Origin of the sequence: Streptomyces sp. JL2001 (assembly GCF_050917515.1) — a bacterium.
GTDB lineage: Bacteria > Actinomycetota > Actinomycetes > Streptomycetales > Streptomycetaceae > Streptomyces.
The window spans coordinates 729,242-786,912 of record NZ_CP169421.1; the positions used below are offsets into that span (position 1 = coordinate 729,242).

General features: G+C 74.4%; 36 protein-coding genes (1 of these 36 cut by a window edge). 20 read left to right on the forward strand and 16 right to left on the reverse strand.

All coding sequences use genetic code 11. The features are described from left to right. Positions 1-45 precede the first annotated feature (45 nt). The gene (locus tag ACE1OA_RS03310) at positions 46-606 is read left to right on the forward strand and encodes a GNAT family N-acetyltransferase (protein ID WP_386543140.1); all 561 of its coding nucleotides are present in this window, start codon (positions 46-48) and stop codon (positions 604-606) included. 76 nt (positions 607-682) lie between these two features. Here ACE1OA_RS03310 and ACE1OA_RS03315 read toward each other — a convergent pair whose 3' ends face one another. Continuing rightward, positions 683-1,003, reverse strand: coding sequence for a hypothetical protein (locus ACE1OA_RS03315; protein WP_147979585.1), 321 nt, complete (start codon positions 1,001-1,003; stop codon positions 683-685). A 483-nt stretch (positions 1,004-1,486) separates the two neighbouring features. Here ACE1OA_RS03315 and ACE1OA_RS03320 point away from each other — a divergent pair, with 483 nt between their 5' ends. From ACE1OA_RS03320 to ACE1OA_RS03335, 4 genes are all read left to right on the forward strand, one after another. Beyond that, positions 1,487-4,861 carry a pyruvate carboxylase gene (locus tag ACE1OA_RS03320; protein WP_386543138.1) on the forward strand — a complete coding sequence of 1,125 codons (3,375 nt, stop codon included), beginning with the start codon at positions 1,487-1,489 and terminating at the stop codon, positions 4,859-4,861. A gap of 278 nt (positions 4,862-5,139) precedes the next feature. Further along, complete coding sequence (locus ACE1OA_RS03325) at positions 5,140-6,816, forward strand: FAD-dependent oxidoreductase (protein WP_356602062.1); 1,677 nt, start codon at positions 5,140-5,142, stop codon at positions 6,814-6,816. Beyond that, the gene (locus ACE1OA_RS03330) at positions 6,813-8,324 is read left to right on the forward strand and encodes an ATP-binding protein (protein ID WP_356602060.1); all 1,512 of its coding nucleotides are present in this window, start codon (positions 6,813-6,815) and stop codon (positions 8,322-8,324) included. The genes ACE1OA_RS03325 and ACE1OA_RS03330 overlap by 4 nt, the downstream gene beginning before the upstream one ends. Beyond that, positions 8,321-8,674, forward strand: coding sequence for a UBP-type zinc finger domain-containing protein (locus ACE1OA_RS03335; RefSeq protein WP_356602058.1), 354 nt, complete (start codon positions 8,321-8,323; stop codon positions 8,672-8,674). Before ACE1OA_RS03330 ends, ACE1OA_RS03335 begins: the two co-directional genes overlap by 4 nt. 82 nt (positions 8,675-8,756) lie before the next feature. Here ACE1OA_RS03335 and ACE1OA_RS03340 read toward each other — a convergent pair whose 3' ends face one another. Together ACE1OA_RS03340 and ACE1OA_RS03345 are read right to left on the reverse strand one after the other, a co-directional pair. Next, positions 8,757-9,239 (reverse strand): DUF3291 domain-containing protein, encoded by a 483-nt coding sequence (locus tag ACE1OA_RS03340; protein WP_356602056.1) that lies wholly within the window; start codon positions 9,237-9,239, stop codon positions 8,757-8,759. Positions 9,240-9,271: 32 nt separating this feature from the next. Beyond that, positions 9,272-10,012 carry a helix-turn-helix transcriptional regulator gene (locus ACE1OA_RS03345; RefSeq protein WP_432752228.1) on the reverse strand — a complete coding sequence of 247 codons (741 nt, stop codon included), beginning with the start codon at positions 10,010-10,012 and terminating at the stop codon, positions 9,272-9,274. 146 nt (positions 10,013-10,158) lie between these two features. Here ACE1OA_RS03345 and ACE1OA_RS03350 point away from each other — a divergent pair, with 146 nt between their 5' ends. Beyond that, positions 10,159-10,803 (forward strand): DNA alkylation repair protein, encoded by a 645-nt coding sequence (locus ACE1OA_RS03350; RefSeq protein WP_432754028.1) that lies wholly within the window; start codon positions 10,159-10,161, stop codon positions 10,801-10,803. 171 nt (positions 10,804-10,974) lie between these two features. Here ACE1OA_RS03350 and ACE1OA_RS03355 read toward each other — a convergent pair whose 3' ends face one another. Further along, entirely contained in the window at positions 10,975-12,453 is a 1,479-nt protein-coding gene (locus tag ACE1OA_RS03355) for a long-chain-fatty-acid--CoA ligase (protein ID WP_393560354.1), read from the reverse strand. Positions 12,454-12,822: 369 nt separating this feature from the next. Here ACE1OA_RS03355 and ACE1OA_RS03360 point away from each other — a divergent pair, with 369 nt between their 5' ends. The 4 genes from ACE1OA_RS03360 (at position 12,823) to ACE1OA_RS03375 (ending at position 17,889) form a co-directional block, all read left to right on the forward strand. Beyond that, entirely contained in the window at positions 12,823-13,446 is a 624-nt protein-coding gene (locus ACE1OA_RS03360; protein WP_432752229.1) for a TetR/AcrR family transcriptional regulator, read from the forward strand. 16 nt (positions 13,447-13,462) lie between these two features. After that, complete coding sequence (locus tag ACE1OA_RS03365) at positions 13,463-15,139, forward strand: acyl-CoA dehydrogenase family protein (RefSeq protein ID WP_432752230.1); 1,677 nt, start codon at positions 13,463-13,465, stop codon at positions 15,137-15,139. A gap of 357 nt (positions 15,140-15,496) precedes the next feature. Then, positions 15,497-16,975: a glutamate--cysteine ligase gene (locus ACE1OA_RS03370; protein WP_384868035.1), complete on the forward strand. Its 1,479-nt coding sequence runs from the start codon at positions 15,497-15,499 to the stop codon at positions 16,973-16,975. Between the two features lie 200 nt (positions 16,976-17,175). Continuing rightward, positions 17,176-17,889, forward strand: coding sequence for a DUF2470 domain-containing protein (locus ACE1OA_RS03375; RefSeq protein ID WP_432752231.1), 714 nt, complete (start codon positions 17,176-17,178; stop codon positions 17,887-17,889). A gap of 227 nt (positions 17,890-18,116) precedes the next feature. Here the strand turns inward: ACE1OA_RS03375 and ACE1OA_RS03380 are convergent, their stop codons facing one another. The 5 genes from ACE1OA_RS03380 to ACE1OA_RS03400 all read right to left on the reverse strand — a co-directional run bounded on the left by ACE1OA_RS03380 (position 18,117) and on the right by ACE1OA_RS03400 (position 23,203). Then, complete coding sequence (locus ACE1OA_RS03380; protein ID WP_356774394.1) at positions 18,117-18,341, reverse strand: hypothetical protein; 225 nt, start codon at positions 18,339-18,341, stop codon at positions 18,117-18,119. After that, complete coding sequence (locus tag ACE1OA_RS03385; protein ID WP_432754029.1) at positions 18,338-19,918, reverse strand: amidohydrolase; 1,581 nt, start codon at positions 19,916-19,918, stop codon at positions 18,338-18,340. Before ACE1OA_RS03385 ends, ACE1OA_RS03380 begins: the two co-directional genes overlap by 4 nt. An 89-nt stretch (positions 19,919-20,007) precedes the next feature. Continuing rightward, the gene (locus tag ACE1OA_RS03390) at positions 20,008-21,024 is read right to left on the reverse strand and encodes an ABC transporter ATP-binding protein (RefSeq protein WP_432752232.1); all 1,017 of its coding nucleotides are present in this window, start codon (positions 21,022-21,024) and stop codon (positions 20,008-20,010) included. Then, positions 21,021-22,136 (reverse strand): FecCD family ABC transporter permease, encoded by a 1,116-nt coding sequence (locus ACE1OA_RS03395; protein WP_432752233.1) that lies wholly within the window; start codon positions 22,134-22,136, stop codon positions 21,021-21,023. Before ACE1OA_RS03395 ends, ACE1OA_RS03390 begins: the two co-directional genes overlap by 4 nt. Further along, a complete protein-coding gene (locus ACE1OA_RS03400) occupies positions 22,133-23,203 on the reverse strand; it encodes a FecCD family ABC transporter permease (RefSeq protein WP_432752234.1) in 1,071 nt (356 codons plus the stop codon). Before ACE1OA_RS03400 ends, ACE1OA_RS03395 begins: the two co-directional genes overlap by 4 nt. A 280-nt stretch (positions 23,204-23,483) precedes the next feature. Here ACE1OA_RS03400 and ACE1OA_RS03405 point away from each other — a divergent pair, with 280 nt between their 5' ends. Beyond that, positions 23,484-25,181, forward strand: coding sequence for an ABC transporter ATP-binding protein (locus tag ACE1OA_RS03405; RefSeq protein WP_384868046.1), 1,698 nt, complete (start codon positions 23,484-23,486; stop codon positions 25,179-25,181). Beyond that, positions 25,178-27,094 (forward strand): ABC transporter ATP-binding protein, encoded by a 1,917-nt coding sequence (locus ACE1OA_RS03410; RefSeq protein WP_432752235.1) that lies wholly within the window; start codon positions 25,178-25,180, stop codon positions 27,092-27,094. Before ACE1OA_RS03405 ends, ACE1OA_RS03410 begins: the two co-directional genes overlap by 4 nt. A 172-nt stretch (positions 27,095-27,266) precedes the next feature. On the opposite strand, the gene ACE1OA_RS03415 is transcribed toward ACE1OA_RS03410, so the two are convergent. The 4 genes from ACE1OA_RS03415 to ACE1OA_RS03430 all read right to left on the reverse strand — a co-directional run bounded on the left by ACE1OA_RS03415 (position 27,267) and on the right by ACE1OA_RS03430 (position 44,742). Further along, positions 27,267-27,482: an MbtH family protein gene (locus ACE1OA_RS03415; RefSeq protein WP_356602030.1), complete on the reverse strand. Its 216-nt coding sequence runs from the start codon at positions 27,480-27,482 to the stop codon at positions 27,267-27,269. Further along, a complete protein-coding gene (locus ACE1OA_RS03420; protein WP_432752236.1) occupies positions 27,479-41,902 on the reverse strand; it encodes an amino acid adenylation domain-containing protein in 14,424 nt (4,807 codons plus the stop codon). The genes ACE1OA_RS03415 and ACE1OA_RS03420 overlap by 4 nt, the downstream gene beginning before the upstream one ends. Positions 41,903-42,115: 213 nt before the next feature. After that, positions 42,116-43,159, reverse strand: coding sequence for an iron-siderophore ABC transporter substrate-binding protein (locus ACE1OA_RS03425; protein WP_356602026.1), 1,044 nt, complete (start codon positions 43,157-43,159; stop codon positions 42,116-42,118). 230 nt (positions 43,160-43,389) lie between these two features. Further along, the gene (locus ACE1OA_RS03430) at positions 43,390-44,742 is read right to left on the reverse strand and encodes a lysine N(6)-hydroxylase/L-ornithine N(5)-oxygenase family protein (protein ID WP_356602024.1); all 1,353 of its coding nucleotides are present in this window, start codon (positions 44,740-44,742) and stop codon (positions 43,390-43,392) included. Between the two features lie 250 nt (positions 44,743-44,992). Between ACE1OA_RS03430 and ACE1OA_RS03435 the strand changes: the two genes are divergently transcribed. The 4 genes from ACE1OA_RS03435 (at position 44,993) to ACE1OA_RS03450 (ending at position 50,232) form a co-directional block, all read left to right on the forward strand. Further along, positions 44,993-45,940: a methionyl-tRNA formyltransferase gene (locus ACE1OA_RS03435; protein ID WP_356602022.1), complete on the forward strand. Its 948-nt coding sequence runs from the start codon at positions 44,993-44,995 to the stop codon at positions 45,938-45,940. A gap of 238 nt (positions 45,941-46,178) precedes the next feature. Beyond that, positions 46,179-48,251 carry a DUF4139 domain-containing protein gene (locus tag ACE1OA_RS03440; RefSeq protein WP_432752237.1) on the forward strand — a complete coding sequence of 691 codons (2,073 nt, stop codon included), beginning with the start codon at positions 46,179-46,181 and terminating at the stop codon, positions 48,249-48,251. 6 nt (positions 48,252-48,257) lie between these two features. Beyond that, positions 48,258-49,820: a DUF4139 domain-containing protein gene (locus tag ACE1OA_RS03445; RefSeq protein WP_432752238.1), complete on the forward strand. Its 1,563-nt coding sequence runs from the start codon at positions 48,258-48,260 to the stop codon at positions 49,818-49,820. A gap of 115 nt (positions 49,821-49,935) precedes the next feature. Further along, positions 49,936-50,232 carry a hypothetical protein gene (locus ACE1OA_RS03450; RefSeq protein ID WP_432752239.1) on the forward strand — a complete coding sequence of 99 codons (297 nt, stop codon included), beginning with the start codon at positions 49,936-49,938 and terminating at the stop codon, positions 50,230-50,232. Positions 50,233-50,265: 33 nt separating this feature from the next. On the opposite strand, the gene ACE1OA_RS03455 is transcribed toward ACE1OA_RS03450, so the two are convergent. The 3 genes from ACE1OA_RS03455 to ACE1OA_RS03465 form a co-directional block, all read right to left on the reverse strand. After that, positions 50,266-50,724, reverse strand: coding sequence for a hypothetical protein (locus ACE1OA_RS03455; protein ID WP_432752240.1), 459 nt, complete (start codon positions 50,722-50,724; stop codon positions 50,266-50,268). A 156-nt stretch (positions 50,725-50,880) separates the two neighbouring features. Further along, on the reverse strand, positions 50,881-51,582 hold the full coding sequence (locus ACE1OA_RS03460; protein WP_356774371.1) for a response regulator transcription factor: 702 nt from the start codon (positions 51,580-51,582) through the stop codon (positions 50,881-50,883). Continuing rightward, a complete protein-coding gene (locus ACE1OA_RS03465; protein ID WP_384868059.1) occupies positions 51,579-52,937 on the reverse strand; it encodes a sensor histidine kinase in 1,359 nt (452 codons plus the stop codon). Before ACE1OA_RS03465 ends, ACE1OA_RS03460 begins: the two co-directional genes overlap by 4 nt. Positions 52,938-53,097: 160 nt before the next feature. Between ACE1OA_RS03465 and ACE1OA_RS03470 the strand changes: the two genes are divergently transcribed. From ACE1OA_RS03470 to ACE1OA_RS03485, 4 genes are all read left to right on the forward strand, one after another. Then, positions 53,098-53,805, forward strand: a complete 708-nt coding sequence (locus tag ACE1OA_RS03470; RefSeq protein ID WP_361314793.1) for an ABC transporter ATP-binding protein — start codon at positions 53,098-53,100, stop codon at positions 53,803-53,805. After that, on the forward strand, positions 53,802-56,168 hold the full coding sequence (locus ACE1OA_RS03475; protein ID WP_432752241.1) for an ABC transporter permease: 2,367 nt from the start codon (positions 53,802-53,804) through the stop codon (positions 56,166-56,168). Before ACE1OA_RS03470 ends, ACE1OA_RS03475 begins: the two co-directional genes overlap by 4 nt. Before the next feature lie 267 nt (positions 56,169-56,435). After that, positions 56,436-57,452, forward strand: coding sequence for a YihY/virulence factor BrkB family protein (locus ACE1OA_RS03480; RefSeq protein ID WP_432752242.1), 1,017 nt, complete (start codon positions 56,436-56,438; stop codon positions 57,450-57,452). Positions 57,453-57,496: 44 nt separating this feature from the next. Next, positions 57,497-57,671, forward strand: the 5' portion of a protein-coding gene (locus tag ACE1OA_RS03485; protein WP_432752243.1) for a sugar-binding domain-containing protein. 209 nt of this gene lie beyond the right edge of the window; only the first 175 of its 384 coding nucleotides appear in the window; it begins with the start codon at positions 57,497-57,499; its stop codon lies off the right edge, out of view.

Sequence of the window (57,671 nt, forward strand, 5' to 3'; positions counted from 1 at the left end):
GTCTCTCCCATCCCTTCCCGGCAGCGCTGCCGTACACTCGGCCGCGTGCGCAGGGAAGGTGATCGAATATCACAGGTCGTGCTGCGGCCCGTCGTCGCGGCGGACGAAGAGAGTTTCCTCGAACTTGCACGCGAAAGCGCGCAGTTTCACCACCCGTGGGTCGAACTGCCGTCCACGCAAAAGGTCTTCGCCTCCTATCTGAACCGATCGGACCAGGTGACCGCATCCTGCATGGTGCTCACCCGCAAGGACCAGGGCGACCTCGTGGGAATGATCAATATCAACGGCATCGTGCGCGGCCCCTATCAGCGAGGCATTCTCGGCTATGCCGTGTTCCTTCCCTATGCCGGCCGGGGATACATGTCCGCCGGAGTGGCGCTGGCGGTCCACCATGCCTTCGGCGTCATGGGGCTGAACCGGTTGGAAGCCGACGTCCAGCCCGGGAACGATGCCTCCCTCGAGCTGGTCCGACGGCTCGGATTCCGGAGGGAGGGCCTCTCGCCGGGTTTCATCAGGATCGCCGGCGTCTGGCGCGACCACGAGCGCTGGGCCATCACCTCGGACATGCCCCTGCCACCGGTGCACGGAGGTGGGGACGCGGCATGAGCCGCCCCTGACCGTGACCGGTGTGGGCCGCGCAGGCAGGACACGACCGGCGCGGCCCGGGCCGCAACGCGCGGAATCACTCCATCGTGAGGCCGCCGTGGATCTCCCGAGTCTGCACGACGTTCTTGGCCTGACCATGGAAGGAGTTGGCGACACCGCCGGACGCCGCCTGGTTCCACAGCGTCTCGCACTGCTGCCGGAACGACGGGTCGCGCGTGAACTCCTCGTCCAGCGCGCTCGCGATCTCGTCCTCCGACTCGGGCACGACCGCGCGGCCCGCGAAGCGCTCCCGGACGCGCCGCCACAGTGCGGGCAGGGCCGCCCCGGTGGACTCACCCGCCCCGGTGGCGATCCCGGCCGCGAGTGCTCCGGCGATGGCGAGGGACAAGGGATCCATGGATGACCTCCACTCGGCGGACGTGCCCTGACCATCATGGAGGTGCGGCCGCGCGCACACCATAGGGCCTGCCGGCAGGGTGCCCCCGGCGCCGCCGGCTCCGGGCGCCCTCCCGGGCGTCCGCGGGGAGGCCCCGTGGCGGCTCCCGTGGGCGGAGGTCCGCCGCACCCGACGCGGTGGCCCGCCTCCCGGGAGACACATCCGGACATCGTCCCGCACGCGTGTCCACGTCGGATGAGACCCGCGGGAGGAGCGGCCGCCCGGATCCCGCCCGGGGCCTTCTTTGTGCCATTCGATGGCAGTCGGCCGCGATGATCCATGTCACTGTCGTCGGACCTTCAGAAGCCCTCTGGCAGCCCTTAGCGTTGCCGAAACGAGCCGGGCGGGACGCGGGCGAGTGAGTGCCGTACCCAGCGCGGCACGTACTCGCCGGCGACGTCGTCGTCCCTTGGCGCTCGTCACCGGCAAGGTGAAGGGATCAGGATGTTCCGCAAGGTGTTGGTAGCCAATCGCGGGGAGATCGCGATTCGCGCGTTCCGCGCAGGTTACGAAGTGGGTGCGCGGACGGTAGCCGTCTTCCCCCATGAGGACCGCAACTCGCTCCACCGACTCAAGGCTGACGAAGCATACGAAATCGGCGAGCCCGGACATCCGGTGCGTGCCTACCTCTCCGTGGAGGAGATCATCCGGGCGGCCCGCCTGGCCGGCGCCGACGCCGTCTACCCGGGTTACGGATTCCTCTCCGAGAACCCGGAACTGGCGCAGGCGTGCGAGGACGCCGGCATCACGTTCGTGGGCCCGAGCGTGCAGACCCTGGAGCTGACCGGCAACAAGGCCCGTGCCGTGGCCGCCGCCCGCGAGGCCGGGGTACCCGTGCTCGGCTCCTCGGCGCCCTCCACCGACGTGGACGAACTGGTCGCGGCCGCCGAGGAGATCGGCTTCCCCGTGTTCGTCAAGGCCGTCGCCGGCGGCGGCGGCCGCGGCATGCGGCGCGTCGAGGACCCCGCGACCCTCCGGGAGTCCATCGAGGCGGCGGCCCGCGAGGCCGAGTCCGCCTTCGGCGACGCCACCGTCTTCCTGGAGAAGGCCGTCGTCGACCCTCGTCACATCGAGGTGCAGATCCTCGCCGACGGCGAGGGCAACGTCATCCACCTGTACGAGCGCGACTGCTCGGTGCAGCGGCGCCACCAGAAGGTGATCGAGCTCGCCCCGGCCCCGAACCTGGACCCGGAGCTGCGCCGCCGCATCTGCGACGACGCCGTGAGGTTCGCCCGCCGCATCGGCTACCGCAACGCGGGCACCGTGGAGTTCCTGCTCGACCGCGACGGCAACCACGTCTTCATCGAGATGAACCCGCGCATCCAGGTCGAGCACACGGTGACCGAGGAGGTCACCGACATCGACCTGGTGCAGTCGCAGCTGCGCATCGCCGCCGGGGCGACCCTCGCCGACCTCGGTCTGTCCCAGGACTCCGTCGTCCTGCGCGGCGCCGCGATGCAGTGCCGGATCACCACCGAGGACCCGGCGAACGGCTTCCGCCCCGACACCGGCATGATCAGCGCCTACCGCTCCCCGGGCGGCTCCGGCATCCGGCTCGACGGCGGCACCACGCACGCCGGCACGGAGGTCAGCGCCCACTTCGACTCGATGCTGGTCAAGCTGACCTGCCGGGGACGGGACTTCAGGACCGCCGTCGACCGCGCCCGGCGTGCTGTGGCCGAGTTCCGGATCCGGGGCGTGTCCACGAACATCCCGTTCCTGCAGGCGGTGCTCGACGACCCCGACTTCCAGGCCGGGAACGTCACGACGAGCTTCATCGAGGAGCGGCCGCACCTGCTGACCGCCCGCCACTCGGCGGACCGCGCGACGAAGCTGCTCACCTACCTCGCCGACGTCACCGTGAACAAGCCGCACGGTCCCCGGCCGGACCTCGTCTCCCCGGCGAGCAAGCTGCCCGCGCTGCCCGCCGGCGAGCCGGCCGCCGGCTCCCGGCAGCGGCTCCTCACGCTCGGCCCGGAGGGTTTCGCGCGCAGCCTGCGCGAGTCGCCGACCATCGGCGTGACCGACACCACCTTCCGCGACGCCCACCAGTCGCTCCTCGCCACCCGCGTCCGGACCAAGGACCTGCTCGCCGTCGCGCCGACGGTCGCGCACACCCTGCCGCAGCTGCTGTCCCTCGAGTGCTGGGGCGGCGCCACCTACGACGTCGCGCTGCGCTTCCTCGCCGAGGACCCCTGGGAGCGCCTGGCCGCCCTGCGCGAGGCCGTGCCGAACATCTGCCTGCAGATGCTGCTGCGGGGACGCAACACCGTGGGGTACACGCCGTACCCGACCGAGGTGACCCACGCCTTCGTCGAGGAGGCCGCCGCCACCGGTATCGACATCTTCCGGATCTTCGACGCGCTCAACGACGTCGAGCAGATGCGGCCGGCCATCGACGCCGTGCGGGAGACGGGGACGGCGATCGCCGAGGTCGCCCTGTGCTACACGTCGGACCTCTCCGACCCCGCGGAGAAGCTCTACACGCTGGACTACTACCTGCGGCTGGCCGAGAAGATCGTCGACGCGGGTGCGCACGTGCTGGCGATCAAGGACATGGCCGGCCTGCTGCGCGCCCCCGCCGCGGCCAAGCTGGTCTCCGCGCTGCGCAGGGAGTTCGACCTGCCGGTGCACCTCCACACCCACGACACCGCGGGCGGCCAGCTCGCCACCTACCTCGCCGCCATCCAGGCCGGGGCGGACGCGGTGGACGGCGCGGTCGCCTCGATGGCCGGCACCACCTCGCAGCCGTCGCTGTCGGCGATCGTCGCCGCGACCGACCACTCGGAGCGGCCCACCGGCCTCGACCTGCAGGCCGTCGGCGACCTGGAGCCGTACTGGGAGAGCGTCCGCAAGATCTACGCGCCCTTCGAGGCGGGTCTGGACTCGCCGACCGGGCGCGTCTACCACCACGAGATCCCCGGCGGGCAGCTGTCCAACCTGCGCACGCAGGCCGTCGCGCTCGGCCTCGGCGACCGCTTCGAGGACATCGAGTCGACGTACGCCGCCGCGGACCGCATGCTCGGCCGGCTGGTGAAGGTCACGCCGTCGTCGAAGGTCGTGGGTGACCTCGCGCTGCACCTCGTGGGTGCCGGGGTGCCGCCCGAGGACTTCGAGGCGACCCCGAACCGCTTCGACATCCCCGACTCGGTCATCGGCTTCCTGCACGGCGAGCTGGGCACGCCGCCCGGCGGCTGGCCGGAGCCGTTCCGCAGCAAGGCGCTGGAGGGGCGTGCCGGTCCGAAGCCGATGCAGGACCTGACCACGGAGGACCGCGCGGGGCTGGACAAGAACAGGCGCGCCACGCTGAACCGCCTGCTCTTCCCGGGGCCGACGAAGGCGTTCGAGACGCACCGTCAGGCGTTCGGCGACACCAGCGTGCTCGACAGCAAGGACTTCTTCTACGGGCTGCGCCCGGGGAAGGAGTACACCGTGGACTTCGGGCCCGGTGTCCGGCTGCTCATCGAGCTGGAGGCCGTCGGCGAGGCCGACGAACGCGGTATGCGCACCGTCCTGTCCACCCTGAACGGTCAGCTGCGGCCCATCCAGGTGCGGGACAACGCGGCGGCCGCCGACCTCCCGGTGACCGAGAAGGCCGACAGGTCCAACCCGGGGCACGTCGCGGCGCCGTTCGCCGGTGCGGTCACGCTGGCCGTCGCCGAGGGCGACCAGGTCGAGGCCGGTGCGACGGTGGCGACGATCGAGGCGATGAAGATGGAGGCCGCGATCACCGCGCCGAGGAGCGGCCGGGTGTCCCGGCTGGCGATCGCCCGGATCCAGCAGGTGGAGGGCGGCGACCTGCTGGTCGAACTCGCGTGAGCCCGGCGGCCGGGACACCGCCCTGGGTCCCGGCCGTCGCCCGTCAGGGGTGCGGGGTGCGCGGTGGTCGCACGCGCCCGCACCGCGCACGGCCCGACCGGGGCGCCCGGCCCGGGCCCCGCCCCGGTGTGCGCTCCGCCTCCTCAGTGCCGGTGGGCTCCGCCGGAAGGGGCCGTCGCGTGCCGGAGCGGTCCCGCGTGATCGAACATACGATGGGCGGGAGCCGGCGCGGGCAGCTCGTGCGTGCCGGTGGTCCGGAGCGCACAGGGCGGAGACGCATGCCACAGGCCGGCGACGCAGCACGGACCGTCATCCTGACGGTGGACGACGACCCGGGAGTCTCCCGCGCCATCGCCCGCGACCTGCGGCGCCGCTACGGCGGCGGGTACCGCATCGTGCGCGCCGAGTCCGGTGAGTCCGCCCTGGAGGCGCTGCGCGAGCTGAAGCTGCGGGGCGATCTGGTGGCCGTGATACTCGCCGACTACCGCATGCCGCAGATGAACGGCATCGAGTTCCTCGAACAGGCACTGGGCGTGTACCCGGGTGCGCGGCGGGTCCTGCTGACCGCGTACGCCGACACCGACGCGGCCATCGACGCGATCAACGTCGTCGACCTCGACCACTACCTGCTCAAGCCGTGGGACCCGCCGGAGGAGAAGCTCTACCCGGTCCTGGACGATCTCCTCACGGCCTGGCGCACCAGTGACTACCGGCCGGTGCCCGCCACGAAGGTGGTCGGGCACCGCTGGTCGGCGCACTCCTCGCGGGTGCGCGAGTTCCTGGCCCGCAACCAGGTCCCGTACCGCTGGTACTCCTCCGACGAGCCCGAGGGGCGGCGGCTGCTGGACGCGGCCGGGGCCGACGACCGCAGGCTCCCCCTGGTGATCACGCCGGACGGGACCGCCCTGGTCGAGCCGGAGGCGCCCGAGCTGGCGGCCCGGGTGGGACTCGCGACCACGCCGGCGGCCGAGTTCTACGACCTGGTCGTCATCGGCGGCGGCCCGGCCGGGCTCGGCGCGGCGGTGTACGGGGCTTCGGAGGGCCTGCGGACCGTACTGGTCGAGCGGTCGGCGACGGGTGGGCAGGCCGGTCAGAGTTCCCGCATCGAGAACTACCTCGGCTTCCCGGACGGCGTCTCCGGCGCGCAGCTCACCGACCGCGCCCGCCGTCAGGCGAGCCGCTTCGGCGCCGAGATCCTCACCGCGCGCGAGGTCACGGGCCTGGAGGTGAACGGCGCGGCGCGGGTCGTACGGTTCTCCGACGGCTCGGCGGTCGCCGCCCACAGCGTCATCCTGGCGACGGGCGTGTCGTACCGGCAGCTGGCGGCGCCCGGCTGTGACGACCTGACCGGCCGCGGGGTGTACTACGGCTCCTCCCTCACCGAGGCGTCGGGCTGCGAGGGCCAGGACGTGTACGTGGTCGGCGGCGCGAACTCGGCCGGGCAGGCGGCCGTGTACCTGGCGCGGGGCGCGAAGTCGGTGACGCTGCTGGTGCGCGGGGAGTCCCTGACGGCCTCGATGTCGCACTACCTGATCCAGCAGATCGAGGAGGCGCCGAACATCACGGTGCTGCCGCGGACCGTCGTGGAGGCGGCGCACGGTGAGGGACATCTGGAGCGGCTGACGCTGCGGAACGTCGCGACGGGTGCCGGCGAGGCGGTCGACGCCCAGTGGATGTTCGTGTTCATCGGTGCCGCGCCGTTCACCGACTGGCTGGACGGGACGGTCCTGCGTGACGAGCACGGTTTCATCCTGGCCGGACCCGACCTCACGGCGGACGGGCGCCCGCCGGCGGAGTGGGAGCTGGACCGGCCGCCCTACCACCTGGAGACCAGCATTCCCGGCGTGTTCGTGGCGGGTGACGCGCGCGCCCAGTCCGCGAAGCGCGTCGCCTCCGCCGTAGGAGAGGGAGCCATGGCCGTGATGCTCGTCCACCGTTACCTGGAGCAGTCGTGAGCGGGCGGGTGTTGCCCTGCGACCCGCAGGAGATCGCCACGCTGTTCCTGTTCGAGAAGCTGTCCCCGGAGCAGCTCGGGCGCCTGTGCGCCGAAGGGCGGACGGAGCGGTTCGACCCGGGTCCGGTGTACACCGAGGGTGATCCCGCCACCTGCTTCTACGTGATGATCGAGGGCACGGTCGTGCTGTCCCGCCGGGTCGGGGGCGACGACGTGGAGGTGAGCCGTACCTCGCAGCGGGGCGTGTACGCCGGGGCGATGCAGGCCTACCTGGGCGACCGGGTGCCGCAGACGTACGTCAACTCGATGCGGGTGACCGAGTCCACCCGGTTCTTCGTGCTGCCCGCCGAGTCGTTCGCGGACATCATGCGGGAGTGGTTCCCGATGGCCGCGCACCTGCTGGAGGGGCTCTTCTTCGGCTCCAAGAACACCCAGCGGGCCATCGGGCAGCGGGAACGCCTGCTGGCCCTCGGGTCGCTGTCCGCCGGACTCACCCACGAGCTCAACAACCCGGCCGCGGCGGCGGTCCGGGCCACGGCGGCGCTCCGCGAGCGCGTGGGCAAGATGCGGCACAAGCTGGCCGTCATCGCCCAGGGCCCCTATTCGCGCGAGGCTCTCGCCGACCTCATCGAGATCCAGGAGCGCACCGCCGAGCGGGTCGCCAAGGCACCGGTGCTGACCCCGTTGGAGGCGTCCGACCGGGAGGACGAACTGGCCGACTGGCTCGACGACCACGGGATCGCGGAGGGCTGGCGGGTCGCGCCGACCTTCGTGCAGGCCGGCCTGGACACGGACTGGCTGGACCAGGTGGCGGCGACCGTGGCCGAGGACATCCTGCCCGGGGCCATCGGCTGGCTCAACTACACCGTCGAGACCGAGCTGTTGATGGACGAGATCGGCGACTCCACCACCCGCATCTCGCACCTGGTGGACGCGGCGAAGCAGTACGCGCAACTGGACCGCGCCCCGCACCGCGACGCCGACGTCCACGAACTCCTCGACAGCACGCTGCTGATGCTGTCGGGCAAGTTCGGTCCCCTGATCCGCGTGGTGAAGGACTACGACCGGTCCCTGCCCGACGTGCCCGCCTACCCTGCCGAGCTCAACCAGGTGTGGACCAACCTGATCGACAACGCCGTCGCCGCCATGGCGAGCGCCGGCGGCGAGGGCACCTTGACGGTTCGCACGGCCCGGGAGGGCGACCGGCTGCTCGTCGAGTTCCGGGACACCGGCCCCGGCGTCCCGGAGGACATCCGCGGGCGCATCTTCGACCCCTTCTTCACCACGAAGCCGGTCGGGGAGGGCACGGGGCTCGGCCTCGACATCTCGTGGCGGATCGTCGTCCACAAGCACCACGGCAGCCTCGAGGTCGAGTCCGTACCGGGGGACACCCGCTTCCGGGTACTGCTGCCGCTGACGGCCCCCGAGACCGCACCCGAGCCCGAGGCCGAACCTGAGCCCGAGGCCCTGTTCCCGACCGACGCCGACGGCACCGAGGAGCCGGCATGACCGAGATCGACGGCATCGACCCGAGCGTCCCGCCCAGTGGCACGGGCTGCGCGGACTGCGACACGGCCGGTGGCTGGTGGTTCCACCTGCGGCGTTGCGCCCAGTGCGGCCACATCGGCTGTTGCGACTCCTCACCGGGCCGGCACGCCACCGCCCACTGGAAGTCCACCGGGCACCCCTTGGTCCAGAGCTTCGAGCCCGGCGAGGACTGGTTCTGGAACTACGCCACGGACGCCCTGTACGAGTCGGGCCCCGGCCTGACCCCGCCGGGCGGCCACCCGGCCGACCAGCCCTCCCCGGGGCCGGCGGGCCGCGTCCCGGACGACTGGCAGCGACGGCTGCACCGCTGAGGGCGGGAGGGAGGGGCGGGTCTTCCTCGGTCTCGTGGTGCGGGTGCTCCCGTGAGGGCTCCCGACGTGCCGGGCACCGTCGTCACCGTCCCGACGGGCTCGCCGCCTCGGTCGCCGTGTGGACGGAGGCGAAGGTGAAGGCGCGCGGCGACGGGCCGTGCGCCCGCAGGTCCGCCAGCCGCTCCAGGGCCTCGCCGACGGTCGGGCGGTGGCCTGCGGGAACCCACCAGAGCACCAGGTGGGCCTCCACGTGCCGGGCGAACCAGTCGCGGCGTCCCCGCATCACCTCCAGGTGCCCACTGCGGTAGGTGAAGTCCCACAGCGCCTCCTGGCTCTCCCACACCGACATGTTGACGATGACGTCCTCCCCCGCCGGGCGCAGGCCGGTGGCGTCCGGTGAGCCCTCCGCCACCAGCCGCCACACGAAGCCGGGCGCGGCGTCGGCGGCGGCGTTGACCGGGTCGAGCATCTCGACGAACGGGGCCATGCGCGGGTCGTCGAGGGGGTGGAGGAGCGTGGCGAGGTTGAGCTGGGCGAGGTGGGCGGCGGGCGCGGATGCGGTCATGGCGTCATCCCAGCACGGCCCGGTTTTCTATGTCAATGATTCTTGTTTTTAGAATGCTCGACCACCACGCAGCACTCCCCCGGCCGGGCGTCCATCCGGGCGCGGACGGGGCCGTCCGTGCCGAGGAGCCCCTCCAGCAGGGCGAGGTTCATGCCGCAGACGAGCGGCGGGAAGCGTTCGGCGACGGCGTGGAAGGGGCAGTTGCGCATGCGGACGACGGCCGAGGGGCCCGCTCCGGACGCCGACCCGACGGTGCTCCGGACGCCGCCGGCACCGTCGGCGTCCGGAGCACCGTCGTCCGTTCCGGCGCCCTCCAGATGCGGCTCGTAGCCGCGGGCGGCCAGCATCTCCATGGCCTCACCCAGTCCGTCACAGGGCGCGGCCGAGCCGCGGAGGGCCTCGCCCCGGCGGCGCGCGGCGGCGCAGAGCCCGGCGTCCAGCCCGGCCTGTTCGGCGGCCTCGGCGAGCAGCTCCGCGGCGGTGCGGTAGTCGCGGGCCGGCAGGGACACCGACCGTTCGGCCCGCACCCGCGTGTACACCTTGGCCGGGCGTCCCGCGCCCGGACCCGAGCGTCCCGTCAGACGGCGACTGCCGCTCTCCAGCAGCCCGACCTCGGTCAGCCGGTCCAGATGGTGCGCGGCGAGCGTCCGGGCCACCCCGGCCGCCTCGGCCGCCTCGTTGCGGCCGACCTCGCGGCCCTGCGCCGCCACGTACTCGTACAGACGGCGCCGTACCGGATCCTGCAGCGCCGCGATCGCGTCGATGTCCTCCATCCCGCCATTCTAGGAACAACGCAGGTTGGAGATAGAAAGCCGGCGTGCGCGGGACAGCTCCGCGGCCCGTCGTAGGGTGAATCCCGCACGTGACCGAAGAGGAGGCCGGAGTGGCCGGAACGATCGAAGCCGAGCTGGCCGAGGTGATGGCCGAGCTGGCCGCGCTCGAGGAGCCGAAGGTCCGCGCGGTGAACGAGAGGCACGGTGACGACCACGGCGTGAACCTCGGCAAGCTGCGCGCGGTCGCCAAGCGGCTCAGGACACGGCAGGACCTCGCGTGCCGCCTCTGGGAGACGGACGACTCCGCGGCGCGACTGCTGGCGATCCTGATCTGCCGGCCGAAGGCGTTCGAGCGGGACCAGCTGGACGCCATGCTGCGCGGGGCGCGCACGCCCAAGGTCCACGACTGGCTCGTGAACCACGTGGTGAAGAAGAGCCCGCACGCCGAGGAGCTGCGCGTGGTCTGGCTCGCCGATCCGGATCCCGTGGTCGCGAGCGCCGGCTGGGCACTGACCACCGAACGCGTGGGGAAGCAGCCCGAGGGCCTCGACCTGGCGGGACTGCTCGACGTCGTCGAGGCGGAGATGAAGGACGCCCCGGACCGCCTGCAATGGGCGATGAACCACTGCCTGGCCCGGATCGGCATCGAGCACGCCGAACACCGCGCCCGCGCCCTGGACGTCGGGGAGCGCCTGGAGGTGCTCAAGTACTACCCGACTCCCCCGGGCTGTACGTCGCCGTTCGCGCCCGTCTGGATCACCGAGATGGTCCGCCGGAAGGACGAGGCGTAGGGAGCCTGCCGGCCCGACCGGCAGGACACCCCCGTAGGCCGGCCCGCCTCCGTACGGCCGCGGCGCAGGGTGCCGCGGCGCCCGTACCGCAAGCCCGTACCGCGATGCCCGTACCGCGATGCCCGGCGCGGGGCGGGCCCCGGCGGGTGGCCGGGGCCCGCGCGGCCGGACTCAGGAGCGGTCGAAGGGGATCTCGCGCTTGAGGATCTTGCCGGTGGCGCCCTTGGGCAGGGTCTCCAGCAGCATCACCTCGCGGGGGTACTTGTAGGGGGCGATCCGCTCGCGGACGAAGTCCCGCAGCTCGTCGGCGGTGGCCTCCGCTCCGGGGCGCAGCGCGACGGCTGCCGCCACCTCCTCCCCGAGGGCGGGGTGGGGCACACCGATCACGGCTGCCTCGGCGACGGCGGGGTGCTCGTACAGCACCTCCTCGACCTCGCGGGGGTAGACGTTGAAGCCGCCACGGATGATGAGGTCCTTCTTGCGGTCGACGATGAAGTAGAAGCCGTCCTCGTCGACGCGGGCGAGGTCGCCGGTGTGCAGCCAGCCGTCGACGATGGTCTCGGCGGTGGCCGCCGGGCGGCCCCAGTAGCCCTTCATGACGTTGTGGCCGCGCACGCACAGCTCGCCGACACCGTCCTCGACGTCGGCCAGCCGCATCTCGACGCCTTCGATCGGCGTGCCCACGGACCCGGCCTTGCGCGGACGGTCGGGGTGGTTGAACGAGGCCACGGGCGAGGTCTCGGACATGCCGAAGCCCTCCAGGACGGGGCAGCCGAACGCCTCCTCGAAGGCGTGCAGGACCTCCACCGGGAGGGAGGCCCCGCCGGAGGCGGACAGCCGCAGCGAACCGGTGTCGTACGCGTCCGGGCGCTGCGCGCGCGTGCCGGCCAGCGCGGCGTACATGGTGGGGACGCCCGCGAAGAGCGTGACGCCGCGGTCCTGGATGGTCCGCAGCGCCAGATCCGGCTCGAAGCGGGACAGCAGGGTGAGGCGGGCGCCCGCGGTGACCGCCGTCAGCATGGCGCAGACCTGGCCGAAGGCGTGGAACAGCGGCAGGCAGCCCAGGACGACGTCCTCGGGGCGGAGGTCGAAGAGCGAGCGCGCGCAGATCTCGGCGTTGCTCCCGATGTTGGCGCTCGTCAGCTCGGCGCCCTTGGGCACGCCGGTGGTACCGGAGGTGTAGAGGATGACGGCGGTGTCGTCGTCCCGGCGGTCCCGCGCGGGAAGGGGGCGCGGGTGCGGGGCGAGCAGTTCGGCCAGCGCTCCCGCCCGGAACGGGACCACCTCGGCCCCGGTGCCGTCCGCCGCGCGCTCGGCCTCGGCGACGGCGGAGTCGTGGGCGAAGAGCAGCGCGGCGCCCGAGTCGCGCAGGCAGTGTCCGATCTCCCGGGCCTTGAGGAGCGGGTTCATCGGCACGACGACCGCGCCGGCCCGCAGGACGCCGAAGTACAGGGCCGGGAACTCGAGCAGGTTGGGCAGCATCAGGCCGACGCGGTCGCCGGGGACCACACCGCGGTCCGCGAGCAGCGCGGCCACCCGGCCCGCGTACGCGTCGAGTTCGGTGTAGGTGAGGGAGTCGTCGCCGAGTTCGACGGCGATCCGGTCGCCGTGGACCGCCACGGTTCGGCTGAGAAGGTCGGCCAGGTTCACTGCGAACTCTCGTTTCTGCGAAGGAGGGTTGAGGTCCTGCGGGTGGGTGGACGTCGGGCGGCCTCGCAGCGCGGAGGCCGGTACACCGGGCAGTCTGCCGAAGCCGGGCTTCGCGGTGAAGCGGGTGGGCCGTCCGAGACTGGTCCCCCGGGGCCGAGTCGGTGCGGGGCGGCAGTCCACGGAGCACCCGGCGACCCGACGGCAGGGCCGGTAGCGAGACGTGAGCGGGCCGGGGACGGCACCGGAGGCGAAGCCGCGGGCGGGACCTGCGCGCCGGCCGCGGCCGGATCGCTCCCGCACCGGCGGCCCTTCCGCGCGACGGCCGCCGAGGGCTGGATCGAAGCACTGAATGATGGTTCACTTCTTCGCATGGCCTACCGCAAGACCCCCGCAGAACTCGAACGCCTCAAGGCCGCCCGTGAGCGTCTGGTCGACCAGGCCACCCAGGTGGTGGCCGAGGTGGGCTGGGCGAACGCCTCCGTGACCGCGGTCGCCGCCGCGGCGGGCATCTCCGCCGGCTCCGTGTACCAGCACTTCCCCTCCAAGGCGGCGCTCGCCGTGGAGGTCTTCCGCCGCGCGTCGGGTCGCGAGGTCGAGGTCCTGGGCGAGGTGCTCCGGGGCGGCGGAGATCCGGTGGAGCGGCTGGCCCACGGGGTGCGCGTCTTCGCCCGGCGCGCCCTGGAGCGCGGCGGACTGGCCTACGCGCTGCTGGCGGCGCCGGCCGAGCCCGCGCTGGGCGCCGAGCGGCTGGAGTTCCGGCGCCACTACCGCGAACTGTTCGCCGAGGTGGTCCGCGAGGGCATGGCCGCCGGGCTGCTGCCCGCGCAGGACGCGCACATCACCGCCGCCGCGCTGACCGGCGCCGTCGGCGAGGTCCTCGTCGACCCGCTGGGCACGCCCGACTCCGGCTCCGTCGACGAGCTGCTCACCGAACTGACCGCCGTGGCGCTGCGCTGTGCGGGCGCCCGTCCCGCCGACCGCCCGTCCCACTGACTCCGGAGGACCGTCCATGACCGCGACCGCCGACATCCCGCCGCTGCGCAGCAACCCCACGGCGCGCACCCACGAGGTGACCAACCAGGTCCCGCCCCTCGTCGGGCACGACGTCGCCGACGACCCCGTCCTGCTGGAGGGCGTGCGCCGCGAGGGTGCCGGCTGGTACCTCGACGACCTGCACCGCATCGGCCGCCGCGCCGGCAGCGAGGAGGTCCAGCGGTGGGCCGACGAGGCCAACCGCCACGAGCCCGAGCTCCGCACCCACGACCGCTACGGCAACCGGGTCGACGAGGTCGACTTCCACCCCGCGTACCACGCCCTGATGGACGTCGCGATCGGTGAGGGCCTCGGCGGGGCGCCCTGGGCGGACGACCGGGCCGGCGCCCATGTCGCCCGCGCGGCGGGCTTCATGGTGTGGAGCACCGCCGAGGCGGGCCACGGCTGCCCGGTCTCCATGACGTACGCCGTCGTCCCGGCTCTGCGCTCGGCCCCGGAACTGGCCAAGGAGTACGAGCCGTTGCTCACCAGCCGCGTCTACGACCCCGGGCTGCGCGCCCCGTCGGCCAAGCGCGGGCTGCTCGCCGGGATGGGCATGACGGAGAAGCAGGGCGGTACGGACGTCCGCGCCAACACCACGACCGCGACGGCGGCGGCGGACGGCACCTGGCGGCTGCGCGGCCACAAGTGGTTCACCAGCGCCCCGATGAACGACCTGTTCCTCGTCCTGGCCCAGGCGCCCGGCGGACTGTCCTGCTTCCTGGTCCCGCGGGTGCTCCCCGACGGCGGCCGCAACACGTTCCGTATCCAGCGGCTGAAGGACAAGCTCGGCAACCGCAGCAACGCCAGCAGCGAGCCGGAGTTCGACGACACCGTCGCCTGGCTCGTCGGCCCCGAGGGACAGGGCGTGCGGACCATCATCGAGATGGTCACCATGACCCGTCTCGACTGCGTCCTCGGCTCCGCCTCCGGCACGCGGGCCGCGCTCGCGCAGGCCGCGCACCACATCCGGCACCGCTCGGTGCTCGGCGCCAGGCTCATCGACCAGCCGCTCATGCGGAACGTCATCGCCGACCTCGGCGTCGAGTCGGAGGCGGCGACCACCCTGGCGCTCCGGGTCGCCGGTGCGGCCGACCGCGCCCAGCGCGGCGACGACGGCGAGCGCGCCTTCCTGCGGCTGGCCACCGCCGTCGGCAAGTACTGGGTGTGCAAGCGGCAGCCGGCCGCCGTCGCCGAGGCCCTGGAGTGCCTGGGCGGCAACGGGTACGACGAGGCGTCGGGCATGCCCCGCCTGTACCGCGAGGCTCCGCTGAACGGCATCTGGGAGGGGTCGGGCAACGTCAACGCCCTCGACGTCCTGCGGGCGCTGGCCCGTGAGCCGGAGTCGCTGGAGGCGTTCCGCGCGGAGGTCGAGGCCGCCGCGGGTGCCGACGCCCGACTGGACGCCGCCTGGCGGGAGCTGCGCGGCGGACTCGTGCTCGACGAGGACGCCCAGCTGCGCTCCCGCCTCCTGGTGGAGCGGATGGCGCTGGTCCTGCAGGGCTCCCTCCTCGTCCGGCACGCCCCCCACGCGGTGGCCGACGCCTTCTGCGCCTCCCGGCTGGCCGGCGACCGCGGACTGGCCTTCGGCACCCTGCCCGCCCGGACCGACCTCGGCGGGATCATCGACCGGCTCCCGGGGGCCACGCTCTGAGGCCCCGCATTCTGCGCGGTCCCCCGGTCATACGGGCCCGTCGCGCAGGCTCGGCACCCGCCGGCCGAGCGGCGCCCTGTCCCTGATCCGCGGCCGCGAGCGGGGGCGGGAGGCCCTGTCCGCCGCGATCGGGCGGCCGAGCCGCCGGCTCCCGGCGGACGAGGCCGCCCGGTCCGGCCTCCCGGTCCGGGGCCGGCGAGCCCACCGGCGCTCCACGGGCCCGCTCCCCCGGTGGCCACGCGGGGCGGCGTCCCGACCGGGACCGGGGCCGCCCGCGGGCGCCTTCGGTGGTTGGGGCACCCAGGGAGTGGGACGCTGGACGTGGGGATCCGAGCCGTCGAGCCTCGGGAGGGCCGAATGGGACGCGATGTCCCGGCGCAGGAGTTCACCCGTGACGACCGCCGCCGGTTCCGGAACAAGATGCACACGTGCCTCGACGTCCTCGCGCGCATGCTGCGGGAGGCGCGCTTCGACTTCGAGCGGCCCCAGGTCGGCCTGGAGATCGAACTGAACCTGGTGGACAGCACCGGCGAGCCCGCCATGCGCAGCAGGGAGGTCCTGGAGGCGATCGCGGATCCGTCCTGGTCGAGCGAGCTGGGCCGCTTCAATCTGGAGATCAACGTCGAGCCGCGCAGGCTCACCGCGGGAGGACCGGACTCCTGGGAGCAGGAGATCCGGGACGCGCTGAACCACGCCGAGGAGAAGGCCGCGGCGCTCGGCACGCACCTGGTGATGATCGGGATCCTGCCCACGCTGGAGCTGCAGGACGTGGGCATGCCGGCCCTGTCCGAGGATCCGCGGTACCACCTGCTGAACGAGCAGATCTTCTCCGCGCGGGGCGAGGACCTCCTGATCGCGGTGGACGGCGTCGAGAAGCTGCGGACCTACGCGGACACGATCACGCCGGAGGCGGCGTGCACGAGCACGCAGTTCCATCTGCAGGTCGCGCCGCACGAGTTCGCGGACTACTGGAACGCCGCGCAGGCCATCGCGGGGGTGCAGGTGGCCCTGGCGGCGAACTCCCCCTTCCTCTTCTCCAAGGAGCTGTGGCACGAGACGCGCATTCCGCTGTTCGAGCAGGCGACGGACACCCGGCCCGACGAGATCAAGGTGCAGGGGGTGCGGCCCCGGGTGTGGTTCGGCGAGCGCTGGATCACCTCCGTCTTCGACCTCTTCGAGGAGAACGCGCGCTACTTCCCCGCCCTGCTGCCGCTCTGCGACGACGAGGACCCGCAGGAGACCCTGGAACACGGCGAGACCCCCGGGCTGTCGGAACTCACCCTGCACAACGGGACGGTCTACCGCTGGAACCGCCCCGTCTACGCCGTCGTCGACGGTGTCCCGCACCTGCGGGTGGAGAACCGGGTGCTGCCCGCGGGGCCCACGGTGGCGGACGTCCTGTCGAACGGCGCCTTCTACTACGGCCTGGTCCGCGCCCTGGTCGACGAGGACCGGCCCGTCTGGTCGCGGATGTCCTTCTCGGCGGCGGAGGACAACCTGCACGCCGCCGCGCGCCACGGCATCGACGCGCACATGTACTGGCCCGGGATGGGCGAGGTCCCGGTGACCGAACTGGTGCTGCGGCGCCTGCTGCCGGCCGCGGACCGCGGGCTGGACCGCCTGGGACTCGACGCGGCCTGGCGGGAGCCCCTGCTCGGGATCATCGAGCAGCGCTGCGTCACCGGCCGCAACGGTGCGGTGTGGCAGTCGGAGATGTTCCACCACATCCACGACATCGACCACGCGGACCGGCACGAGGCGCTGAAGCGGATGACCCGGCAGTACATCGACTACATGCACCTCAACGCCCCCGTGCACACCTGGCCGGTCGACTGAGGTCGCGCACCGCGGGGCGGACGCACGGCACCCGGCGGGGCCTTCAGCGGGGACTCGACCGGCGGGGCACTGAGCGCGGACTCGTCCGGCGGCGCCCGGGGTGACCTGGCTCACCTTCGCACCGTCCGGGGCGACCCCTGTGAGGGATTCAGTAAGGTTAGCCTTACCTAAGTAGCAACACGCGCCCGCTTGGAGTCCCGTTGAGCACCCCTGCCGACTTCGCACGCTCCCTCCCCGAGCCGACCACGGCGGAACGCGTCCGCACGGTACTCGCCCGCGCGGCATCGCTGTCCCTCACCACGGCGGCGCGGGAGTACGACCTGATCGGCCTGCACTCCGTCTCCCCGAGCGGACAGGTCACCCTCGGCTCCCGGCCCGGCTGCCCCTTGGCGCGGGAGGTCGCGACGGCCCCGCGGGGCGGCCTGGCCGCCCTCCTGGAGTTCACCGACATCGCACCCACTCCGGTCCGCGACCGGGTGAGGGCCAGGGTGACGCTCTCCGGGTGGCTGACGGCGGCGGGCGACGACAACGGGCTGCACCTCGACACGGCCCGCGCGACCCTGCGGACCGCGGCGGGCGCGGCGGACGTCGGGCTGGACGAGCTCACGCTCGCCGCGCCGGATCCCCTCGCGGTCGAGGAGGCCGCCATGCTGACCCATCTCACGGACGCTCACGGGGAGTTGACGGACGCGCTGCTCGGGCTCGCGGGTCCCCGGCTGCCGTACGGCATGACCCGGGCCCTCCCCTACGCCCTCGACCGCCACGCCGTCACCCTGCGCTGCGAGTACCCCGCCGGCCACTGCGACCTCCGCATCCTGTTCCCGTCGCCGGCGCGCGACGCCGCCGAGGCGGGCGAGCGGATCCGGCAGCTCCTGACCGCTCCTGACGCGTGGTCGCACCACAGCCACCACTGAGCCGCCGGGCCCGGCACGGCCGGCACCTGCTCAGGGACACGCGGGGGGCGAGCCGCCCGCCGGGGTCGAGGAGCCGGGTGAGCCCGCTCCGCCGGGGGTGGCATGCTTCGCGGCCGGCCACCCCCGGCGGGCCGGGCTCCGCGACCGGCTCGTCGTGGTCAAGTTCGGCGGGAGCGCCCTGTTCCCTCCAGGTCCGCTCAGGAGACCAGGCCGGGTCCGGACAGCCCTCAGCCGCACGCCCGGCCCGGGTAGTCGTCGCTCTCCGGGGCGCCGGCCCGGCGCATCCGGCGCAGCACCTCGGGCAGTGCCGCGTCGGCGACGGGCGCGGGGATGTTGAGGAGTCTGTCGAAGACCATGGTGTCGTCGCCCGCCGTCCAGATGACCCAGCGGGGCGGCGACGTCGGAGGCTGCCACAGGTGCGCCCACGGCGCGAGGCCGGCGTGCGCGTTCACGGCTTGCCCGCCCCCTCGGCGTCGCGGCCGTCCACGAAGGTGGTGACGACCTCGATGTCGCCGATCCGGCAGGTGTCGACACGACGCGGGTCGTCGCCGAGGACCACGAGATCGGCCCGTTTGCCGGCGGTGAGGCTCCCGGCGCTCCCGTCCCATCGGCAGGCGTACGCGCCGGCGACGGTGTAGGCGCGCAGCGCCTCGTCGACGGTCATGCCCTCGTCCGGGCCGATCAACCGGCCCGAGGTGGAGGTGCGTTCGACCATGAACTGGATCGCGCGCAGCGGGGAGCCGTCCGTGACCGGCCGGTCGGAGCTGCCGACGACCGTGACCCCGTGGTCGAGGAAGCTCCGCCCCCGGTACATCCAGGGGGCCCGCCGCTCCCCCATCACCGTCGCGTAGTCGTCGCCGAAGTAGCGCAGGAAGTTGGGCTGGACGACCGCGCTGACACCGAGCCGCGCGAAGCGTGGCAGCTGGTCGGGCCGGACCAGTCCGGCGTGCTCGATGCGGTGGCGGGCGTCCTCGCGGGGCCTGAGCGTCTGGGCCCGCTCCAGTGCGTCCAGCGCGAGGTCGACGGCGCGGTCGCCGATGGCGTGGACGGCGAGTTGCCAGCCGCCGAGGTGCCCGTCCACGACCAGGTCGGTGAGGCGGTCGGGGTCGTCCTGCAACTGGCCGGTGCCGCCGGTGCCTTCGTAGGGGGAGGTCAGGGCGGCGGTGCGGGCCATCATGCCGCCGTCGGTGTAGATCTTGAGGGCGCCGACGGAGAGCCAGTCGTCGCCGAAGCCGGTCCGCAGGCCGAGGCCGAGGGCGCGCGGGATGCCGTCGCGCGCGTGGGCGCCGGCCGGCCGCAGGGTGTCGGCGCCCGGCATGAGCTGTACCCGCAGCGGCAGCCGGCCCTCGTCGCGGAGCAGTTGGTAGGCCCCCAGCTCGACGGGGCTGTGTCCCAGCAGTCCGCCGCCGATGCCGGCCTCGGCGCAGGCGGTGATCCCCTCGGCGAGGCAGGCCCGGCCGGCGTACTCGATGGCGTCGGCGAGTTCGCGCTGCGCGTACGGCAGGCGCAGGCGCCGGACCGCCCCCATCGCACGCTCCACGAGCAGGCCGTCGTCGTGGGGCACGTGGTCCGGGAGCAGGTCGAGAACGGCCTGGTTGACCACGCAGGCGTGTCCGGACTGGTGCATGAGGAACAGCCGGCGTCCGTGGCCGACCCGGTCCAGTTCGGAGGCGGTCAGATGGCGTCCGAGGGCCCGCTGGTCGTAGCCGCCGACGTGTACCCAGTCGCCCGGGGCGCCGGTCCGTGACGCGGCCTCCGACACGACGGCCAGGACCTCGTCGACGTCGGTGAGACCGGCGATGCTCGGCGAGCTCGCCTTCAGTCCCGTCCACGCCAGGTGGACGTGGCCGTCGATGAAGCCGGGGAGGACGGTGGCGCCTTGGAGGTCGATCACCTCGCGCGCGGGGAGCGAGGTGACGGCATCGTCGAGGCCGGCGATCCTGCCGCGCCAGATGCCCAGGTCGCGGGCGACGGGATGGTCCGGATCCATGGTGTGGAAGGTGGCGTTCGTCAGCCTCGTGCAGAGCATCATGCGGGTGGTCCGTCCTGGGGTGTCGGGGAGAGGGGCCAGGCGGGAGCGAGGGTCGCCGCCGGAGGTGTCCGGCGGCGACACGGTGTCTACGGCCGGGATGTCCGGCCCGTGCCGGCCGTCGCGGGGCCGGTGGTGGCGGAGTCCGCGGCGGAACCGGCCGTGGGCCCGTTCGTGGAGCCGGCCGTGTCCTCCCCCGCCGTCGTCCCGGCCCCGTACCGTCCGGGCGCGGCCGGCACCATGAGCGGGGTGCCGGTCTCGGGGTCGTCGATGATCCGGCAGGGCAGCCCGAACACGTCCTCGACGAGCTCGGCGGTCATCACGCCGCCCGGGGCCCCTTCGGCCGCGACCGTGCCACCGGGGCGCATCACGATGAGGTGGGTGGCGTAGCGGCACGCCTGGTTGAGGTCGTGCAGCACGGCGACGACGGTGTGTCCCTGCCGGGCGTGCAGGTCGGCGCAGAGGTCGAGGACCTCCACCTGGTGGGCGATGTCGAGGAAGGTGGTCGGCTCGTCCAGGAGCAGGATGGGCGTCTCCTGCGCGAGCACCATGGAGAGCCAGACGCGCTGGCGCTGGCCGCCGGAGAGGTCGTCGACGGGCTGGTCGGCGAGTTCCAGGACCCCGGTCCGCCGCATCGCCCCGACGACGGCCGCCTCGTCCTCGGCGGACCACTGCTTCAGCATCCCCTGGTGCGGGTAGCGGCCCCGGGCGACGAGGTCTCCGGCCGTGATCCCGCCCGGTGCGGTGGACGACTGCGGGAGGAGCCCCAGTCGGCGGGCGACCTCGCGCGAGCGGTACGAGGCGATGGCCCGGCCGTCCAGGGTGACCTGCCCGGCCCGCGGCCTGAGCATCCGCGCGAGGGTCTTGAGGAGCGTGGACTTGCCGCAGGCGTTCGGTCCGACGATCACGGTGAAGGAGCGGTCGGGGATGTCGACGCCCAGACCGGTGGCCACGGTCCGCCGGTCGTAGGAGAGCGTGAGGTCCACGGCGCGCAGGCGGGAGCCCGGGCGGTCGCCGTTCGTCGGGTCGGTCGTCGGGTCGGTCGGGGCGGGTGCCTCCGTGGGCGTGGTCGAGGGCGCGGCGGTCGGTGACGACGTAGCGGTCATGCTTGGCTCTTTCGCGACTCGGTGATCAACAGCCAGATGAGGTACAGCCCGCCGAGGGTGCCGGTCGCGGTCCCCACCGGGAGCAGCGCGGGCGCGAAGAGGCGCTGGGCTGCGAGGTCGCTCGTGGCCAGCAGCAGCGCGCCCATGAGCGCGGCGGGTGCGAGTGCGGGACCGGAGGCCCCGGTCAGCCGTCGGGCCAGTTGCGGCGCGGCCAGCGCGACGAACCAGATGGGGCCGGTCACGGCGGTGGCGACGGCGGCGAGGGCGACGCCGACGATCAGCAGGGCCGTCCGGGTCCGGGCCGCGTTCACCCCGAGGGCCATGGCGGTGACGTCGCCCATCTCCAGCATCCCCAGGCGCCGGGAGAGGAGGAAGGCGGCCGGGAGCAGCAGGGCGACGGCGAGGAGGATGGCGTTCGCGTGCTGCCAGCCGCGGTTGCCCAGGCTGCCGATCAGCCATGCCTGGGCCTCCAGGGCCTCCTGCCAGGTCGCCCGGGTGATCAGGTACGAGTTGACGGCCAGGAGCAGGGCGCTGACACCGATTCCGACGACGATGAGGCGGAAGCCCTGGAGCCCGCGGCCCAGCATCAGGAGGTACACGGCGGCGGCGGTCGCCAGGCCGCCGACGAGGGCGCCCAGGGCGATCTGGGTCATGCTGCCGTGCAGCACGATGATGACGACGAGCGCGCCGACGGCCGACCCGTTGGTGAAGCCGATGATGTCGGGGCTGCCGAGGGAGTTGCCGGTCAGGCTCGTCAGGACGGCGCCGCTGACGGCGAGGGCCGCTCCGACGCCGAGGGCGGTCAGCAGGCGGGGCATGCGCAGGGTGTTGACGACGAAGTCGGCGCCCCCGGAGTCCTGTCCGAGCACGGCCCGCAGGACCTCGCCGACGGTGAGCTCGAAGTCGCCGGTGGCGAGGGTCACGAGGGCGACCGCGAGGAGCAGTCCGAGCAGCGCGGCGGACGCGGCCAGGGTGCGTCCGCGGACCCGGACGGACACGGCGCCCGAGCGGCTGCGGATCACGGTGCCGCTGACGACGCGCGGGGCACGGGCGGCGGTGGGCGCGTCCGGGGCCTTCCCGGCGGAGCGGGCCGCCTCCTTCGCGGCGCTCACAGCATGACCAGCTTCCGGCGGCGGCACATCGCGATGAACACCGGGGCGCCGATGAAGGCGGTGACGATGCCGACCTGGACCTCGCCGGGGGCGCCGAGCACCCGGCCCAGGACGTCGGCGCCGATGAGCAGGGCGGGGGCGAGGAGCATCGAGTAGGCCAGTACCCATCGTTGGTCGGTTCCGGCCAGGAAGCGGGCGACGTGCGGGACCACGAGTCCGACGAAGGCGATGGGTCCGGCGGCGGCGGTCGCCGCACCGCACAGCAGCATGACCCCGGCGGCGCCCAGGGCCCTGGTCCTGCCGACGTTCAGTCCCAGGGCGCGGCCCATCTGGTCGCCCAGGGCCAGGGCGTTCAGGGACGGGGCGAGCCCGAGCGCGATCACGAGGCCCGTGAGGACGAACGGGAGGACGACGTACACGACGTCGAGGTACCGGCCCGCGAGGGAGCCCACCGTCCAGAAGCGGAACTGGTCGAAGGCCCTCGGGTGGAGCAGCAGCACCGCCGCGTTGAAGGCGTACAGGACCGCGGTCACCGCCGCTCCGGCGACGACCAGGCGGTCGGGGCTGGCGACCTTGCGTCCCGAGGCGCCTAGGAGGTAGACGGCCACGGAGGTCACGGCGGCGCCGGCGAAGGCGAACCAGACGTAGCCCAGCACCGATCCCACGCCGAGGAAGGCGATGGCCACGACCACGCCGGCGGAGGAGCCGAGGCTGATGCCGAGCAGTCCCGGCTCGGCGAGCGGGTTGCGGGTCAGTGCCTGCATCAGGGCACCGGACAGGCCGAGGGCCGCACCGACGAGCAGACCGAGGAGGGTTCTGGGGACGCGGTACTCGTGGATGATGACGGAGGTCTCCGACCCGTCGGGATCCCACAGCACGCTCCACGTGGAGGCGAAGGGGATGCCCCTGGTGCCCACCCAGACGCTGAGGAGTCCGACGAGGACGAGCGCGGCGAGCACCGCGAGCAGCCCCGTGCTCCGGAGTGCCGTGGTGGTCCGCGTCGGCCGCGGGGCGCGCGGCGGGTCGGTGGTCCGGTCCTCGGGCACCGTCTGGGCTTCGACCGGCAACGCGCACTCCCCCTGACGATGGTTCAGGCGACCGCTGACGACGCCGACAACCGCGGACGGCTGCCGAGAACCGTGGGCGACCGTGGCTCCGGCGCGACGGCACCGTGAGCGCACCGCGACTTAGGTTAGCCTAACCGAACCGCTGACGGCCGGTCAACGCACCTTCCCCGTAAGGGAGATGACCCGAACGAAGGACCGAAAGGCGCCGCCTCGCGACCTCGGCCCGGCTGCGAAATTAGAGTAGCCTTACCTAACCGATTGCCGTCTGTGCGGAGGTCGCATGCCAGCGGGAGGACCGACCGGGGGGCACGTCCTCCGCCGAGCGATCAGGGGCCAGCGCCGTCGTGTCGTCACGGCCTCCCTGCTCGGAATGACCCATCAGGGCTGCGAAGCCCTGGTACCGGTGGTGATCGGCGCGGCGATCGACTCGGCCGTGGCGACCGGCTCCGCCGGGCAACTGACGCGCCTGCTGCTCGTCCTCGCGGCCCTCTTCCTCGTCCTGTCGACCTGCTACCGCACCAGCGCCCGGATCGCGGAGGGAGCGGGCGAACACGCGGCCCACCGCCTCCGGCTGGAGCTCGGGGCGCGCGTCCTCGATCCGCGCGGCGGCGCCGAAGCGGACCGGCTGCCGGGCGCGCTCACCAGCATCGCCACCGACGACGCCCGCCGTGTGGGATCGGTGGCCACCGTCCTCGCGTACGGCGCCGCCGCGGTCGCCGCCCTGACGGTCAGCGCGGTGGCCCTGCTCCGCATCTCCGTCCCGCTCGGACTCCTCGTCCTGCTCGGCATCCCGCCCCTGCTCTGGCTCGGGCACCGCATCAGCGGGCCGCTCGAACGCCGCAGCGAGACCGAGCAGGAACGGGCGGCGCACGCCTCCGGTGTCGCCGCCGACCTGGTCACCGGCCTCCGCGTGCTGAAGGGCATGGGCGCGGAGGCGGCGGCCGTGTCCCGCTACCGGACGACCAGCCAGGACTCGCTCACCGCAGCGCTGCGCGCGGCCCGCAGCCGGGCGGGCCACGAGGGCGCGGTCCTCGCCCTGACCGGGGTCTTCGTCGCGGCCATCGGCATCGCCGGCGCGTACCTCGCGATGGACGGCGCCATCAGCGTGGGCGAACTGGTCGCCGCGGTGGGCCTCGCCCAGTTCCTCCTCGGTCCCTTCCAGCTGCTGACCTACGTCAACGCCGAACTGGCGCAGGGCCGCGCCTCCGCGCGCCGGATCGCCGACGTCCTCGCCGCCCCCGCGGCCGTGGCGGGAGGCACCGCGGCGCCGCAGGACGGCGCGGCCGGGCACGTCCGGCTGCGCGGGGTGCGCCTCGGCGCCCTCCGGGCCGTGGACCTCGACATCCGCCCCGGCAGCCTGACCGGCGTGGTCAGCCGCGATCCGGCCGCCGTCGACGACCTCCTGCGCTGCCTCGGCCGGGAGGCGGACCCGGCCGGCGGACACGTCGAGCTCGACGGCGTGCCGCTGACCGCGCTCGACCCGGACGGCCTGCGACGGACGGTCCTGGTCGCGCCGCACGACGCCGCCCTGTTCGAGAGCAGCCTGCTGGACAACGTACGGGCGGGTTCGACGGCCGGTAGGAGGACCCTCGCCGACGCGCTCGCCGCCTCGGCGACCGACGAGGTGGCCGGGCTGCTGCCCGACGGGACGGACACCGTGCTCGCCGAGCGCGGCAGATCGCTGTCCGGCGGCCAGCGCCAGCGGGTGGCCCTGGCCCGGGCGCTCGCCGCGGACCGTGCCGTACTGGTGCTCCACGACCCGACCACGGCCGTGGACACCGTCACCGAGTCGCGGATCGCCACGCGGCTGCGGGACCTCCGCCGGGGCCGTACCACCGTACTGATCACGACCAGCCCCGCCCTCCTCGCGGTGACCGACCGGGTGGTGGTGCTCGACGAGGGCACCGTGGCCGCCGACGGCAGCCACGCCGAACTCCTCGCCACCGACGGGGCCTACCGGGCGGCGGTGCTCGCATGACGTCCACCGAGGAACAGCGCGCCGTCGCGACGGCGCAGGCGGACCCGAATCCGCCGGAGGAGGCCGGGAGCGCCGCCGCGGCGGCCGGGAACGACCGGCCCCTGCTGCCGACCGCCACCGGCGCGGAGAGCCTGGCGGCGCTCCGCGTGATCCTGCGCGGTCACCGGCTGCTGGCCGCGGCCGCCGTCGGCGTCCTCGTCACCGGCACGGCGATCGGCCTGCTCACCGCTCCCCTGCTCGGTCACGTCGTCGACGTGGTGGTCGAGCGGCGGGGCACCCGGGCCCTGACGGTGCCCCTGGCCCTGCTCGTCGCGGTGGCGCTGGCGCGCGGCGCGGCGGCCGCGCTCGGCGGCACTCTCGTGGCCCGGCTGGGCGAGACCGTACTCGCGGCCGTGCGCGAGCGGTTCGTCGAGCGGGCGCTCCGGCTGCCGCTCGGGCGGGTCGAGGCGGCCGGCTCGGGCGACCTGGTCTCCCGGGTCACCAGCGACGTGTCCGTGATCGCGAAGTCGGTGCGCCAGGCGCTGCCCGAGTTCACCCGCTCCGCCCTCACCATCGTGCTGACGCTCGCCGGACTCGCCGTCCTGGACTGGCGGTTCCTGCCCGCCGTGCTGCTCGCCCTCCCCGTCCAGGTGCTGTCCGTCCGCTGGTACCTGCGCAGGGCCGCGCCCGTGTACGCCGAGCACCGCGTCGCCACCGGCGCGCTCCAGCACCAGCTGCTCGACAGCATCGGCGGGGTGCGGACCGTGCGCGCCTTCCGGCTGAGCGACCCGCACGCCGCCCTCCTGGAACGCCGGTCGGAGGCGGCCCGCGACGTGGCGCTGCGCGGCCTGCACATCGTGACCGGATTCTTCTCCCGGCTGAACCTCGGTGAGTTCATCGGTCTGGCCGCCGTGCTGGTGGCCGGCTTCCTGCTGGTCGACGACGGATCGGTGAGCATCGGCACGGCCACCGCCGCCGCGCTGTACTTCCACAGCCTCTTCAACCCGATCAACGCCGCGCTGTTCCTCATCGACGACGCCCAGTCGGCGGGTGCCGGCTTCGCCCGTCTCGTCGGGGTGACGAACCTTCCGGTCGAGCCGGACTCCGGGACCGGGAGGTCCCCGGCGGACGGTTCGGTCCGGGTGACGGCGCTGTGCCACGCCTACGAGGCCGGCCGGCCGGTGCTGCACGACGTCGACCTGGAGGTCCGCAGCGGCGAGCGGGTGGCCCTGGTGGGCGCCAGCGGCGCGGGGAAGACGACCCTCGCCAAGGTGGTCGCCGGTGTCCACGACGCGGTGTCCGGGTCGATCTCCCTGGGCGGCGTCGACGTACGGGACCTGGGCCCGGAGGGCGTACGGCGCACGGTCACCCTGATCAGCCAGGAGGTCCACGTGTTCGCGGGCCCGCTGGCCGAGGACCTGCGGCTGGCCCGGCCCGGCGCGACGGACGAGGAGCTGCGTGCGGCACTGGCCCGGGTCGGTGCCCTGGACTGGGCGCGGGCCCTGCCCGACGGTCTGGCCACGGTCGTCGGCGAGGGCGGGCACCGGCTGACGGTCACCCAGGCGCAGCACCTGGCGCTGGCCCGCCTGGTCCTCGCCGACCCGCCGGTCGCCATCCTCGACGAGGCCACCGCGGACGCGGGCAGCGCGGGCGCGCGCGTGCTGGAGAGCGCGGCGCTCAGCGCCCTGGAGGGACGCACCGGCCTGGTCGTCGCCCACCGGCTCCCCCAGGCGGCGACGGCCGACCGCGTCGTCGTCCTCGACCGGGGCAGGATCGTCGAGACGGGAACACACGACGAACTCGTCGCGGCGGGCGGCCGGTACGCCGAACTCTGGGCGGCGTGGTCGGCCGGCCGTCAGGAGCCCGCGCAGCGCGTCCCCCCCGCCGTCGGGCGACCCCGGGCAGCCGGCGAGGACGACGCCGTGACGCGCTGACGCCGGGACGGCGGGACGGCGGGACGGCGAGGGGTCGCTCGACGCGGGACGAGACCGGTCGACAGGACACCCTTCGCCCCGCGGCCCGCGGCCCCTCGCCCTCGGGCGCAGCACGTCGCCGCCCCGCGGAAGGTGGATCTCCGTGGGGCGGCGACGTCGTGGGCCGGTCGGGTCAGGTCGCGTCCTGACGGGCGATCAGGCTCGCGGGACGCAGGTCGGTCCAGCTGCTCTCGACATGGGCGAGGCACGCCTCGCGGGTGTCCTCGCCGAACACGGTCCGCCACCCGGCCGGCACCTCGGCGAAGGACGGCCACAGCGAATGCTGGTTCTCGTCGTTGACCAGGACAAGGAAGCGGCCCTGCGGGTCCTCGAACGGGTTGGTGGTCATGCGTGGTCACTCCTCTGGGACGGGACGGGGAACAGTGCGGAGAGCGGCTGCCCGGGGCGGGCGGTGGCGGTGCGCAGGAGCGCCGTCAGTTCGTCGGCCAGCCGCCGCGCCGTGGCGGTGCCGAGCACGTCGGTCGCGTGGGTGAGCGCGCAGTGCACCGGGCCGGCGCCGCGCGGCTCGTGGAAACCGAGGGTCAGTTCCGCGCGCGCCGAGCCGGTCGGTACGACCCGGAGGGAGCCCAGGCCGCCCTCCAGCTCCTCCAGGTCCGCCTGCTCGTGGTGGACCACGGTCACCTGGGGTCCCTCGGGGGGCAGGCCGGTGGCCATGGCGACCTCGTCGTAGGGGACGTCCTGCCGGTCGAGGGCGCTCAGCGTGGTCTCCCGGACCCGGGACAGCAGCTCCGTGAAGGTGGGGTCGCCGGCGGTGTCGGTACGCAGCACGACCGTGTTGAGGAAGCTGCCGACGAGATCGGCGAGCCGGTCGTCGGCGCGCCCGGCGACCATCGTGCCCAGGGGCAGGTCGGTGCCCGCCCCGTGGGCGGTGAGCAGGGTCGCGAAGGCGGCGTGCAGCACCATGAACATGCTGGTGCCGGTGGCCCGGGCGAGCCGGTCCACGGCCTCGTGGAGTTCCTCGTCGAGGACGAAGCCGACCTGGCCCGCGGGGCGGTGCGAGGTGTTCCGGCCGGCCGGCCGGGGACCGTCCGCCGGCAGCGCGAGCCGGCCCGGGGCGCCCGCGAGCCTCCGTCGCCAGTAGGCGAGCTGCCGGCCGCCCAGGCTGTCGGGGTCGGCGGGGTCGCCGAGTACCTCGTGGGCCCAGTGGGCGTAGTCGGGATACGTGACCGGCAGCGGCTCCCATGCGGGTGCCAGGCCCTTCGCGCGGGCCGCGTGGGCCGTGGCGAGGTCGCGCAGCAGCGGCACGACCGACCACTCGTCGACCGCGAGGTAGTGCATGGTCAGCAGGAGGGCCTGGCTGCCGTCCGGGGCGCCGAGCAGCCGTGCCCGCAGGGGCGCCTCCGTCTCCGGGTCGGGTCGCTCCGCGGCGAGTTCGGCCAGCCGGTCGTCCAGTTCCGTGCAGCGTTCGACGGCCGGCGCGGGTGGATCGGCCGGGCGCGGGACCACCTCGCCGTCCCGTTCGGCGTACGCGGTGCGCAGCGGCTCGTGCCGCGCCACCACGTCGGCGAGGGCGGCGGCGACGGCGTCCGGGTCGAGTCCGCCCGGGGAGCGGAGGACCAGCGCATGGTCGTAGCGGCCGTCGCTCCGGTACGACCGCCACTGGGCGCGCTGGCCGGGCGCGATCCGCCGCGGGCCGTCCCGGTCCGTGCGGGGACGCAGTGCGGGGCGGGCGGCGGCGACGGCGCCCTCCAGCTTGCCCGCGATCCCGGCGACGGTGAGCGCGTCGAAGACGTCCCGGAGGGCGAGCTCGACGCCGAACTCGGCGCGGATGCGGCCCAGGAGCCGCATCGCGGCCATGGAATGGCCGCCGAGCGCGAAGAAGTCGTCGTGCACGCCGACGCCGTCCAGCTTGAGGACCTCGCGGAACAGGCCGGCGAGCCGGGCCTGCGTCCCGGTGGCCGGACGGGTGTCGCCGGTCATGGCGGACCAGTCCGGGGCGGGCAGCGCCTTGCGGTCCAGCTTGCCGTTCGGGGTGAGCGGCAGCGGACCGTCCAGCGGGACGACGAGCGCGGGGACCATGCACTCGGGCAGCAGCGCCGCCACGTGGGCGCGCAGCTCCCGCGGGTCCGCCTCGCCCGACTCGGGCACCGCGTAGCCGACGAGCCGGACGATGTCGCCGTCGCGGTCGGGCACCACCGCGGCCTGGGCGACGGACGGGTGCCCGGCCAGCGCCGCCTCGATCTCGCCGAGCTCGATGCGGAAGCCCCGTACCTTGACCTGGGTGTCGACCCGGCCGAGGAAGTCGAGGTTGCCGTCCCTGCGCCAGCGCGCGCGGTCGCCGGTGCGGTACATCCGCGCCCCGGGCGCTCCGAACGGATCGGCGACGAACCGGTCCGAGGTGAGTCCGGGCTTGCCGAGGTAGCCGCGGGCGAGGCCGCGTCCGGCGACGTACAGCTCGCCCACCACCCCGGGTGGGACGGGCCGCAGCCGCTCGTCGAGGACGTAGCAGCGGGTGTTGGGGTCGGGCCGGCCGATGGGCACCCGGCCGGACGGACTGCCGCCGTGTTCACGGGCGGGCCAGAGCGTGGAGTTGACCGTCGCCTCGGTGAGTCCGTAGGCGCAGATCAGGTCGGCCGTGTCGCCGAACCGTTCGAACAGGTCCGGCGGGACGGTCTCGGTGCCGACCAGCACGGTCGACCCCTCGGGCAGGGCGCAGCCGGGGGGCAGCGCCGACACCAGCGACGGCGGCAGGATCATGTGGGTGATGCGCTGCTCGGCGAGGAAGTCGGTGAGCGCCGGTCCGGCGACCCGCGCCTCGTCGGTGACGAGGACGAGCCGGCCGCCGTGGCACAGGGCCATCGCCAGTTCGAAGACGAAGACGTCGAAGCCGATCGACGCGAACTGGAGCACGCGACTGTCGCGTTCCAGGCCCATCCGGTCGACGGCGGTGGCCACCAGGCTGGCGATGCCCTCGTGGGGCACGACGACGCCCTTGGGCCGGCCGGTCGATCCGGAGGTGTAGATCACGTACGCGGCCCGGTCGAGTCCGACCGGCCCGGTCTCCGGTGGCAGGTCGGGCAGCGCGCCGAGGGTCCCGGCCGTCTCCGGGGCGTCGAGCAGGAGCACGGGGACGCCCGCCACGTCCGGGATCTTCCCCGCGACGGGCTCCGTGCCCACCACCAGGACGGCGCCGGAGTCCTCGATCATGTACGCGAGCCGGTCGCCGGGGTGGACGAGGTCGAGCGGCAGGAACGCGGCGCCCAGTCTCGACGTGGCGAGCACGGTGGCCACCATGTCCACCGAGCGGGGCACGGCCACGCCGACCACGCTCTCCTCGCCCGCGCCGTGCGCGGCCAGGAGCCGGGCGATTCGGTTCGCACGGGCGTCGAGCTCCGCGTACGTGACCGAGCGGGCGCGGTCCACGACCGCGACGGCGTCGGGCCGCTCGGCGAGCCGGCGGGCGAAGAGGGCCGGCAGCGGCTCCTCGTCGACCTCGCGCACGGTGCCGTTGAAGTCCTCCAGGACCAGGCGTCGTTCGTCGGCGGCGAGGGTACCGAGCCGCGACAGGGGCAGCTCGGGGGTGGCGACCAGCTCCGCGACCAGGGTCCGCAGCCGGTCGCCCATCCGCTCGGCGGTCTCCGGGTCGAACAGCTCGGTGGCGTACTCCAGGCGGCAGCCGAGCGAGCCGGCGCCGTCCTGTGCCGCGGTCCGTTCCGTGAAGCTGAACACCAGGTCGAACTTGGCCGAGCGGATCCGCACGGGCAGGTACTCCGCGCGCAGGCCGGGCAGCCGGGGCCCGTCGTCGCCGCGGGCGTGATGGCCCACCATCACCTGGAAGAGCGGGTTCCGGGAGAGCGAGCGCGTGGGGTTGAGCTTCTCCACGACGGCTTCGAACGGTACGTCGGCGTGGGAGAACGCGGTGAGGTCGGTCGCGCGGACCCGGGCGAGCAGCTCCCGGAAGGACGGGTCACCGCCGAGGTCGGTGCGCAGGACCAGGGTGTTGACGAAGAAGCCGACCAGGTCGTCCAGCGCCTCGTCGTTCCGGCCCGCGATGGGTGCGCCGAGGGGGATGTCCGTGCCGGCGCCCTCGCGGTGGAGCAGGGCGGCGACCGCGGCGTGGACGACCATGAACATGCTGGTGCCGGTCTCCCGGGCGAGCCGCCTCAGGCCCTCGTGGGTGTCGGCGTCGAACGCGATGTCGAGGGCGGCCCCGGAGAACACCGGGCGGGCGGGCCTCGGCCGGTCGGCCGCGAGCTCCAGCTCCTCCGGGGCGCCGGACAGGGTCTCGTGCCAGTGGTCGAGCTGGCGGGCGGCCAGGCTGTCCTCGTCCGCGGCGTCGCCGAGCAGCCGCCGCTGCCAGAGCGCGTAGTCGGCGTACTGGAGGGGCAGCGGTTCCCATCCGGGTGCGGTCCCTCCGAGACGCGCCGTGTAGGCGGTGGCGAGGTCGCGCAGGAAGGGGCGGTCCGACCACTCGTCGGTGGTGATGTGGTGCAGTACCAGGACGACGACGTGGTCCTCGGGCGCGAGTTCCACGATCACGGCGCGGAGCGGGAGTTCGGCCGCGAGGTCGAACGGCCGGTGGGCGGCCGCGTCGACGACGCCGGGCAGCTCGTCCTCGCCGGCCCGCAGGTGCTCCACCGGGGGGCGGGCCTCGCCGGCGGGGAGGATCCGCTGGTAGGTGCGGCCGTCGGCGGCCGTCGCGAAGACCGTGCGCAGCGCCTCGTGGCGGGCCGTCACGTCGGCGAGCGCCGCGGCCAACGCCGTGCGGTCGAGCGCGCCGCGCAGCCGCATCACGAGGGGGAAGTTGTACGCGGCCGAGGTGCACTCGATCTGCTGGACGACCCACAGCCGCTGCTGGGCGTGGGACAGGGGCAGTTCGCCGGGCCGGTCACCTGCGGTGGGCCTCGGTCGCGCGGCGCCGGCGGCGCGGGCGGCACGCTCGACGAGCTCGGCGACGGTGGGCGCCTCGAAGAGGTCGCGGATCGCCAGATCCGCGTCGAGGGCGGTACGGGCCCGGCTGACCAGGCGGGTGGCCAGCAGCGAGTGGCCGCCCAGCTCGAAGAAGTCGCTGTCGATGCCGACGCCGTCGGCGGGGAGCCCGAGCACCTCGGCGAAGAGGTCGCGGAGGGTCTCCTCGCGGGGGGTGCGAGGAGCCCGGCCGCCCCCGGAGCCGGTGAGGTCGGGTGCGGGGAGGGCCTGGTGGTCCAGCTTGCCGTTGACGGTCAGCGGCAGCGTCCCGACCGTGACGAACGCCGAGGGGACCATGTAGTCCGGCAGGCCGGCCTTCAGGTGGTCGCGCAGCCGCCGCGTGAGCGCGTCCCCGGGCTCGGTGCCCTCCTGCGGCACGACATAGCCGACGAGGCGCCTGGTGCCCGCGTTCTCCGACACGACGACGGCCGCGTGGGCGACGTCCGGGTGTTCCGAGAGCGCGGTGGCGATCTCGGCCGGCTCGACGCGGTAGCCGCGGATCTTGACCTGGTCGTCGGTGCGGCCCAGGAAGTCGAGCAGTCCGTCGGGGCGCCGCCGGACGAGGTCGCCGGTGCGGTACATGCGTTCACCGGGTTCGCCGAACGGGTCGGCCACGAACCGCTCGGCCGTCAGGGCGGGACGGTCGTGGTAGCCGCGCGCCAGACCGGTGCCGGCGATGTACAGCTCGCCGGGGCAGCCGGGGGGCACGGGCCGCAGCATCGCGTCCAGCACGTGGGCGCGGGTGTTGCGGATCGGTACGCCGACGGTGGACGTCGCGCTGTCGGTGGTGGATCCGCCGAGGGTGTTGATCGTGTACTCGGTGGGGCCGTACAGGTTGTACCCGTACACCCCCTCGGTGCGGCGCAGCCTCGTCCACACCGTGTCGGGCACGGCCTCGCCGCCGAGCAGGACCAGTGCGGGCCGGTGCCTTCCCGTGGCCTCGTCGCGGTCGAGGAGGCCCTCCTCGATGAGCAGCTGGGCGTACGTCGGCGTCACGTTGACCACGTCGACGCGGTGGAGGTCGCAGTAGCGGACGAGGGCCTCGGCGTCGCGGCGCAGCTCCTCGTCGCAGACGTGCACCTCGTGGCCCTCGACGAGCCAGAGCAGCTCCTCCCACGACATGTCGAAGGCGAAGGACACGGTGTGCGCGATCCGCAGGCGCCGGCCGCCGGCGGAGGCGATGGCCGGGTCGAAGATCTCCTTCTGGTGGTTGAGCTGCATGTTCGTCAGCCCCCGGTAGGGGGTCACGACGCCCTTGGGGCGGCCCGTCGAGCCGGAGGTGTAGATGACGTACGCGGGGTGCTCCAGACGGTCCGGCACGTCGCGTGCGAACGCGGGGCGTTCCCCGTCGGCGATCTCCTCGTCCGGGAGGCCCGCCAGCTCGGCGGCCACGGTCTCGTCGTCCAGGAGGAGTTCGGGTGCGACGGGGCCCTCGGCGGCGCGCAGCGCGGGGGCGACGGCGGTCGTCGAGACCAGGCACAGGGGTCCGGTGTCGAGCGCCATCAGGCGGAGCCGGTCGGCGGGGTGGTCGAGGTCCAGGGGCAGGTAGGCGGCGCCGGTCCGCAGGACGGCGAAGAGGGCGGCCACCATGTCGATGGACCGCGGCAGGGCGAGCGCGATGACCTTCTCCGGCCCGGCGCCCCGGGCGAGCAGCAGCCGGGCGAGCCGGTTGACGTACGCGTCCAGTTCGGCGTAGGAGAGCTCGCGTCCGCCGAAGACCAGGGCCCTCGCGTCCGGGGTGCGGGCCGCCTGGGCGGCGAGCATGTCGGCGACGGTCTCGTTCGGTACCGGCTCGCGTCCGCCGCCGTGGCCGGCGGCGAGCGCGGCGCGCTCGGCGGGCAGCAGCAGGTCGACGGCGGCGGTCCGGGTCGGGCCGGCCGTCCCGCTCCGGTCGGCGGGGTCGGCGACGGCGAGGCAGTCGGTGAGCCGGTCGAGGACGGTGGTGAAGCGGGCGAGGATCGTGGTCGCCTCTTCGGCGTCGAACAGGTCGGGCCTGGCCGCCAGGGTGACCCGCAGCCGGGCACCGGGTGTGACGATCAGGGTGAGGGGGAAGTGGGTGCCGTCCACGTTGGACACCCCCGTGATGCCGTGGCGCCGCCGGAGCGCCTCGGCCCGGTCCTCGCCGTCGGCGGAGCGGAGGACGAACAGGGTGTCGAACAGTCGGCGGTGACCGGTCTCCTGCTGCAGGGTGCCGAGGCCGACGTGGTCGTAGGGCATGACCGCCGCGCGTTCGGACTGCATCCGGCGCAGCAGGTGGAGCAGCGGCTCGTCCGGGGCGAAGGCGATGCGGGCGGGGACGGTGTTGAGGAACATGCCGATGATGCCGGCCGCGTTCGGCACGTCCGCCGGGCGTCCGGCCACGGCCGTGCCGAAGGCGACGTCGTCGCGGCCCGTCGTCGCGGCGAGTACCAGTCCCCAGGCCGCGTTGAGCACGGTGTTCAGAGTGAGTCCGTGGCGCCGGGCGAGGGTGCGCAGCCGGTCGCCGGCCTCCTCGGCGAGCAGGACCTCGTGGTCCACCGGGATGACCGGTCCGCCGTCGCGTCCGGACGGGGCGACCAGGGTGGGCTCGGCGAACCCGTCGAGGGCGCGGCGCCAGGCGTCGAGGGCGGCCGCGGTGTCCTGGCGGTCCAGCCAGGCCAGGTAGTCGCGGTACGAGCCGGGGGCGGGGAGGCCGTCCGCGTCGCCGGCCCGCTCGTACAGCGTGAAGAGCTCCTCCAGGAACAGCCACGCGGACCAGCCGTCCCAGAGGATGAGGTGCCGGGTCACCACGAGCCGGTCCCGGCCGTCGCCGAGCCGGATCAGCAGGAGGCGGCACAGCGGGGCCGCGGACAGGTCGAAGCGCCGCCTGCGGTCGGCGGCCAGCAGGTCCGCCGTCCTCGCCCGGCGTTCGTCGGCGGGCAGCTGGGACAGGTCCACCTCCGTCAGGGGGATCTCGGCGCCGTCGGTGATGAACTGCACGGGCCGGGGCAGGCCGTCGCTGGTGAATCCGGCGCGCAGGCCGGTGTTGCGTTCCAGGAGCGTCCGGCAGGCGGCGCGCAGCCGGTCCGCGTCGACGCGGTGGTCGAAGTCCAGGGTCTCCTGGGACTGGTAGACGTCGAGGGCGTCGCCCGCGTCGTAGGTGGCGTGGAAGTACATGCCCTCCTGGAGCGGGGACAGCGGCCAGACGTCCGCGACCGGCAGTCCGGCGGCGGCCCGGACGCGGTCGGTCTCCTCCGGGGAGAGCCGCAGCCCTCCGAGCGGCGGGTCGGCCGGGGGCTCCGGGGGCCCGGCGGCGGTCAGCCGGTCGAGGAGCGCGCTGAGCGCGGGGTCGACCGGGGCGCCGGACTGGCGGTGCTGGGCCAGCATCGCCTGGAGGGCGGCGGCGGCCAGGCCCGCGTCGGAGGCGGAGACGGTCACGCCGTCGGGCGGCACGGCCACCTCGGAGGTCGGGGACGGGGTGGGGTCCGCCTCGGCCGCGCCGGCCGCGTGCGCGGCGGCGGCGAGGGCGGCGGCGGCGAGGGCGGCGGGTGTGCGGCACTCGAAGACGTCACGGGGACCGAGGATCAGCCCCCTGGCGCGGGCGCGGGTGGCGACGGCGATCGAGGTGAGGCTGTCGCCGCCCCGTACGAAGAAGTCGTCGTCCACGCCGACGCCGGGTGCTCCGAGGACCTCGGAGAAGATCTCGCACAGGGCGCGCTCGCGGTCGTCGCGGGGCGCGCGCCCGGCGGGCCGGGCTGTGGCGTCCGGCGCGGGGAGGGCGTGGTGGTCCAGCTTCCCGCTGGGTGTCAGGGGCAGTTCGGGGACGACCACGACCGCTCGGGGCACCATCGGGGCGGGCAGCGCGTCCGCCAGCGCCGCCCGCAGCCGCTCGCCGTCCGGGGCGGTGCCCGGCGCGGGGACGGCGTAGCCGACGAGGGCGCCGTCCCGGACGGTCACGGCCGCGCGGGCGACGCCGGGCAGGGCGGCGAGGGCGGCCTCGATCTCGCCCGGCTCGACGCGGTTGCCGCGGATCTTCAGCTGCCGGTCGGTGCGGCCGAGGTACTCGACCGCACCGTCGGCGCGGCGCCGCACCAGGTCCCCGGTGCGGTACATGCGCTCCCCCGGTGCCCCGAACGGGTCGGCGACGAACCGCTCGGAGGTGAGGGCCGGGCGGTCGTGGTAGGCCCGGGCCAGCTGCACGCCGGCGAGGTGGAGCTCGCCGGGCACGCCGTCGGGCACCGGGCGCAGGAACGGGTCGAGGACGTGGAGCCGGGTGTTCCAGACGGGGCGGCCGATGGGGACGGCCTGGTCGCCGGCGCCGTCGTAGGGGAAGGCGGTGACGTCCACGGCCGCCTCGGTGGGGCCGTACAGGTTGTGCAGCGGGACGGGGCCGCGGCCCGGGCGGTCCGTGAGCGCGCACCAGCGCCGGGCGTCGGCGCCGGAGAGCGCCTCGCCGCTGCAGAACGCCCGGCGCAGTCCGGCCGCCCAGTCGGGCAGGTCCGCGTCGGAGACGGCGCGCAGGAAGGCGGCCAGCATCGACGGCACGAAGTGCAGCGTGGTGATGCCCCGGGCGTGGACGAGGCCGGCGAGGTAGTGCGGGTCGCGGTGCCCGTCGGGGCGGGCGAGGACGACCGCCGCCCCTTCCGTGAGCGGCCAGAAGAACTCCCAGACCGACACGTCGAAGCTGGACGGGGTCTTCTGGAGCACCCGGTCGTCGGAGGTGAGTCCGTACGCGCTCTGCATCCAGGCGAGCCGGTTGACGATGGCGCGGTGGGTGACGGTGACGCCCTTGGGCCGGCCGGTGGAGCCCGAGGTGTAGATGAGGTAGGCGGGGTGGTCGGGACGCGCGTGCCGGACGGTGGCGTCGGGAACGGGCTCGTCGGGCGCGTCCCGGTCGACGAGGACGTGCGCGAGACCCGGTACGGCGGGCAGGCGGCCGGCCGCGGCGGCGGTGGTGACCACGGTGCGGGCACCCGAGTCGCCGAGCATGAACGCGACACGGTCCGGCGGGTAGTCGAGATCGACGGGCAGATAGGCGGCGCCCGCCTTCAGGACGGCGAGCAGGGCGACCACCAGCTCGGCCGAACGCGGCACCGCGACGGCGACGTACCGCTCCGGCCCCGCTCCGCCCGCCCGCAGGCGCCGGGCCAGGGCTTCGGCCCGGCGGTCGAGTGCCGCGTAGCTGAGGGTGGTGTCCTCGAAGACGACGGCCGGGGCGTGCGGGGTACGGGCCGCCTGCCGGTCGAAGAGCGAGGCGAGGGTGGCTTCGGGGACCGGGTGCGCGGTGGCGTTCGTCCCGGCGAGGTGCTCGCGCTCCCGCTCGGACAGCAGGCCGGTGCGGGCGACGAGGCGGCCGGGGTCGGAGACGAGGGTGCGCAGCAGGGTCGTGAACCGGCCGGCGAGCACGGCCACGGACTCCCGGTCCAGGCGGGCGCCGTCGTGTTTGAACCGCAGCAGCAGACCGTCGTCGGCCGGCCGGACGACCAGCGCGAGCGGGTAGTGCACCGCGTCGAGGACCTCGCCCGTCCCGATCACGAGCTCGCCGGATCCCCCTGGTGCCGCCGCGGCTTCCCGGCCCGCGGACGGGGCGGCGGTCGGGGCGGCTGCCGGGGCGGCGGCCGGGGCGGCTGTCGGGTGGTTCTCGAACACCACCAGGGTGTCGAAGAGTTCACCGCCGCCGGCGACCCGCTGGATGTCGGCGAGACCGAGGTGCTGGTGGTCGAGGAGGGCCGCGTGTTCGTCCTGGACGCGCCGCAGCAGGTCGGCCAGCGTCTCGGCCGGGCGGAGCGTCACCCGGGCCGGCACGGTGTTGACGAACAGGCCGACCGCCGAGTCCAGGCCCTCGACCTCGGTGGTCCGCCCGGACACCGTGGTGCCGAGGACGACGTCCCGGCTGCCGGTCAACCCCCCGAGCAGCAGCCCCCACAGACCGTGCACGATCGTGCTCAGGGTCAGACCGTGGGTCCTGGCGCAGGCCGTGAGCTCCCGGGTGAGGTCCCGCGGCAGCCGGGTGTCCACGTGCTCGGGCCGGTAGGGCTCGTCCGCGGCCGGGCCCGGTACGAGCCGGGTGGGGCCGGAGAGTCCGGCGAGGGCCGCCCGCCACGCCTCCCGGGCGGCGTCCCGGTCGCGGCCGGCGAGCCAGGAGAGCCAGGGCCGGGGATCCACCGGCGCGGGCAGGGCGGCTCCCCGGTGGACGGCGGCGAGTTCGCGCAGCAGGAGGGCGACCGACCAGCCGTCGGCGACGATGTGGTGGAGGGTGAGCAGCAGACGGTGCCGCCCGCCGTCCCTGACGAGGGTGGCGCGGACCAGGGGCGGCCGGTCCAGGTCGAAGGGCTCGCTCCGGTCGGCGCGCAGCAGCTCGTCGAGGCCGGTCACGGCCGTGTCGGCCACCCGCCACGGCAGGGTGACCCGGGGCGCGAGGCGCTGGACGACCCCGCCATCGGGCAGTTGGCGGAACGAGGCGCGCAGCAGGGGATGCCGGTCGAGCAGCGACTGCAGCGAGCGGCGCAGCCGGTCGGGGTCGACGGGGCCCGTGAGGTCGAGGAGTTCCTGGACGAGGTAGAGGTCCGGCGCCCCGTCGTCGTAGTGGGCGTGGAAGTAGAAGCCCTCCTGGAGCGGGGAAACGGGCAGGGCGTCCTCGTCGAGGGTCGGCCGGTGCTCCGGAGCGGCCGGGGTGCCGGCCCGGGCGGCGATCCGGGCGAGGGCGGCCACGGTCCGGTGCCGGAACACGTCGCGCGGGGTGATGACGAGACCGGCCGCACGGGCCCGGTTCACGAGCTGGATGGCGACGATGCTGTCTCCGCCGAGGGCGAAGAAGCTGTCGTGGACGCCGGCCGTGGGCAGTCCGAGGACCTCGGCGAACAGGGCGGCGAGGGTCGCCTCGGCCGGGGTGCTCGGCGTGCCGGCCCCGCTCGCGGCGGTCCACCGGGGTTCGGGCAGCGCCTTGTCGTCGAGCTTGCCGTTGGGGGTGAGCGGGAGCGGGCCGTCGAGGACGACGACGGCGGAGGGCGCCATGTGGTCCGGCAGCGTGGCGGCCACCCGGGCGCGTGCGGCCGCCACCACCGCCTCGGCGGCCGGGGCGCCACCGGTATCGGCGCCCGCCTCGGCGGCCGGGGCGCTTCCCGGAACGGCGACGGCGTCGGCGGTCGTCACGAGGTAGGCGACGAGCCGCCTGACGCCCCGGTGGTCCTCCCGCACGCGTACGGCGGCCTGGGCGATACCGGGGCAGGCCATGAAGGCGCTCTCGACCTCGCCCGGTTCGATGCGGTGGCCGCGGATCTTGATCTGCCCGTCGGAGCGGCCCAGGAACTCCAGGTTTCCGTCAGCACCCCAGCGCACCCGGTCGCCGGTGCGGTACATACGGGTCCCGGATCCGCCGAACGGGTCGGCGACGAAGCGCTCCGCCGACAGCCCCGGGCGGCCCAGGTAGCCGCGGGCCAGGCCCCGGCCCGCGACGTACAGTTCGCCCTCGGCTCCTACGGGCACCGGGCGGAGCGCCGCGTCGAGGACGTAGGCCCGGGTGTTGGGGTCGGGCCTGCCGATGGGGGCGGGTCCGGGCCGGTCGGGATCGGCCGTCCACAGCGTGGAGTTGACGCTCGCCTCGGTGAGACCGTACGCGACGACGACCCGGACCCGTCCGGCCCAGCGGGCGATCAGCTCGGCGGGCACGGCCTCGGTGCCGACGACCAGGACGGCGCCGTCGGGCAGTTCGCACTCCCGGGGCAGCGCGGAGACGAGCGACGGCGGCAGGATCATGTGCGTGGCCCGGTGCCGCGCGATGTACTCGGTCAGGGCGGGACCCGCGACGCGGCGCTCGGCGGGGACGAGGATGATCCGGCCGCCCACGCACAGGGACATGATCAGGTCCCAGACCGTCACGTCGAACCCCACCGAGGCGAACTGGACGACCCGGCTCGCGGCGGTGACGCCGATGCGGTCGACGGCGGTGGCGACCAGGCTGCCCACGCCGTCGTGCGGGACGACGACGCCCTTGGGGCGGCCGGTGGAGCCGGAGGTGTAGATGACGTAGGCGGCCTGGTCCAGGGCGACCGGCACTCCGGGGGCGCGGGCGTCGAGCGCGGCGACGGCGTCGGAGGTGGCCGGGTCGTCGAGCAGGACCCGTGTGACGCCCGGGGCCGGCGGCAGCGCCTCCGCGAGCTCCCGCACGGTGATCACGGTCCGGGCCCCCGCGTCGGACAGCATGTACGCGATCCGGTCCGCCGGGTGGTCGGCGTCCAGCGGCAGGTAGGCGGCGCCGGCCTTCATCACCGCGAGCAACGCGACGACCAGGTCCGGGGAGCGCGGCAGGGCCACCGCGACGACGTCCTCGGTGCGCACGCCCCGCGTGCCGAGATGGCGCGCGAGCCGGTTGGCGGCGGCGTCGAGTTCCGCGTACGTCAGCTCGTCGTCCTCGTACACGAGCGCCACGGCGTCGGGCGAGCGCAGGGCCCGGGCCTCGAAGGCGGCGGGCCAGGAGAGTTCCGCGACCTCACGGGGTGCCACACCGAACTCGCCGAGCAGGCGCTCGCGTTCGGCGTCCGAGGTGAGGTCGATCCGGCCGACGGGCCGGCCGGGGTGCTCGGTGAGGGCCCGCAGGAGAGCGAGGAACCGGGCCTCGTGGGCGCGGAGGCGCTCCTCGTCGCACACCTCGGCGTCCACGTCGAGGTGCAGCACGAGGCCGCTGCCGCCCGCGGTCCCGGACCCGGTCCCGGTTCGGGCCCCCGCCCCGGTCTCGGCGAAGGTGAAGGCCAGGTCGCCGACCGGGCCCAGCCAGAAGGGGACGAGGTCGGCCCGGAGGTCGGCGAAGCGCAGGTCGGGCCGGGGCAGCACGTTGACGGTGGGGCCGACCAGTTCCTGGACGCCGTCGACGAGCCCGAGGTCCCTGGCCAGGTCCTCGGCGCGGTGGCGTCCGTGCGCGACCGCTCCGTCGACCGCGTCGCGCACCTCGGTCACGAGGTCCGCGCCGGTCGTGCCGGGGCGGACGGTCAGGCGCAGCGGGACGATGTTGGAGACCATGCCGGGTACGTCCGCCGCGGCGCCTCGCCGGGCGGTGACCGGGAGGCCGAGGACGACGTCCTGTTCTCCGGAGGTGCGGTGCAGGTAGGCCGCGACCGCGGCGACGAGGACCCGGGACGGCCGGACGCCCGCCTCCCGGGACACGGCGTCCAGCCGTGCGACGTCCGGTGCGGGGAGTTCGACGGAGCGCCGCAGGCGCCGCGTCGTCAGGGACGGGGCGCGCTCGGCCAGGCGCGGGGGCTCGGACCGGCCTGCCAGGTGCCGCCCCCACCAGGCGCGGTCGGCCTCGTGTTCCGTGGAGGCGCGGTAGGCCGCGTCGTCGGCGACGAGCCGGTCGAGGGCCCAGTCGGGGGGCGCGGGGGCGTCGTCCCGGTAGGTGTAGAGGTCGCCGGCCCGCCGGGTGAGGAGGACGACGCCCATGCCGTCGAGGACGAGGTGGTGGTAGCGCTGGTACCACCGGACACGGTCGTCGGCGAGCAGCAGGAGCGCCTGGCCGAAGTGGGGACCGCGGGCGAGGTCGACGGGCCGTTCGCGGTCCTGGGCGATCCAGTCGGCCGCCTCCCGCTCGGGGTCCGCGGCGCCGCGGAGATCGACGACGGGCACGTCGACGGTGGCCGACCGGGGCGTCTGGAACGGTCCGCCGGGCCCGGAGCCGAAGCCCACGTGCAGGCACGCGGCCTCCTCGACGGCCTGCCGGACGGCGCGGGCCAGTCGGTCGAGGTCGACGGCACCGCGCAGGTCGAGGACGTAGACGATGTTGTAGGCGGTGCTGTCGGGCTCGATCTGCTGGGCACGCCAGATGCCGGACTGCCCGCCGGTCAGGGGTGCTCCGGACGGGGATGCCGGGTCCGACTCGACGTCAAACATCGTTCGAAGTGACCTTTCCCTGGCTGATGCGTCGGTGAGGTGCGGGCTCGGGGCGCGATGACCGGGCGCGGCGTTGCGGAGGGTTCCGCCACGCGTGCGCGGGCGGCCGGGGGCGTGATCGCTGGGACACGGGCGCCTCCGCCGCGTACGTCGACGGCACACCTGCCCGGCATGCCGTCGCACGCGTCCCCGGGGCGCCCAGGGCGTGGCGGACTACTTGAGGGCCGCCACCAGCGGCTCGATCTCGTCGATCGCGTAGGGGATCGACAGCACCGTGTTGAAGGAGAACGCGGCGCCGATGTCCGGGTCCTGGTACGGCACGAACAGGTCCCGCTTCTCCTGGTGGACCTTCAGCTTCCTGTAGAGCGGCTCCGCCTTGATGCGGTTGTCGGACTCGGTGCTCGACGTCACCCAGACCAGGCGGTCCACGTCCAGCACGTTCAGCTTCTCGGCGCTGAGCTCGGCCACGTTCCAGCCCGGCTTGGCCAGTGTGTCGATCTCGGGCTTCAGCGTGAAGCCGAGCTCGGAGAAGAAGATCGCCTTGGGGTCCGTCTTGGTGAACGCCGAGTACTTGCCCGCCTCGAAGCTGTCGGCGACGGCGAGGGTCTTCCCGGCGAACTCGGGGTGCTTCTCGCGAACGGCCTTGAACCGGGCGTCGATGCCGGCGATCAGCTTCTCGGTCTCCGCGTCCTTGCCGAGGGACTTGCCGATCTGACGGGTCATCACCTGCCAGGAGGCGCCGTAGTCGGGCAGGCCCTTGGGCTGGGCGACGACCTTGGTGAACTTGGAGAGCGTGTCGTACTGCTCCTTCTTCATCCCCGAGTACTGGGCGATGACCAGGTCCGGCTTCAGCGCCGCGATCTTCTCGATGTTGTACTCGTCGCGCTCACCGACGATCTGCGGGGCGGTGCCGCCCCACTTGTCCTTGGCCCAGGGCCACTTGCCGTAGGGCTGCTCCTTGAACCAGTCCACCGCCCCCACGGGCTTGACGCCGAGCGCGAGGACCGCGTCCTGGTCGGACAGGCCGAGCGTCACCACCCGCTTCGGCTCCGCCGCGATCGTGGTGCTGCCGTACTTGTGCTCGACCGTCACCGGGAAGGCGGCGGAGGTGCCGCCCGCCGGCGCGGACGGCTTCGACTCGGTCTTCTCCGTACCGCCCCCACAGGCGGTCAGCGCGAGCGCGGCGACGGCGGCGACCGCCACGCGGGGGACGTGTCTGACGATCCTCGTCAGCACGGGACGTGTACCTGTGGACACGGGTGTTCCTTTCACGGGGTTTCACGGTGCGTACCGGGCGCGCCGCGCGCGGCGGCGCGTCCGGCGGGGTGATGCGTGTGGGGGGTGTCGGGGTCCCGGGCCCGGCACGGACCCGGTGTCCGGCGGGCCGGGGACGTACGCAGGGACGGTCCGCGGCACCGGGCGGCCCGCGGTCGGCGGTGCGGGGCCGGTGCGGTCCGCGCGGCCGGGCGGGGCGGGCGGGGCGGGTGCTACCGGACCGAGCCGATCCCGTCGGCGACGGGCGCGGGCTCGTCCCGGGCGGCTTCCGGCCGGCGGTCGAGGACCGAGTCCAGGATCTCGCCGACCCGGATCGCGGTGTTGGAGAGCAGCGACGAGGTGATGCCGTGCGTGTGCTCGGTGCCGCCCTGGAGGTAGATGCCGCAGCGCAGTTCGGGGTCGGCCGTGACGCGGTAGTCGCGCTCGACCCGCACGCGGCCCCGGTCGTCGCGGTGGCAGAGGTCGGCGACCCCGCCGAGGAGACCGAGCGAGTCGGCCTGGCTGTAACCGGTGGCGAGGACGACGACGTCCGCGTCCAGTACTGTCTCGTCACCGGTGACCAGGGACGTCACGGTGGCGCGCACCCGGTCGTCGGCCTCGGCGACGGCCGTCAGCCGGGAGACGTTGAGGAAGCGCAGCCGCTCGGCGCCGAGCACCTTCTCCTGGTAGGCCTGCCGGTACAGGTCGTCGATCAGGTCGATGTCGACCACGGAGTAGTTGGTGTTCCCGTGGTAGTCCATCAGTTTGCGCTTGACGCCGTCGGGGGCCGTGAAGTACTCGTCGACCGCGGCGGGGTCGAAGATGCGGTTGGCGAAGCTGCTGTCGTCCGCCGGGCTGTAGCCGTAGCGGGAGAAGACCGCGCAGACCTCGGCCCGAGGGAAGCGGCGGTGCAGGTAGGCGACGTTCTCCGCGGCGCTCTGGCCGGCGCCGACGACGATGAAACGGGCGGGGTCGGTGCCCTCCAGCGCGTCCACCTTGGCGAGCAGGTCGGAGTTGTGCCAGACGCGGTCGGTCCGTTCGACGCCCTCCGGCATCAGGGGGCGCAGGCCCGTGCCGACGACGAGGTTGCGGGCCCGGTGCACCACGGTGTCCGTTCCCGAGCGGGCCGTCACGTCCAGGAACTCCACGATCCCGTCGCGCACCACCGGCTCCACGGCCACGACCTCGTGGCCGTACGAGACCATGTCGTCGACCTTCGCCGCCGCCCACTCGAAGTAGTCGTGGAACTCCACCCGCAGCGGGAAGAGGTTCTTGTGGTTCACGAAGTCGATCAGGCGGCCCTTGCTCTGGAGATAGCAGAGGAAGCTGTAGTCGCTGCTGGGGTTCCGTAACGTCACCAGGTCCTTGAGGAAGGACACCTGCATCGTCGCGTCGTCGATCAGCATGCCGCGGTGCCAGCCGAAACCGGCCTGTCGCTCGAAGAAGTGGGCGGTGACCGTCTCCTGCCTGCCGACCCGCGCGTTGTGCTCGCTCAGCGCGATCGCCATGGCCACGTTGGACGGCCCGAAACCGATGCCGATGAGGTCGTGGACCAGAGGTGTGTCGCCAGGAAGAACCCGTGACATGTCGCTCCCCTCGTGCGGGACAGCAGCCCGTCGGACATGGATGAACAGGGCAGGACGCCGGGCTCACCGGCGATTCCGCCCAGCCGAACTTAGGTAAAGCTAACCTGAGTTGAAGCGCACTGTCGACAGGGCAAAACGGGCATGCCGCAAGACGAAAATCCGAACTCCCTTCGAAATAGGGCCCGTTGCGAGCTTAGGTAAGCCTTGCTTTACTTGGCGCCGTTCACTCGCTCTCCCGAGGAGGAAACCCATGCGGGTCGTCATGTTCGGTTACCAGACCTGGGGCCATCGCACGCTGCAAGCGCTCCTGGACTCCGAGCACGACGTGGTGCTGGTCGTGACGCACCCCAAGAGCGAACACGCCTACGAGAAGATCTGGAGCGACTCGGTCGCCGAACTGGCCGAGGACCACGGCGTCCCCGTCGTCATCCGGAACCGGCCGGACGACGACGAGCTGTTCCGGCGGCTCGAGGAGGCGGATCCGGACATCATCGTGGCCAACAACTGGCGCACCTGGATCCCGCCGCGCATCTACGGGCTGCCGCGCCACGGCACCCTGAACGTCCACGACTCGCTCCTGCCGAAGTACGCCGGCTTCTCCCCGCTGATCTGGGCGCTCGTCAACGGGGAGTCGGAGGTCGGCGTCACCGCGCACATGATGGACGAGGTGCTGGACGCCGGGGACATCGTCGACCAGCGCGCGGTGCCGGTGGGCCCCACCGACACGGCCACGGACCTGTTCCACAAGACCGTCGACCTCATCGCCCCGGTGACCGTCGGCGCGCTCGCGCGGATCGCCTCCGGGCAGACGGAGTTCACCCCCCAGGACCGTTCCCGGGCCAGCTTCTTCCACAAGCGGGCCGAGGAGGACATCCGCATCGACTGGGGCTGGCCGGCGGAGGTCCTGGAGCGCCTGGTCCGCGCCCAGTCCGCCCCCTACCCGAGCGCCTTCACCTTCCACCGGGGCAGGCGTCTGGAGATCCTGGCCGCGGTCGTGTCCGAGGGACGCTACGGCGGGACGCCGGGCCGCATCTTCTACCGCGAGGGCGAGGGCGTGGTGATCGTCGCCGGCGCCGACGCCCGCACCGGCCGGAACCACGGGCTGGCCGTCACCCGGGTACGGACCGAGGACGGCCGCGAGCTGGCGGCGACCGACTACTTCACCTCCATGGGCGGGTACCTCACCGGCCGCCCCTGACGGCCCGCGCCTGCCCGCCGCGGGCGGGTCCCCCACCGGGAGAGGGGTTCTCAGGTGGCGGGACCCCGGCCGCCCGGAACGGGTGAGTGCCGTACGTCCGCCCACGGCCGCGCCCCCGAACGCCTGCCCAGTGGCCCTCCGCGGGGACGTCCCGCCGACTTCGGGACTCCCCACCGGAAGCCGGGCCGCCCCGAAGTAGGCTTCGCCCAGCACGGACACGGCACGGGGGGCGGAGCACATGACGGCCGAGACGGAACACAGGTGGGGGTCGACCCTCGACTCCGTCGTGGTGTACGCGCGGGGCGCGGTCTGCCGCCGCCTGGCACGGGGCGGAGTGGGGCCGGACGGCCGGGTACGGGTGACGGGCCTGCCCCGTACGCTCGACCCTGGATCGCTGCGGGCCCGCGTGCTCGGCGCCGCCGGGGTACGCGTCACCGAGGCCCGGGTGGAGGTCGAAGCCGAACCGCTCGGCACCGAGGCACCCGACGCGCTGCGGCGCGAGGTCGAGCGGCTGCGCGCCGCGTACGAGGCGGCGGCGGGACGCCGGGACCGCCTGCTGCGCCGGATCGAGGAGGTCGCCGCACTGCGCCCCGCCCCTCCGGCCCGCAAGCGGGAGGATCCGCACCGCCGGACGCCGGTCGAGGCGTGGCTCGAACTCGCCGAGTTCGTCGACGGACGGCTGACGGGTCTTCACGAGCGCCTCGCCGAGGGGGAGGAGGCACTGCGCCGCGCGGAGCACGCGTTCGAGGCCGCCGCGGACCGTCTCGCCCGCGCCTCCACGGCCGCCCCGGCCGCCCACGTCGCGACCACGGTCTCGGCTCTCCTGACCCTCGTCGGCGCCGGCGACGCGGAGGTGGCGCTGGAGCTGGAGTACGGGGTTCCGGGCGCTGTCTGGGTGCCGGGCTACCGGCTCACCCACCGTCAGGGCGACGACAGCGGGCGGCTGGTGCTGCGTGCCTCGGTCGCCCAGCGCACCGGCGAGGACTGGACCGGCGTGCGCATCGCCCTGGCCACCGCCGACCTGCGGCGGGGCACCGGCCTCCCGAAGCTCCGCTCGATCCGGGTCGGACGCCGTCAGTCCGCCCCGGCACCGTCCGGCTGGCGCGAGCCGCCCCCCGGTCTCGCCGACCTGTTCACGGCGTACGACGCCGCCGGGCCCCGCCCCGCCTCGGTCACGGTGGGCGCCCCGCTCGCGGTGGCCGGGGCGGCCCCGCCGCCCAGGGCCGCGGCGCCCGTGCCCGTCGCACCACCGCCTCCCCCGCCGGCGACGCTGGGCTACGGCGCCCCTCCCCCTGCCCCGGGCAGTGCCCCCGAGGCCTTCCGCGGGCCCGTGTCCGCCCTCCCGCAGCCGTCCGGAGCGCGTCCGGGCGGCCGGTCGCGTGCCGCCGGCGCCGCGCCCATGGCTCCCGCGGCCCCGGCGCCTCCCGGCGGCATGCCGGCAGCGCCCGCGGCGCCCCCCGCCCCGCCGGCCGGTCCGCCGCGGCCCAAGGACACCGAACTCGACTACGCGGGCCTCGTCCTCTCCGGTCCCGAGGAGCAGGGCGGTCGCCGGGGCCGGCTGTTCCCGGGCGCGCCCCTCGACCCGGTGGCCGAGGAGTACCGCCGCCGCGCGGAGTCGGTGGCCACGCTGCCGCTGCCCGGCCACTGCGTGCGGCCCCGCGAGTCCGCGGGGTCCTTCGACCACCGCTTCGACGCCGCCGCCCGTGCCGACATCCCGTCGGACGGCGTCTGGCACACCGTCACCGTCGGCGAGATCCCGGTCGGTCTGCGCACCGAGTACCTCTGCGTGCCGTCAGTGGAGGAGACCGTGTACGCGACCCTGGTGCTCTCCAACGCCACCGACCAGGCGCTGCTGGCCGGTCCGGTGGAGGTCACCGTCGACGGCGACTTCCTGCTGACGGCCGCCCTGCCCACGCTCGCGCCCGGCGCGGTCCGCCGGGTCGGGCTCGGTCCGGCCGAGGGCGTCCGGGTCACCCGCCGCACCGAGCTGCGGGAGTCGACCTCGGGCCTGCGCAACAACACCACCGTGCTCGACCACGGCGTCCGGGTGGAGCTCGCCAACCGGCTCGCCTCGCCGGTCACCGTCGAGGTCCGCGAACGGGTGCCCGTCACCTCGGAACCGGACGTCCGCATCGAGGAGCGGGCCGACTGGACGACACCCGAGGACGGCGCCGGACCCGACCGCCACGCCCCGGGCACCCGCCTGTGGCGCGTGGACCTGCCGGCCGGCGGCACCACCGCCCTCGACGGCGGCTACGAGATCCGCATCCCGGCCGCCAAGGCCCTGGTCGACGGCAACCGCAGGAGCTGACGCCCCATGTCCCCCACCACGAAGCCGATCGCGCTGCCCGTCACCGCCGTCACCTGCCTGGAGGACCGCGCCCACGTCGAACGCGCCACCGTCCTCGACCTGGCGGCCGGGGTGCAGCGGCTGCGCCTCGGACCGGTCAGCGCGCTGGCCGTCGACCGCACCCTGCACGCCGAGCTGACCGCCGATCACCCGGCGACCGTGCTCGACGTGCGGATCGTCCGCGACTGGACACCGCGCGAACCGCTGCCGTCCGGCGAGGACGACTCGGCCCTGCGCGGGCGCGTGCGCGCCCTCGAACAGGAGTCGCTCACCCTGGAGCGGGAGGCCGACCGGCTGCGCACCCGGCTCGACCTCCTCGGCCGACTCGCCGCCGACCTGCTGCGGGAGATCGCCGAAGGCGCCGGCTCCGGGGAGACCGACGGCCCGCGCTGGACCGGCGAACTTGACCGGGTGGACGAGGAACGCGACACGTACGGCGAGCGCCTGCGGATCGCGGAGGCCCGGCAGGCGGCCGTCGCCGCCGAACTCCGCGAGGCCGAACGGGTCCTGGACTTCTCCGAGGAGGAGCCGGCCGAGCTCGTGGGCCACGTCGAGCTGACGGTGGAGTCCGCCGTCGCCGGTCCCGTCGGCCTGCGCCTCGGCCACCTCACCTCGTGCGCACTGTGGCGCCCCGCCTACCGGGCCGTCCTGGACGGGGACTCCGTGACGCTGGAGACGGACGCGATGGTCTGGCAGCGCACCGGCGAGGACTGGTCCGGTGTGTCGCTGACGCTGTCGACGGCCCGCTCGGCGCTCGCCTCCGAGCCGCCGCGGCTGGGTGAGGACCGGCTGACGCTCAAGGACCGCTCGGCCGCGGAACGCCGCACGGTCGACGTCGAGGTGCGCGAGGAGGAGATCGGGACGCTGGGGCCGGCTCCGGTGCTCGGCCTGCCGGGCGTCGACGACGGCGGTGAGGCCCGGGTGCTGCGGTCCCCCGCGCCGGTCTCGGTGCGGAGCGACGGCCGCGCCCACCGCGTGCCGCTGTCGTCGTTCACGACCGGCGCGCGCCGCGAGTACGGCTGCTCGCCGGAGCTGTCCCCGCTGGTGACCCAGGTGGCCCGGTTCGACAACCGTTCCGGCCACGCGCTGCTCGCCGGACCGGTGGACCTCGTGCGCGGCAGCGGGTCCGTCGGGCGCGGCACCCTGGAGTTCGCCGCGCCCGGCGCCGCCGTCGAACTGGCCTTCGGCAGCAGCGACGACCACCGGGTGGTGCGGCACACCGAGGAGTCCCGCGACTCCACCGGATTCAGCCAGCGAACCGTGGTCACGCGCACGGTCCGGCTGCACCTGTCACGGTTCTCCGCCCCCGGGGAGCAGGGCGAGCGGGTGGTGGCCCTGCGGGAGCGGATCCCGGTCTCCGAGGTCTCCGCGGTGGAGGTCCGGCTGCGCCGGGAGTCGTGTTCCCCGGTGCCCGACGCGGTCGACGCCGAGGGCATCGTCCGCTGGGACGTCGCCCTCCCGCCCGGCGGCCGGCGGACGGTCACGCTGGTGTACGAGCTGTCGGCGAGCGCGAAGGTCACCGGCCTGTAGGGGGCGTCTTGCCGGCCAGGCCGTCGTCGCAGGTCAGCGGCGATGTCAGACCCCCGTCGTAGCGTCGTGGACAAGGGTCGGGCGACTGCCGGCCACCGACGCACGGGAGCGGGCCATGGGTGAGATCAGTGTGGACCAGCGGCATCTCGACCACCTCCTCGCGGACAGCGCGAGCGCGTACGGCGCGCCGTACCAGAAGGCGTTCGCCGAGCTGGCCGTCTCGCACCGGGGCCGTCCGGTCGCCGAGATCCTGCCCCTGCTGCGCCGGGCCGCCGACGCCGCGCTGCTCGGTTTCACGGGCGCGGACCTGCGGGAGCAGGCCGAGGCGATCAGCAGTGGCCGGCCGTACGTCCTGCGGGTCCGGGTCACCGGCGACCGCCCACCGGCCCACGGCGGGGCACGGCGGGAGTGAGGCGGCGACGGGCCTGAGGCGGCCGCCGCACGTTCACGTGGCGGACGCGTCGCCGCCGTCGGTGCCGCGGGGGCCGGGGCGCAACGCCAGGGCGCACCAGACGGCCGCCGCCGCCAGCGCGGCAGCGCCGAGGGCGGCCAGCACGGGTGCCTCCGGCCGCCAGCCGAGGGAGAGGCGAGTGCCCAGAAGCGTGAGGAAACACCCGATCCGCCCCGGCGCGTAGACCGGCACACGCGCGGCGGTGGCCCGCAGGACGGCCGCCGTCAGGAAGCCGATCACGGTCCAGGCGGCCAGGTACGGCCAGAGCGGCCCCGGAGCGGCGGACGGCAGTCCGTAGTCCTCAGGGCCGATGCGGAACAGACCGGTGACCCGGCCCAGGCCCACTCCGAGGACGGCGATGCCCGCCGCCCACAGCGCGTGGCGCCACAACGGGCCCGGGCGCACGGTCTCTTCGTCCTCGTCGGTCGTGGCGGCGTCGAAAAACTCGATCATGCTCTCAAGGACGCGCCGTACGGCATCGGCGTTGCCCGCGCGTCCACGCTCGTACGACTGCCGCGGAGTTCGGCAGCCCGGACGGGCGGGGACCCCGGTCCGGGTTCCGGCGCCCGTTCCCAGGTCTCGGTCTCGGCCTAGGGGGCGTCTTGCCCCCTAGGTCCGCTGTTCGGTGGCTCCTGGGGCGGCCTCGCGTCCGCCGGCGCTGACCAGCCCGGTCTCGTAGGCGGCGATGACGGCCTGGACGCGGTCCCGGAGTCCGAGCTTGGCGAGGATGCGGGCGACGTGCGTCTTGACGGTCGCCTCGGCCAGGTGGAGGCGGGTGGCGAGTTCGGCGTTGCTCAGTCCCCGCGCCAGCAGGCCCAGGACCTCCAGTTCGCGCGGGGTGAGCGAGGCGAGGTCGCGGTGCAGGGCGGCGGTGTCGCCGCCGTGCCGGGTGAAGCGCTGCACGAGGCGGCGGGTGATGGCGGGCGCGAGGAGGGCGTCGCCGGCGAGGACCGTGCGGACGGCCGCGGTCAGGTGCTCGGGGGTGACGTCCTTGAGGAGGAAGCCGCTGGCTCCGGCGGACAGGGCCGCGTACACGTACCGGTCGAGGTCGAACGTGGTCAGGATGATGACGCGGGGGTCGTCCGGGGCGCCGGTGAGGATGCGGCGGGTGGCCTCCAGGCCGTCCATCTCGGGCATCCGGACGTCCATGAGGACCACGTCGGGACGGGTGCGGCGGACCGCTTCGACCGCTTCGGCCCCGTTGGTGGCCTCGGCGACGACGTCGATGCCGTCGGCGCCGAGGATCAGCCGGAATCCGGTGCGGACGAGCGTCTGGTCGTCGGCGAGGAGCACCCGCAGCGGCTCGGTCACGGTGCCTCCAAGGGGATCAGGGCCTCCACACGGTAGCCGCCGGTGAGCCGGCGGCCGGTGGTCAGGGTTCCGTCGTGGACGGCGAGGCGCTCGCGCAGGCCGATCAGCCCCCGGCCGCTTCCGGCGCCCGCGCCCGGGGTTCCACCGGTGTCGGTGACCTCCACCCGGAGCCGTTCGGGTCCGTACTCGACGGTGACGGCGGCGGTGGCGCCGGACGCGTGCTTCACGGTGTTGGTGAGGGCTTCCTGAACCACGCGGTAGGCGGCGAGTTCGAGGCCGGGCGGGAGGGGCCGGGCCGGGCCGGTCACCGTCAGGTCGACGGGCAGTCCGGTGTCCCGGACCCGTCCGACCAGCGTCTCCAGCTGGTCCAGGCCGGGTTGCGGGGCCGGCGCCCCCGCCGGGTCGGCGGGGTCGGCACCGGGGTCCGCCGCCTCGTCCTCGTCGGTCGTGGTGAGCAGTCCCATGACGTGGCGGAGTTCGGTCATGGCGGCCCGGCCGCCCGCCTCGACGGCGAGCAGCGCCTCGCCGGCCAGCTCGGGGGACTTCTTCATGATCGTGCGGGCGGCGCCCGCCTGGATGATCATCACACTGACGTTGTGCGTGACGACGTCGTGCAGTTCGCGGGCGATCCTGGCCCGTTCGTGCTCGACGGCCCGGCGCAGCGCTTCGGCCTGTTCGCGTTCCAGGGCGGAGAGCCGGGTGCGGCCCTCGTCGGTCCGGAGCTTCCAGGTGCGCAGGCCGACGGCGGCCACGGCCATCGGAACCAGGATCAGCAGCGCGATGTACTCGTTGGGGACGATCGGTGTCACCGAGTTCCCCGAGGTGCCGACCAGGACGACCGACACCGGCAGGGCCGCCAGCGTCGCCACCCGGTACGGGCTGTACACGGCGGCGCTGTAGACGGCGATGACGAACGCGTAGAAGGTCAGCCGCATGACGCTCTGCGGTGTCGCCAGAGTCGCGGCCGTCACGACGCACAGCACGGCGAGCGGGTGGCGGCGGCGCAGCGCCAGGGCGCCCGAGGCGACGGCCGCGAGGGTCACCATCAGGGCGAGGCCGCCGGGGCCGGTCGGGCGCGGCACCGCGCGCAGCACGCCGGGCGCGATCTCACGGACCACCACGTTGTCGACGTTGTCGACGCCGTAGTAGACGGTGGCGATGCCGAGCACCAGCGCCACCAGCACGTCGAACTGCCGGGCGCGCCGGGTGGGCCGCGGCGGCGGACCGCTCGGCACCCCGGCGTCGCGGACCGTGCGGCGGGCGGCTTCCAGGAGCCGCGCCGGCGTCGTACGTACGTTCCTCACCGGTTCATTGTCGCCGTCGCGCCGGCCCGCGGAGTCCGTCCCGGTGGTCATTCCCGCCGCATCGCGTACATCGCCCGCCTACATCGCAGGGATGACGTCCCCGGCGCTCATCCGGACGCGGTAGCGGAAGGGGTTCGGGCGGCCGACGCGGGCGGGCCGGTCCCGCTCCTAGCGTGCACGCATCCCGTCGCCGAGGCCCGAGGAGCCCTCCATGACCCTGCCGGTGATCGAACTGCGCGAGGTGAGCCGCCGATACGACGACGGCCCGCCCGCCCTGCACGAGGTGTCGCTGACCGTGCGGCCGGGCGAGGCCGTCGCGATCCTCGGCCCGTCCGGGAGCGGCAAGTCCACGCTGCTCAACCTGATCGCGGGCCTGGACCGGCCCGACTCGGGGACGGTCACCGTGGACGGGGTGCGGGTGGACCGGCTGGGCGAAGCCGGATCGGCGCTCTACCGGCGGTCGAGGATCGGCATGGTCTTCCAGTTCTTCAACCTGCTCGACGACCTGACCGTCACCGAGAACATCACGCTGCCCGCGCGTCTCGCGGGTACGGCCCGGGCCGAGGCGGACCGCCGGACGGCGGAACTCCTCGAACTCCTGGACATCGGCCGGCACGCCCGCGCCTACCCCGGGCGGTTGTCGGGCGGCGAGCGGCAGCGCGTCGCGGTGGCCCGGGCGTTGATGAACCGGCCCGCGCTGCTGCTGGCCGACGAGCCGACCGGAGCCCTCGACACGGCCGCCGGGCAGGACGTCAGCAGGCTGCTCACCGCTCTCAACGCCGAGGGCCAGACCGTCGTCGTCGTGACCCACGACCTGGCGCTGGCCCGGTCCTGCACGAACCGCACGGTCCGGATCGCCGACGGCCGGATCACCGAGGACGTCCGGACGCGGGCCGTCGCGTCGGAGACCGTCCGATGAGCGCGCTCGGCAGGGTGGTGCGCTCGGGGGTCGGGCGACGGCGGGTGCAGACGCTGGTGATCGGGCTCTCCGTGCTGATGGCGGTGGCCGCGTCCGTCCTCGGCGGATCGCTGGTCGTGGTCTCCGGTGCTCCGTTCGACGACGCCTTCGCGGAGCGGCACGGCGCGCACCTGTCCGTGGAGTTCGACGCGGGCACGGTGGGCGCCGGACAGCTGGCGCGGTCCGCGGACACCGAGGGGGTGAGCGCCGCGGCCGGGCCGTTCCGTACGACGACGGTCAGCCCGCGGTCGGACGGGGCGGGCCCGGGGTGGCCGATGACCGTGGTCGGCCGGGGCGATCCCGGCCGGGACGTGGACGAGGTGGCCCTGCTCGACGGCCGGTGGCCCGCCCGGGCCGGCGAGGTCGTGCTGTCCGCGGACGCCGCGCTGTTCCCGGCCCTGGGCATGGATCTCGCCTTCCCCGATCTGCCCGGCGATCCGGCGCTGACGGTGGTGGGTGTGGCCCGCTCGGTCACGAGGACCGCCGACGCCTGGGTGGTGCCGTCCCAGATGCCGGCGCTCACCGCGCCCGGCGGCGGCGGGTACCAGATGCTCTACCGCTTCACCGACGCGGGCACCGCCGCGCAGGTCTCCGCGGGCGGCCGGGCCGTGGCGGAGTCCCTGCCGCCGGGAGCGGCCGTCGGCGAACAGTCATGGCTCACCGTCAGGAGCGCCGCCGAGCGCGACACCGCCCTCTACGTCCCGTTCCTCATCGCGTTCGGCGCCCTGGGCCTGGTCATGTCGGTGCTCGTCGTGGGCAACGTCGTCGCGTCGGCCGTCGGCACGGGAACGCGCCGTATCGGCATCCTCAAGGCCGTCGGCTTCACCCCGGCCCTGGTCGTGCGGGCCCACGTCGGCCAGGCGCTGGTCCCGGCCGCCGTCGGCACGGCCCTCGGTGTCCTCGCCGGCCACCTGCTCGCCGTCCCCGTGCTGGCCGAGGCCGAGGAGGTCTACGGCACCTCGTCCCTGGCCGTCGCCCCCTGGGTCGACGTCGCGGTGGTCGCCGGCGTGCTCGGCCTGGTGACGGCGACCGCGTGGGCGAGTGCCTGGCGGGCCGGGCGGCTGCGTACGGTCGACGCGCTCGCGGTCGGGCGCACCGCTTCGGCCGGGCGCGGCCGATGGGCCGCCCGGGCGGCCGGCCGGCTGCCGTTGCCGCGGCCGGTCTCCCTGGGCCTGGCCCGGCCGTTCGCCCGGCCCGCCCGCGCGCTGGCCATGGGCGCGGCGGTCCTGTTCGGCACCGTCGCCGTCACGTTCACCGTGGGGTTGAGCGCCTCGCTCGGCGAGGTGACGAAGGCCAGGGCCCACGACGCCGCCGACGTCACGGTGCCCGCGCCGCTGCCGGACTTCGGGCCTCGGGGCCCCGGTCCCGGACGCGGCCCCGGCATGGCGAAGCGGCCCGAGGTCGATCCCGCCGCGGTCACCGCGGCCATCGAGGCCGGCGCCGGCACCGGGCGGTACTACAGCGCCGCGACGGTGCGGGCGGCCGTGTCCGGGGTGACCGGCACCGTCGACGTGGTCGCCTTCACCGGCGACGCCTCCTGGGGCGGCTACACGATGGTGTCGGGGCGCTGGATCGGCCGTCCCGGCGAGGCAGTGGTGCCGACCCCGTTCCTGACCACCACCGGCAGCCGCGTCGGCGACACCGTCACGCTGAACGGCCTGGCCGAGCCGGTCACGGTCCGGATCGTCGGCGAGGTCCTCGACCCCCGCAACGACGGCATGCAGGTCTTCACCGACGTCTCGACGCTCGCGGCCGCGGATCCCGACCTGACGGAGACGAGCCATCACATCGCCGTCGCCTCGGGCACCGACGTCTCCGCCTACGTCGACGCGCTGAACAGGGACCTGGCACCGCTGGGGGTCACCGCCCGAGCCGGTGGGCCCGGGACCGGCGGCGACATGGTCGCCACGCTCGACGCGCTGTCCGTGACCCTCACGCTGATGCTCGTCGCCGTCGCCGCGCTCGGCGTGCTCAACAGCGTGCTGCTGGACACCCGTGAGCGCGTCCGTGAGATCGGTGTCCACAAGGCGCTCGGCATGACGCCCCGGCAGACGGTCACGATGGTCGTCACCTCGGTCGTCGTGACCGGCCTGGTCGCGGGCGCGCTGGGCGTGCCGCTCGGCGTGGCCCTGCACGGCCGGGTGGTCCCCGCGATGGGCGACGGCGTGGGACTCCGCCTCCCCGGTTCCGTCATCGCCGTCCTCCACGGTGCCGACCTCGTCCCGCTCGCGCTCGGCGGCCTGGTCATCGCCGTCCTGGGCGCGCTGCTGCCCGCCGGCTGGGCGGCCCGGACCCGTACCGCCACGGCTCTGCGTACCGAGTAGGGGCGGGGACGGGCCCGCCCCCGCCGCCCGGTGCGGCGGGGCGCGTGGGTCGCCGCGGGACGGCCCGCCGGGCGGCGCCCTCTCGACGGCTCGACCGGCGGGCCGGGCCACGTACGTGGGGGCGGCGGCGCACGCGCGGCCCGGCGCGTGCCACTGGTGGGGCTCGCGGGCGGCAGGATGTGCGGAGTGGCATACGCCGCGCCGTCTGACCTGCGGATCCGTGGGTAGACGGACCCGGAGGACTCCCGCGACACCTGGAAGCGAACGATGACGACTCCCCGCCCCCGCCCGGTCCACCGCGCGGCCCGCCGTGCCCGCGGCGCGCGGTCGGCCGCGGCCCGTTCGGCTCGCCGCTGGTGGCCGGCCCTGCGGGCCACCCCCGTGGCCCTGTGGCGCGACGACGTGGCCGACTGGGCGGCGGCACTGACCTACTACGCGATCCTCGCCCTCGTTCCCGCGCTGCTCGTCGCGGTGACCCTGACCGGCCTGGTGAGTCCGGAGGGGACGGACCGGCTGATCGTCCTGGTGTCGTCCTGGGCGCCCGCCGAGTCCGGTGCCACCCTCCGGGACGCGCTGCGCGGACTGGCCGAGGAACGCTCGGCGGCCTGGGTGCTGATCGGCGCCGGCAGTGTCAGCTCGCTCTGGTCGGCTTCCAGCCATCTCGCCGTCTTCCGGCGCGCGCTGCACGCCATGCACCGGGTCGAGGACCGCCGCCCCGCGCTCCACACCGCGCCGCTGATCGTGCTCAACGCGCTGTTCCTGCTGGCCCTTCTGGTGGCCAGTGCCGGCGTCCTCGTCTTCACCCAGCCGGTCGCGACGACGGTCGAGGGCTGGCTGGGCATCGACATCGTGTCGGCGACGACGTGGACCCTGTTGCGCTGGCTCGGCCTGCTCACCCTTGTCGCGCTGCTGGTCGTGGTGCTCTTCCGGACCGGTCCGGCCGCGGCGAAGGCACGTCCCCACTCCGCGCCGGGCGCGGCGGTGGCGGTGCTCCTCTGGCTCGCCGGTTCGGCGGGCTTCTCGTTGTACGCGACGGGATTCGGCACGTACAGCAGGGTCTACGGCTCGCTCGCCGGGGTGGTCGTGTTCCTCGTGTGGCTGTGGAGTTCCCATCTGTCGCTGCTGGCGGGCGCGCAGTTCACCGCCGAGCTGGCCCGGGCCTCCTCCGCCCCGGCCCCGCCGTCCCCCGCCGACGGGACGCCACGGTCGTCGGTACCCGAGCCGGGCCGGTCGTGCGCAGCCGACGAACGTACGGACCCTGTGGATCCGGCGCCCAGGCGCTGAGCCCGCTGGGGGCGGGCCGCACCTGCGGAGATCACCCGGTACCGGTGGACCAGCCGCTGCCGGAGTACCCCCGTCCGCAGCTCACCCGGCCCGACTGGGCCAACCTCAACGGCATCTGGGACTTCGCGGTCACCAGCGCGAACGCCGGGCAGCCGGCGTCCTTCCCGGAGCAGATCCGGGTGCCGTTCGCCGCCGAGTCGGCGCTCTCCGGCATCCACC

Bases quoted from the DNA above. Each gene is read 5' to 3' on its own strand.
- ACE1OA_RS03315 (WP_147979585.1), bottom strand. From the start codon at position 1,003: ATGGATCCCTTGTCCCTCGCCATCGCCGGAGCACTCGCGGCCGGGATC.
- ACE1OA_RS03320 (WP_386543138.1), top strand. From the start codon at position 1,487: ATGTTCCGCAAGGTGTTGGTAGCCAATCGCGGGGAGATCGCGATTCGC.
- ACE1OA_RS03325 (WP_356602062.1), top strand. From the start codon at position 5,140: ATGCCACAGGCCGGCGACGCAGCACGGACCGTCATCCTGACGGTGGAC.
- ACE1OA_RS03335 (WP_356602058.1), top strand. From the start codon at position 8,321: ATGACCGAGATCGACGGCATCGACCCGAGCGTCCCGCCCAGTGGCACG.
- ACE1OA_RS03340 (WP_356602056.1), bottom strand. From the start codon at position 9,239: ATGACCGCATCCGCGCCCGCCGCCCACCTCGCCCAGCTCAACCTCGCC.
- ACE1OA_RS03345 (WP_432752228.1), bottom strand. From the start codon at position 10,012: ATGGAGGACATCGACGCGATCGCGGCGCTGCAGGATCCGGTACGGCGC.
- ACE1OA_RS03350 (WP_432754028.1), top strand. From the start codon at position 10,159: ATGGCCGAGCTGGCCGCGCTCGAGGAGCCGAAGGTCCGCGCGGTGAAC.
- ACE1OA_RS03360 (WP_432752229.1), top strand. From the start codon at position 12,823: ATGGCCTACCGCAAGACCCCCGCAGAACTCGAACGCCTCAAGGCCGCC.
- ACE1OA_RS03365 (WP_432752230.1), top strand. From the start codon at position 13,463: ATGACCGCGACCGCCGACATCCCGCCGCTGCGCAGCAACCCCACGGCG.
- ACE1OA_RS03370 (WP_384868035.1), top strand. From the start codon at position 15,497: ATGGGACGCGATGTCCCGGCGCAGGAGTTCACCCGTGACGACCGCCGC.
- ACE1OA_RS03385 (WP_432754029.1), bottom strand. From the start codon at position 19,918: ATGCTCTGCACGAGGCTGACGAACGCCACCTTCCACACCATGGATCCG.
- ACE1OA_RS03390 (WP_432752232.1), bottom strand. From the start codon at position 21,024: ATGACCGCTACGTCGTCACCGACCGCCGCGCCCTCGACCACGCCCACG.
- ACE1OA_RS03405 (WP_384868046.1), top strand. From the start codon at position 23,484: ATGCCAGCGGGAGGACCGACCGGGGGGCACGTCCTCCGCCGAGCGATC.
- ACE1OA_RS03410 (WP_432752235.1), top strand. From the start codon at position 25,178: ATGACGTCCACCGAGGAACAGCGCGCCGTCGCGACGGCGCAGGCGGAC.
- ACE1OA_RS03415 (WP_356602030.1), bottom strand. From the start codon at position 27,482: ATGACCACCAACCCGTTCGAGGACCCGCAGGGCCGCTTCCTTGTCCTG.
- ACE1OA_RS03420 (WP_432752236.1), bottom strand. From the start codon at position 41,902: ATGTTTGACGTCGAGTCGGACCCGGCATCCCCGTCCGGAGCACCCCTG.
- ACE1OA_RS03430 (WP_356602024.1), bottom strand. From the start codon at position 44,742: ATGTCACGGGTTCTTCCTGGCGACACACCTCTGGTCCACGACCTCATC.
- ACE1OA_RS03435 (WP_356602022.1), top strand. From the start codon at position 44,993: ATGCGGGTCGTCATGTTCGGTTACCAGACCTGGGGCCATCGCACGCTG.
- ACE1OA_RS03440 (WP_432752237.1), top strand. From the start codon at position 46,179: ATGACGGCCGAGACGGAACACAGGTGGGGGTCGACCCTCGACTCCGTC.
- ACE1OA_RS03445 (WP_432752238.1), top strand. From the start codon at position 48,258: ATGTCCCCCACCACGAAGCCGATCGCGCTGCCCGTCACCGCCGTCACC.
- ACE1OA_RS03450 (WP_432752239.1), top strand. From the start codon at position 49,936: ATGGGTGAGATCAGTGTGGACCAGCGGCATCTCGACCACCTCCTCGCG.
- ACE1OA_RS03455 (WP_432752240.1), bottom strand. From the start codon at position 50,724: ATGATCGAGTTTTTCGACGCCGCCACGACCGACGAGGACGAAGAGACC.
- ACE1OA_RS03465 (WP_384868059.1), bottom strand. From the start codon at position 52,937: ATGACCACCGGGACGGACTCCGCGGGCCGGCGCGACGGCGACAATGAA.
- ACE1OA_RS03470 (WP_361314793.1), top strand. From the start codon at position 53,098: ATGACCCTGCCGGTGATCGAACTGCGCGAGGTGAGCCGCCGATACGAC.
- ACE1OA_RS03475 (WP_432752241.1), top strand. From the start codon at position 53,802: ATGAGCGCGCTCGGCAGGGTGGTGCGCTCGGGGGTCGGGCGACGGCGG.
- ACE1OA_RS03480 (WP_432752242.1), top strand. From the start codon at position 56,436: ATGACGACTCCCCGCCCCCGCCCGGTCCACCGCGCGGCCCGCCGTGCC.